Raw genomic sequence first — 57671 nt, 5'->3', positions numbered from 1 at the left:
AAATAAATTTAAATAGATTCTTTTTTATTTTTGGAACATCATGAAAAACGAAATCATCAATTTTTTGGCAAGATTTGAAAAGGAAGATATCACCAATTCGTTTCCTTTAGAATATTGTTTGCCCGTTTATCATTGTGTTTCTGATGAAAGCCTCCCTCATCTGAAAAATATCATCAACTATAAAAACACCAAACAGTTTGAGGAAGATCTGGACTACTTTTTAAAACATTTTCAATTCGTTAATTGGACAGAATTTAAAGAATACGTTTCTGGAAGTTTTCAACCTAAAAAGAAAATAGCTTTACTTACTTTTGATGATGGGCTTCGTGAATTTCATGATATCATTGTTCCTGTTTTAGAAAGGAAGGGCATTTATGCTATTAACTTTATTAATCCTGCTTTTGTCGATAATAAAGACTTGATGTTCCGTTGTAAAGCCAGTTTAATTATTGAGGAAATTAAGAAAAAGAAAAGCATCAATCCAGAAGTCTACACGATTCTTTCATCTAAAGAAAGTTTGCAGCAACAGGTTCTTCAGATTAATTATTTTCAAAAAAATGTTTTAGATACACTCGCTCAACTTCTTGATATTGATTTCACATTATTTTTAAGGACACAACAACCTTATTTAACTTCCGATCAGTTATATACTTTAACACAAAAAGGATTCGGAATCTCCTCTCACAGTTGGGATCATCCGTTGTATCACGAGCTCACAATCCATCAACAACTTGAGACAACCCATAAAACTTTTGAATATTTAAAAGAAAACTCTTTTTTGTATGAAAGCTTTGCTTTTCCTTTCACTGATTTTGGAGTGAAAGTAGAGTTCTTTGATGGTTTGTTTCAAAATCAGGAGATCTTCTGTACTTTCGGAAGCGCAGGAATTAAGCTGGATAGTGTGGAAAAAAACTTTCACAGAATTCCTTTAGAAATGGGCGAAACAGCAGAAATCATTCTAAAAAAGGAAATTGCTTATTTCAAACTGAAAAAGATGATAAACAAAAATAAAATTTCGAGAACATGATACATTTAAAAACACTGAATAAAAAATCTCTTGAAGAATTTGTTTCATCCGGTGATTTTAAAAAGTATGATTTTCTTCCCATTACCGCTCACAGAGCTCAATCTCATATTCTAAATCCTAAAGCAACCGATGAACAGACTTTATTAATTTTGGCTTTTGACGATGAAAAACTGGCAGGGTATGTAGGCTGTTTTCCTGATACTTTTAACATTGAAAGAAAAACATTCCGTTACGCATGGTTAAGCACATTATTTATCAGCAATGAATTTCGCGGTAAAAGAATTGCTCAGAGCTTATTAAATAAAGCATTTGAAGAATACGACGGAAATATTGTCCTCACAGAATTTACCAAAGAAGCCGAAAGTTTATATAACAAAATCGGAGTTTTTGAATATATCCAACCTAAGGTTGGAAAGAGATATTATTTCCGTACAGATTTCGCCCATATTATCCCTGCAAAAAGACCTTCCATACAGTTTTTAAAATCTCTATTTCAAATCGGAGATCATGCCATCAATACATTGATTTCGATTAAAAACAGCTTTATTAAAAAGCCAGATTTTAAGTTTGAAATTTTAGACAGTATAGACTCTGAAAGCAATGCTTTTATTTCCGGTTTTACAACCAACAGAAATGCTGATGAAATGAACTGGTTGATAAAAAATCCCTGGGTTTTAGAAGGTGAGAAAAATGATGATCGTTATCTTTTTTCCAGTTACTCAAAAGAATTCAGATATTCCTGGATCAAAATCTACGATGAAAATAATATTCTGGTTACCTGTTCTCTCCTTCTGATAAGAAATGGTCATTTAAAAATTTTATATCTATTTTCAAGTATAAGCCTAGACAATTTTATAAAATTCTTAAGCTATTTTATCGTAAAAAATAAAATTGTTTTTTTAACCAACTATCATGTTGAGCTTAATCAAAAAATTGCATTAACTAAAGATTTTCCGAAAATCTACCAAAAAGATTTTGAAAGAAGATACATGTTTCATAAACACTTAATCGAAAATCTACCCAAAGGATTTAATCCCGATTTTCAGGACGGTGACGGAGACTGCGCGATGACTTAATAAAAACAAAAGAGGCTTTTTCAAGCCTCTTTTTTAATGTCCAAAAATATCTTTTAAACTTACTTCTTTAAATGTTCCCATCTGATTTACTGCCTCCATATTCAGGTTTTCTTTTTTCCCGATAATGGCCGTATTGAAATGAATCGGTTTAATATCCGTATCATAAAATTGCTTCAAATCATCAAAACGAAGACTTTGAATCTGCTGATAAATATCTTTTCTAAAATCGTAATGAATATTCAGTTTTTTCAGTCTCAACGTATTAAAAAAGATATTCGTTCTGGTGATTCTGGTGGATGCAATTTGTTTCAACGCCGCATTTCGTGCGTTTTCAAACTGACTAGGAACTTCAGGAAGTTCACTCATCAATTCCGTCATGGTATCTACCGCAATCTGTAGTTTATCCGGTTGTGTTCCGATATACGTTGTGATATAATCCGGATGATTCAATTCTGCATTGGCAGCATAAGAAACATACGCGGAATATGCTAAACTTTTACTCTCACGGATTTCCTGGAACACGATGGATGATAATCCTCTTCCGAAATATTCATTGAAGACATTCACTTTTCCAAAATTTTCAATATTCACAGGATTCCCTCTTCCGACCTTACTCATTTCCATCTGAACCATATCATAATTGGTAAAATAAACATTCCCGATGGTTTCCGGTTCAGGATATTTTTTAGGCTCAGGAATTTGAAGGCTTTCATTCTCAGTATATTTTCCGATATAAGATGTGAAACTTTCAAAATCTTTACCATAGAAGAAAATCTGATACGGAAATTTGAACAGCTTTTTCATTCTGTCGGTAAAAACCTCAACATTGCTGTTTTTAAGCTCTTCTTTTGAAATAATATCGGTAAAGCGAGAGAGTGCTCCTAGTTTCGTATAGTTTGTCAGAGCCGTCATAATTCGGCCTTTATCTTTTTTTACCGCTGCTCTGTTTTCTAAAACAGTTTCTACAAACTGATTGTAAATTTCCTGATCAGGTTTTACCTCATACATCCAATGTTTAAGCAGCTCAATCCCTTTTTCTATATTTTCTTCCAGCCCGCTTAAAGAAATCAAAAGCTGATCATTGGAGGTTTTAAAATCATTGGAAACCCCGATTTTAAAAAATTCTTTTTTCAGATCTTCCGGTGAAAATCGGTCAGTCCCCAAATACTGAAGAATCTGCGTAGAAAGCCCTAAGTCGCGGTCATAATCGCTTCCGAAAGGAAAAATAAAATGAACCTGTGCGATATCATTGTATTTGTTTTTAACGAAGCTTAGTTTTTTATCTTTAACAATATCCGTTTTAATCTCTTTCTGATAATCAATAAATTCAGGCTGAATATCTCCAGTTTTTTCAGCTAAAATCTGTTGTAAAAACTCTGACTGAGCTTCACGATTGATTTTCACAGGAGTAATTCCCGGGTTTTCAACTCTGATTAATTTATCGTTTATACCTTTTTCTTTATAAATAATGACATAATTATCTTTAAAGAACTCGTTCGCAAAAGCAACAACATCTTCTTTCGTAAAAGCGGCATAGTCATCCATTTCATTCAGCTCCTCTTCCCAGGTTCTGCCTTTAATGTAAGTATCATAAAGATTGGTTGCCAATCCGTCTGCAGTTTCCAGGGTTTTCATTCTCTGCAGCTTGAAATCGTTGATGATGGCAGGAAGCATCCAGTCCGGGAAATCTCCGTTTTTCACTAATTCAATTTGCTCTAAGACCAGTTCTTTAGCCTCATCCAAAGTCTGTGTTTCTTTCGGAACAGCAACGATCGAAAAATATCCGTATTCCTTTAATCCTACGGAAAAAGCCTGTCCCCAAAGTAATTTTTGAGTCTGGTTGATATTTAAATCCATAAGTCCCGCCTCTCCTCTATTGCTTAAAATATTGGCTACAATATCTGCTAACATGGACTCTCGGGTTCCATAACTTTCAGTTCTCCATGCCAATTGCACTCTAGACGTAGTCGGACTGTTTACCGTTCTTTTTACAATTTCTGTGATGGGCTTTTCTATAACAGGTGTCTTTTTAGGAAGCTCCCTGTAAGGAATTGCCCCAAAATACTGATCTATAAGCTGAATTGTTTTCTCAAAATCTAAATCTCCAACTAAAACAACAGCATAATTATTAGGCACATAATACTCATCAAAATATTTATGAATGGCCTTCATAGAAGGGTTTTTCAAATGTTCCGGCTTCCCAAGTGTTGTTTGCTGTCCGTTCGGATGGGTTGGAAAAAGAGCATCCATCAGTTCATAATTCACCAACCTTGAGTCATTATCCTGTGCTCGGTTGAATTCTTCATACACAGACTCCAATTCAGTATGAAAAAGTCTCAAAACCATTTCTGAAAATCGTTCTTTTTCAACTTTCAGCCATTTCTCAAGTTCGTTATTCGGGATATTGTTTTTATACACGGTTTCATCGAACCAGGTATGCGCATTGGTTCCGGTTGCTCCCAATGAAGAAATTACCTTATCATACTCATTGGCAATTGCATATTCGCTCGCTTCCTGAGAAACTTCATCTATTTTTTTATAGATTATTTTCTTTTTCTCAGAGTCAGGTTCAACTTTGTGCTGTTCATATAAATCTGATATCTGATTTAATAATTCTCTTTCCTTTTCCCAATTCTGAGTTCCGATTTTTGACGTTCCCTTAAACATCATATGTTCAAGATAATGTGCTAATCCTGTATTATCAGAAGGATCATTATTGCTTCCCGTTCTCACCGGAATATAGGTCTGAATTCTCGGCGCATCAAAATTCTGGGCTAAAAATACTTTTAGTCCATTCTTTAATGTATAAATTCTTACCTTATTTTCGTCATTAGAAATTGTGATGTACTCGTAATTATTGGGATCTGTATGAATGGTTTCGTTGTATCTTCTGTCGGTCATAAATAAACTCATTTTCATCCTTAGAAATAAGAATGTATACAAATGTAAGGAATCAAAAAAGAACCTCTGAACATTTCCTGAATATTGCATCTATTGTCATGATTGTAAAATGTTAAAATTTTATTTTGTCTTGCCAATTGCTGACCTAAAATGTTTTAAATTTGGATTAGTTACTTATTCAAATAGCTTCTAATGGAATATTATACTTATTGGTCACTTTTAGACACTCCAAGTAATTCAATTAAATCGTACTCAGTCTGTTTAATCGTATTGATTATTTCTATAATTGCATTTTTCTTAGTATTAAAATTTCTAAAAAATGAGGATAAAAAGCTTTGTTTGATTATAATAAGTTTATTCATTGCAACATCATTTCCAGGATATATTTATCTAAGATTTTTCACTCATGATAATACCAAAGAACGAATTACAAAACTTCTTGAATCTGAAAAATTAGGAAAAGTAGAAGGTAAAATTTCAAATTATAGAAAAACATTACAAGGAAAGACTATAATTGATAGTTTTGAAGTAAATTCTGTAGTTTTTCAATATGATGAAAATACCTTATATCAATTTAACCACTTCGGAGGTGACAGAAGTGATGACTTATATAATAATCTAAAAGTAAGAATTACTTACAGTAAAGGAGATCTATTTAACGAAATTTTGAAAATTGAAATTGCAAAATAAATTAACCTAAATGTCAGCAACATTCTTTCCAACACCACAAGAATTTCGAAACTGGCTTGAGAAAAACCATCAAAACGAAAAAGAACTTCTCGTTGGATTTTTCAAAGTCGGAACAAAAAAGCCTTCTATAACCTGGTCTGAATCGGTAGATCAAGCATTATGTTTTGGCTGGATTGACGGAGTAAGAAAATCGATTGATGATGAAAGTTACAGCATCCGTTTCACTCCTCGAAAATCTACAAGTATTTGGAGTGCTATCAATATTAAAAAAATTGAAGACCTTACTAAAGCCGGCTTAATGACTCCGGAAGGCTTGAAAGCTTTTGAATTAAGAAAAGAAGAAAAGTCTGGTATTTACTCTCACGAAAAAGAATTGGCAACGCTGAATCCTGAATTTGAAAAGCAATTTAAAGCCAATAAAAAAGCATGGGAATTCTTTAATAACCAGGCTCCATCTTATAAAAAGGTAATGCTTCATTGGATTATGCAGGCAAAACAGGAGAAAACGAGGCTGTCAAGATTGGAAAAGACGATCAGGGAAAGTGAATTAGGGAAAAGAGTGTTATAATATGCTTGAATTATTAACCATTATTGGAATATTTTTTCTGATTTCAAATTTGTACTTTTTTCTGCTTTTTAGAAAAAAGAATAAAAACTTAAACTTATTTTTTGCTATAATTTTTAGCATTTCAATACTAATAAGCATTTATGTAGCTGCAAAAAATTCTACAGCTTTTATTGATCACTTTTTACAGTCTTTCTTGTTTTTATTATTAATAAATATTTTAATACCATCTTACTTCTTAATGCTTTTGGGCATTAATTGGTTGTTGGAAAACATTCCGATTATTCGGGGATATTTTTCCTATCATGTAATTTTTACTGTATTATCTTTTACTTCTACTATAATCTATTATTCCATCTGTATACTTTTAATAACCGTTTTAACATTAGATTACTTTTAATACATTAAGAATTAAGCATTCACCTGAATCAATCAAATACTTCAATGACCTCAAAGATTACTTTGCATACAATATTTATTATTATACCTTTGGTTTTTAAAGTAAAGCTTAGATAAATGAATACAGAAGTATTAGATTTTTGGGTAGGGAATTTCAATAACGAGGACGATTTTTACAATTTTGTAGAGGAGGATGAAAACTTTTATCTGGAGGAAGATTCTGATGATGTTTTTGTTTCAAAATTTGCAGAGTCTCAAAGCACCATCTGGTTTGATCAGGATTTAATTGAATATGGTTTTGATGATTCCAATATGGGTCTTTTCGAGAAATTTGCTGACTTCTCTTTTGCAGAAGACTGGCTTCCTATATTGGTTCAAAGAATTAATGAAACGAATCTGAAATTTGACATCAATTCTTTACTCTTTGTAAGTCAGGGACAAATTCCTAAACCAACATCTATTGAAAATGATGATTTTTCTTTGATGTATCTGGGTGGAATAGAGTTCGAATATTAATTAATACACCAAAATCAAAATATTATATATGAAAAAAATGTTAGCGGGAGTTCTCTTACTGCTCTTTACCACCGTGTTTTCTCAAACCCAGAGATTTATTTATGAATTGGGAATCATGCTCAATGGAAAAGAGAAAAAAATGAATATGGTTCTGGACATTGACAAGGATTTTGTAAAATTCTATGATTACAAATTTCTTGAAATGGATTCCATCAGTAAAAAAACCGGGCAAAAATGGCAAGCCAATTCAGTGAGCAACCAGTTAATTATCCGAAAAGCCAATTCATTCGACAACCAAGCTTTTCATGATAATGTGTACGATTATTTTGTTATCAATTCTACTGATAAAATGGACTGGAAAATCGGTACTGAAACAAAAAAAGCAGATCAATACACTTTACAGAAAGCAACAACGGACTTTGGCGGCAGAGAATGGACAGCATGGTTCTCTACGGAAATTCCTTTTCAGGAAGGACCTTATAAGTTTAAAGGATTACCTGGTCTTATTTTTGAGCTTTCCGATGGAAATAATGATTTTAAATATAAACTTGTAAAAAACATCAACATTCCGGAAACCCAATCTACGCTTGAATTCCTGGAAACTCATTATGGTAATAAGCCAATTCCTGTAAGCCTTAAACAATATCATAAAGTAAAGCTTGATTATTATTCTGATCCCGTAAAAGAAATGAGTAAAAGCCTAAAAAATGGTGGAACAGTAATGATTTCAGGAGAAAAGATAACCACTCAGAATCAGCTTGATCAAAAAAAGAAACATCTCCAGGAGATGATTAAGCAATATTATAATCCTATAGAAAAAGATAAGGCAATTCCTTATCCTGCTACGTAATCTTGTAAATAAAAAATCCCTGAAATTTAGTTTCAGGGATTTTTTATTATTTTAAAGTAAATTAATGTGCTTCCAGCCAATTATTTCCTACACCAACTTCCACCAATAACGGAACTTGCGTTTCTATGGCGTTTTCCATTTCCATTTTGATAATATTGGTCGCGACTTCAATTTCATCAATTGGAGCTTCAAATACCAATTCGTCATGCACCTGAAGCAGCATTTTTGTCTGAAGTTTTTCTTTTTCCAGCTCTTTTTGAATTTTGATCATTGCCATTTTCACGACATCTGCCGCACTTCCCTGAACCGGAGCATTTACCGCATTTCTTTCGGCATGACCACGAACGACAAAATTGTTGGAATTAATATCTTTTAAATGGCGTTTTCTTCCTAAAATAGTTTCCACATAGCCGGTTTCACGGGCCTTGTTTACCTGTTCAGCCATATATTGTTTCAGCTTCGGATAGGTCTCGAAATATGCTTCGATCATTTGTTTGGCTTCCGTTCTGGATAAACCTGTTTGTTCTGCCAATGCAAAAGCTCCCTGTCCGTAAATGATCCCAAAGTTGACTGTTTTTGCCTGACTTCTCTGCGTTTTTGAAACCTCATCCAACGGAATTTTAAATAATTTTGCCGCTGTAGAAGCGTGAATATCTTCCCCGTTCTGGAACGCTTTAATCATATTGTCTTCTCCTGAAATTTCAGCAATTAAACGCAATTCAATTTGTGAATAATCGGCTGAAATAATCTTTTTTCCTTCCCCGGAAACGAAAGCTCCACGAATTTGCTGACCTCTTAAAGTTCTGATCGGAATATTCTGCAAATTCGGGTTTACACTCGCTAAACGACCTGTTGCAGCCGTAGTTTGCGAGAAATTGGTATGAACACGGTTATCCGTTTTTTCAATCTGTGACGGCAATGCATCAACGTAGGTTGATTTTAATTTCTGATAAGTTCTGTATTCAAGAATATGCTTGATAATTTCATGTTTTGAAGCCAATTTTTGAAGAACATCTTCGGAAGTTGCATACTGACCCGTTTTTGTTTTTTTGGCTTTCGGATCAAGCTGCATTTTTTCAAACAAGATATCCCCTAACTGTCGTGGAGAATTCATATTGAATTCTTCTCCTGAAAGTTCGAATATTTTTGACTCCAATTGCTTTAAATCGTTCTCTAAGTCGATACTTTCCTGAGCCAGCCATTTTTCATCCAGAGAAATTCCGGCCAATTCCATTTTTGCCAGGACTTCCATTAACGGCATTTCTATGCTGAAGAATAAATCTTCCAGATTTTCCTTTTTTAATTGAGGGGCAAACAATTCATACAATTGGAAAGTTACATCAGCATCTTCCGCAGCATAATCGGTCTGAGTTCTTACATCTGCATCTCTGAAATTACCCTGATTTTTTCCTTTTTTACCAATAATCGTTTCGATAGAAACCGGTTTATAATTCAGATATACTTCTGAAAGATAATCCATTCCATGCCTTCCGTCCGGATTTAAAAGGTAATGGGCAATCATCGTATCGAACATTGCTCCTTTTACGGTAATATCGTATTGTTTAAGAATTTTATAATCGAATTTTAAATTGTGGGCAACTTTTACCAGGTCTTCTTTTTCAAAGAAAGGTCTGAAAATTTCTAACGTTTGTAAAACTTCATCTCTGTTTTCAGACAAAGGAATATAATACGCCAACCCTTTTTTATAGGAGAAACTCATTCCTACCAATTCGGCTTCCAATTCATTCAATGAAGTTGTTTCCGTATCAAAACAAACTACCTGTTGCTTCAATAAATTATCTACTAAAATTTTCTGAGCTTTCGGATTATTGACAAATTGATATAAATGATCGTTCTGCTCAATGGTAGATTTTGTGGATGTTGCCTGCTCTAATTCTTCATACGTTGCAAAAAGATCCAATTGCCCCACTGCCTGTGCAACTTTTTGTTGTGGAGTCGTTTCTGCTGCTGCCACTTCAACCTCAGTAACAATGGCAGTTGTACTCGTAGCCGGAGCAAAAGCACGGTAAAGGTTTTCGTATAATCTTCTGAATTCTATTTCGTCGAAAACTTCTTTTACTTTTTCAAAATCAGGAGTTTCCAGATCGTATTGTTCCTGATGGAATTCAATAGGTGCATCACAGATAATCGTTGCTAATTTTTTTGATAAAATTCCACGTTCTGCCGAAGCTTCTACTTTTTCTTTTAATTTTCCTTTTAATTGGTCTGTATTGGCTAAAAGATTTTCAATGCTTCCGAATTCTTTCAGGAATTTCATTGCTGTTTTTTCTCCTACCCCTTCCAATCCCGGGATATTATCCACTGCATCTCCCATCATGGCAAGGTAATCGATCACTTGTTTAGGGTCTTCGATTTCATATTTTGCTTTGACTTCTTCAACTCCTAAAATTTCAATATCTCCACCTTTTAATCCGGGTTTATAGATTTTAATTTTATCGGTAACCAATTGTGCAAAATCTTTATCGGGAGTCACCATAAAAGTTGTGTACGATTCTTTTTCTGCTTTGCAGGCAATAGTTCCGATGACGTCATCAGCTTCATATCCTTCCACTCCCAAAATCGGAATATGCATGGCTTCCAGAATTTTATGAATATATGGAACTGCAATTTTAATGGCTTCAGGAGTTTCACTTCTGTTGGCTTTATACTCCGCAAAATCATCTGTTCTCACGCTTGCTCTTCCCACATCAAAAACCACCGCCAAATGAGTTGGTTTTTCTCTTCTAATTAATTCTATTAAAGAGTTCGTAAAACCGAAAATGGCAGAAGTATCTAATCCTTTACTTGTAAGTCTCGGGTTTCTAATCAATGCATAATATCCTCTAAAAATCATTGCATAGGCATCGATAAGAAATAACCTTTTATCTTGAGTTGCGTCCATATTTTCCATAAAGAACAAATATAAGGAAAAAGAGTTTTCCCTTTACGTTCGGAATCAAAGAACCATAATTTGGAAACCAAAAAAAAGACCTCATTTGAAGTCTTTTTTATATTTTGTAATACTGCCTTACCTAATTCAGCAAGCTTTTCAAGTATTTCTTTGTATATCTGTATTTTCAGATTATCAGATTCGAAAGATGTAGTAGCTAAATATTTTAATACATGTCTAGATTTAAGACATTTTTCCCTGAGTCTCAATCTATTTAATCTCTTTCCCTTCTATTTTATTAACATTATCCAGATTATACTTAATTAATAAATTCTTAGCTTCTTTATTGCCTAAACTGATCGATTCCTTTAAATATATTTTTGCTTTGGAATCTTCTCCTAAATTCAAATAAGTGCTTCCTAAATTTAATAATACATTTTGTTTAACTGATACATTAGGGTTCTTTTTTAGCTCCTCTAATGCTAATAAAAGATATTTTTCTGCCTCTTCAGGCTTATGAAGAACCAATTTAATGTGTCCCAAATAGGGGTAAGTATCTCTATTCCCTTTTTCTGCCTCACTTTGGAATAGTTGTTCTGCTGCTTCATATTGACCTTTATCATAATATGCAACCCCATCTGTAAAAGCACTAGTATTTTTCTTGAAGGTATCTTTTGCTATGACATAAATAATGATTACACCTATTATTCCCAATGATATAGAGATAATGAATTTAAATATACTTTTCAAAATAGTTATTTTTTTATGTTTAAGTTAATAGAAAAAATTTCGTCAAATCTATTAGTTACAATAGAATTGATACAAGGAAAAAATTTATAAATACAACAACTAGCAATAAAAAATTAAAATAATTAAGATCCTGATACAATACTGGTTCAGATTTCCCTAATGTTATTCCAATATAAATAAGAATTCCTGCAGCTAATAATAATAAAAAACCTTTTCCTGATTCATAGTCAAATAATAGGTCATATATTTTTTTTGCTCTTGAACAAGGTTTATTTAAACCAATTCCATATACGGAAAGTGCAATTTCTTCTCCTCTAAGTCCTTTAACATTATTCTTTTCCTGTTGCTGTTTTATATCAAACTTTTTTTTTGAGCAGTATAAATAAATACTTTCTCCCACCCCGGGTATTTTCTGAAGCCACCACCTAAGTGTATTCCTATAACTTTGTATAACTGCTAAAGTTTCTCCCTCATCAAGCTTTAAATGAATTGTTAAATAGGCACGAATATATGAGGAAGATTTTGAAACATACATTACTTTTCCTTTCAATAGCATTTCATTCTCCTGTAGTAATCTGCTAGAAAAAATAATTTTATAGTAATGGTAAATTCTAATTCCTATTAAAAAAAATACAATAATTATTTGAAGTATGATTAACTCTCTCATATTTTATGTTCCAAAACCGTTATCCCTTCTTTTGCCTTAAGTTCTTCTTTAAGAGATTCCTTATATTCCTCAATCGGAATTTCCAAAATAGCATTCATTGCAATATTATAAGCATCAATTGCCCATTCCAATGGTGAAGGCCAAGCGTTTCCGGCAGTCGCTTTCCCACGAGACAGTAAGTCTGAGCCATTTGTCATATGCAATTGTTGCCCTGTTTCATATCGCGAATTTACTCTCTCTACATAAGTTCCAGAGGCATCTGTTATATGAGTAGGATTAGGATTATCTGTTAAAATTTGAGGATTTCGCTCTCTAATAGACCATGGACTACGTGTACTCGTATTTTCATTGATTGACTCTGATATGTTAGCATCTCTTGTGTAAAGTCCGGCTTCTTGCTGATGTTCCCACACTTCATAGCTGCTAGTTCTTGGATCATAATCTCTAACGATTTGTCCCCCATCTTCTTTTCTTATAATACTTGCTGCATCTGCATAAGGATCTGTCTCACCAAATTCGGGTATTCCAACCGGATTTGATTGTGTTAAACTATCAATGCTTTCCACTGTTTTTCCGTCAGAATAATCTGCCATATTAAATGAGGTATTATTTTGTACCTGTTCATAGCTCCATCCCTTAAAATCATCAAATTTTTTACTCGCAAAAAATCCTAATCCAAGCCAAGCAGCACCCTCCCCAAAATAAACAAAAGCAGCTATTTTGCCAAAATTATTAAAAACCAAACCTGTATTTGCAAAAAAAGTTGAAGCAGCAGGTAATACCGTTGCTACAGCACTAGTTGCCAATGCACTTCCTAAAATAATACCTCCTACTTTAACACCAGTATTCTGCATAACAAGATCTGTAAATTCTTCAGCCGCAGCTTCAGAATAAAAAATCATAACATTACCTCCCAAAAAACAAGTAATTTTAGAATGTTCAAGAAGTGCGGGTTGTTTTTGTAGTAAAACTTTTGTATGGACAGGCAACCATTGAGACCCCATACATAACATTGAACAAATACTAGGCATCATTGAAGCTAGTAACCCTTGCGTTGCTCCTCCTGCAGCTCCTGCAGCTCCAATTGCCATCGCCAAACCTATACCTACTGTCCCGCCTGATAATATCACAGCTGCGACAACAATAGCTGCTGCTATAGCTCCAATAACTGCTCCTGCAATAACCATCTTGGCACACATAAAATTACCTTCGAATCTATCATTCTCGGTTGCAGCCAATCTTCCATCTGCAATTTTTATAGTTGATTGGCTGGTAACCTTTAATTGAGACTTTTTCATACCATCGGTACAAACAAGAAACACTTTATCAGGTACATATAATTGGCTCATATTTTTAGTTTAATAATTGAACTTTATATTGTGTATGATGAAATAATTTTTCATTGGATTTTTCAATACAAACAGCATCAAGGTACTGCAAAATGCCGTTTTCAATATGATATCCAGCATCTGATTCAATATAATAATCATAATTAAAATCCTCTCCGATCAGACTTTTATAATTTGCTAAATATTTCTTTTCTAATTCTCTAGTTTCAGTATTAACAATAAAAGAATATCTATTTTTCACTTTAATATTTTCATTATTATAAAATTCCTGCGTGTTTGTAAAAGGAATTTTTGTTCCTTGAAATAATTTAGAGTGCAAGTTTATAGAATCACCAATATATGGTTCTGATAAAAAAGGTGTATTATAAACTTTATCAAAAAAAAGAACATACAATAAATTGTTTTGTAGACTTTTTATAGTATCCGAAAACTCATTATCTCCCGCTATAAATATTCCTTTCATTGATTCCTCATATTGATATTGAGCTAAATCTTTATTACGTAATGTCTGCCATTTTTCAAAAACCTCTTTTTGATTTAAAATTCTTTCAATTTTACCATAGTGATTAAGCTCTAATTTCAAATTTTCAACCGGATAATTAAATAACATTGAAAAGTTTATTAATTTGGAAGTATCTGCAGGCTGATTTTTCACTTCATATGAGATTGTTTTAATCTCAATAATTATTTTAGACTCTGCAATCTCTAAAAATTTAAGATTCCAAATTATTTCTGTATCTGTATCAGCAAAAACCTTATCATTAGCGATCAATTTCTGATACATATTAATTCTATATTTTATATTAGTATCTACAACTTTATTGTTTATCTTCAATAAGTTTTTTTCATGAATCGAATTATGGTTTAAAAATAAATATTGTAAATGTATTGGTAAATAATTATCAATTATTGTATTTGTAATTCCACAATGCTGATTATGAAAACTGATCAGCTCTCTTACATCTAATTTATATTTCAGAGCAATAGATTCTAATGTATCACCTTTTTTTATCTCGTATTTTATAAACTCCATCTTTCCTTCTAGTTAATATCTACCAATCCCCCAGTTATCTTGGTATCTCCTTTAAAATTAGCCGTTGCACTTCCTGCTTTGATATCTACTTCAGTACTTGTAATTGAAATTTTAGTTCCGGTAATTACAATCTCACTGCTTCCCACTTTAATAGTAATTTTTTGTGCTCCAGTTAAATCAATAACTCCAGCACTATCCATAGTGAATATACTTTTTTTACCTACATCTACTTGATGTTTATTTCCAACATCTGCTATATGATCACACCCAACTTCCAGTTTTTTATTGTTTCCAACTTTATCCGTTTTATCATTACCAACGGTTTTGGTACTATCATTATTGGCATTATGCACTACATTTCCTGCTCCATCAAAAAACATATGGGCTCCTCCCTGATCTTTAAGATTCATTGAACCTGCTCCGTTGTCGTACTTTAATTCTGCACCACTCCTTCCACTGAAGCTCATTACATTATTTCCCGCTCCTCCACCTGCACCAATCGATCCATGAAACATTCCTCCCATAACAAACGGGCGATCCGGATGTTGATGGACAAAGCTCACGATGACCTGATCGCCTACTTCAGGAACTGACATAAACCCACGATTTTTATTCACTTTATCACTGCTTCCTGCATCAGGAGACATGACACGGATGAATTCTGTGGTTGAATTTCCACTTTGCCAATCGAATTGTACCTGCACTCTTCCCTGATTTAAAGGATCGGTATTGGAGATTACTTTTGCAAACTGCGGTTCCGCTTTCGGAAGATGAAATTCAGGACGCGGAATATATCCTGTATCTGCAGCAATAGCTTCGAAATGTCCGTCATAATATCCTCTTGCATCTACTTCATGAATGACATTCGTAATCATCAATTTTGTGAAATATGAAGTATCGTTGGTATCGGTTTTACGCATCTCAATGTCTGCAATACAACCCGGATATAAGAATGGAACCGTTGTCGTTGCTAATGTAATGAAAACCTCAGATGCTTTACTTCCCGCTGTCCCTTTTTGTGAGGCATCAATATCCATAAAAGATACGGCCTTAATGGGAGCCACTCTTAATGATGGAGTCTGAAAAGTTTTTTCTGAAATTTCATAGGCTCGCTTTGCAATATCAGAAGTATGTTTAATCGCAGAATTTCCTGTGGTCAGTTTTTCGTTCTTACTGCTGTTGTACCCGTAAAAAGTCGGATGAACATGCTGTGCCTTCATTTTAATTTTAACATCATTCACACTGCTTCCATAGGTAAGTTTTACCGGTTTTTCCTGAGGAGGAAGTTTACCGAAATGAAGCACTTCTCCGTCATAAAAAAACTGTTCTCCATAAGCTTCCGCCATTCTGGCCAAATAATTATAATGGGTTTCTTCATATTGAGAACTGTAGGTCACGTTCCCATATTTAGAGTCTACTCTGTAATCGTATTTGTTTTGTCCAAGACCTTCTTTGATCACGTGGTCTGCAATACTGTTCAGGCTCACTTCCTGAGTTCCTCCAAAACTCTGTATATTGGGAGCTACATCCAAAAGAATAGTTGGACTGTATCCTGTAAGAACAATATCACCAAGACTTCCTTTTTCCTGGCTGAATCCTACCTCAGTAATTACGCCCACAAAGTTTCGTTCTGGTCCTTCTATGACATCTTTATATTTGAAAATAACTGTAATTCTTTTCCCTAGAAAGTTTTGAGCTTCTTCCAAATTATGGTTCTCTGCACTTCCTAATGTATCATGAGACAGTGTAAGTGAAAACTCGTGATGTTTAACGGCACTTTGCGTTAATTTAAAATGCTTAAAATGCTGTATTTCTTTCCCTTCTATTATAATATCTAGTTTTACTACACGATTGATCCCCAAAATTTCACTAGTCGGAATAGCTGCTGCATTATGTATTTTGGAAGTCGGTTGCTGAGTCCAGATCTTTTGCTCTGCCGAAGACAGACCTGAAGTCGTAGCCTGGTTCTTTATGGCACTCATTTTCGAATCCGTTTTTTTCAGAGCATTTTTTTTAATATTCTGTATATTCTTTTCAGTTTTGTCTAAAAACTTCTCCTGATTTACAACATTATGCTGTGTTTTAGTTGTTTTACTATCCTGAAACATAATATTTTGTGTTTTATTTGGTTAATTTTTGAATTTCATTTCTATTTTGTTTTCCAAAAAATAGATTATTTAAATAGTAATGAATTGGACTACTAAAAAATTACAAGATGTTTTACATTTTTTTTCATCTGTCTCAAAACATCTTTATAGCATGAAAAACAGAACAATCTGCTATCGAGCAGACTATCCTGTTTCAGTTTAATTTTTTAGTAGATTAGTTGATATTTTAGCTTGATGGCCAAAGTCCTTCATACGCAGAATTACCATAGTTGATCTTCTCTGCACTTATGATGAAGCTTACATACATAGAATTTTCATCTACGGAATCAAAGTCTACTTCGTGCTGAATGACATAGCCGTTTTCCCAGTTCAAAGTAATCAATGTTCCCTCTTCGTGAGATTTGTTGAAGGTAATTTCTCCGCTGGTTGGCTTGTATTTTCCGTTCAGTAAGCTTTCCAGAATATCAGATTTTTCTGTTGCTTCCACAGTAAGTTTGATAATTGCATTAGAAGGGTCTGAAGCCACTCTACCAGATACATCTGTAGATCTGGATACGCTGTAGTTCAGCTTTAATAATTTTTGACCTTCGCCTCCGTTGAATTTTAAAATTCCTCTTGAATTTAGTGCCATGATCTGTAAATTTTAATCGTTAATATTTCGTGATTTGGTGATTTGTTATTTCAAAGATAGAACCATAATCATCAATAAAAAAATTACAAAAGGGCTTTTTCATATTTTGTAGTAATTCTACGATTTCGTGTCGTAGTTCTACGATCGGAATTTCAAATCCAATAAAACAAAATGATTACCAATTAATTACATTTAAAATTTATTTTACTTCTTTGATGGATCTCGATAATATTTTATTTTTCCGCAAAAGGAAATCAGGCATAAGGTCCATAGGAAGATACAAAGTACTTTCTCCTTTATTTTGAAGTTCTTCTTCTATTCCGGGGTTCCATGCGAGAATTTTGGCCATGTCTATTTTAAGTTCATCTGCAATGATCTTTAAATTAAATCCTGCATTAATTTCGGTCTCAGATAAAGGACCCATATCTTTTCCACTTCCTCCATTTGTAAAGAAAACCGCATTAAGACGAGCATTATTGTAATCTGTCAATACACTTTGTAATTCATCTGTAGCATAGCAAGCATTCAAGTACTTTTTAACATGATTAATGGTTTCATTAGGCAAAAATTTATAAAAAACATGATACTGAGTAGATCCTGCAGCAGACATTGCTTTTGCAATATTTCCTTCTCCGCAATTGTACGCAGCCACTACCGTTACCCAGTTGTTATACTTTTTATAAAGATTTGAGAGAGAGACCACTGCTGTTTTTGTGCTTTTATATATGTCATTCCTATTTTGTTCGGAAAGTCCATATTGATTGGCATGAGCCGTCATTAATTGCCAGACTCCTACCGCTCCTGCTCCTGAAGTGATATTCCTGTTGAAGTGCGATTCTATTAAAGCCAGGTTTCTTAAATGTCTTGGCAATCCTTTCTGCGCAAGAGAATTTTCTATAAAATCGACAATGTCTTTATTGGCATTAATAATATTTTTATATCTCTTCACGCTATTTTCTGAGGTATCCGAAGCCGAGAGAAACTGCCCGTTCACGAAACAGACAGATCCTAAAAGCAACAAACCTGCAGCAATATTTTTGAAGTTCATTTTCATTGTGTTTCAAATTAATCTTTACTAAGAATCTTAAATTCTACTCTTTCGAATATTATTCAACTTTCCAACTCAATTTTTCCTCTTCTTTATTCCAATCTACATGAATTGTTTGTCCGGATTTTCCTTCTTCTCTCACAATCATTTTCGAAATTGGTCTTGCCAGCTGAGATCGAATAACTCCAGAAATTTGTCTTGCTCCATATTTACTGCTGAATCCTCCTAAAGCCAGATTTTTAACAGCTTCATCAGAAATTTTCAGGGTCATTCCCAGCCTGGTTAATGAAGTATGCAGTGATTTCAACTGAATATTAAAGATTCTTTCCGCAATAGATTCCGTAATAGGTGCAAATGGAATAATTTCCGTAATTCTTGCTAAAAACTCAGGTCTGAAACGTCCAGAATTTGACATAATCTGCATTAATGAATTGGATTCGGGAATTTTTCCTTCTTCAAACTGTTTTACAATTTCTTCACTTCCAATGTTTGAAGTAAATAAGATTAAGGCATTACTGAAATCTCCTTCTTTTCCAAGCTTATCATGAACTTTTCCTTCATCCATGATCTGTAAAAAGACATCAAAAACCGAATGATGCGCTTTTTCAATTTCATCAAATAAAACTACGGTATAAGGCTGCTGTCTGATCTTATTGACCAACATTCCTCCTTCTTCATAACCGACATATCCCGGAGGCGCTCCGTATAAAAGTGCTGCTGAATGTTCTTCTTTAAATTCAGACATATCGAAACGAACCATTGCTTTTTCATCATTGAAAAGCAGTTCTGCCATAGATTTTGCCAGCTCCGTTTTCCCTGTTCCGGTAGGACCTAAAAGGAAGAATGAACCGATCGGCTGTCCCGGTTTGTTTAATCCACTTCGGTTTTCAACAATGGCATCGGAAAGGATTTTCAAAGCATGATCCTGCCCAACAACACGGTTCATTAAAAGAGATTCCATATTCAATAGTTTCTCTTTTTCCTGAGCCTGAATTTTCCCGATCGGGATGTTTGTTTTGGCTGCCATTACTGCGGCTAATTCCAGACGGTCAACTTTTTCTCTTTTTATCGCTGCATGTTGTAAAAGTTCTGTGTACGTTTCTTCAATGATTTTTTGAATTTCATCAACAGGCATTGAATTGTCAATCTGCGGTTGCTCACTCAGAGAACCCCATAAAATCGGACTGATTTTATCTCTTAGTAAGTTATAGGTCCAGATCAGTTCATCTGCTTTGTCTTTTTCATCAAAAAATTCGTCTTTTAGTATCTCGTCATAGCTTGCTTTCCAACTTTCCAGTTCTTTTTCTGAAAGCTCGTCTAGCATTTTGATAGCAGCCATCGTTCTGTCCAGCAAATCAATCGCAGCATCCGGTAATTTTTTACCTTTTGCATATCGTTTTGCCAAACGGACACATTCCGGAAGTGCCGTTTTTTCAACTTCAATTCCGTGGTGTTTTTTATACCCTTCCAACAAAACGTCAATCATTTTAACGCAGGTTTTCTCGTCAGGTTCATTTACGGTCAATACTTCAAAACGGCGGTTAAAAGCCTGTTCCGGCTCGATGATTTTTCTGTATTCTTCCTGGGTTGTGGCTCCTATTACGGTAATTTCACCTCTTGCTAATTCAGGTTTCAACAAATTCGCTACGTTACCTATACTTCCTTTTGGATCTAAAAGGGTATGAATTTCATCAATGAAAAGAATGGCTTTTTCAATTTTTTTGCATTCATTGATTACTTTTTTAAGACGGTCTTCAATTTCTCCTTTATAAGAAGTTCCTGCTAATAAAGCACCGGTATCCAATTCCAAAAGGGTTCCGTTTTTCAACATTTCCGGAACGTTTCCTTTAGTAATTTCAATTGCAAAACCTTCTACCAAAGCTGTTTTACCAACTCCCGGTTCTCCGATAATGATTACGTTCGGTTTACTTCTTCTGCATAGAATTTCAACCAACATTCTGAGTTCTTTATCTCTCCCTATAATGTTTTCCAGATCTCCTTTTCTAGCCTGAGCCGTTCTGTCTACACAGTAACTTTTAATAGAGGGGAAGGAATTATCCGAATAGTCTGAACCGTTTGAAAACAGGGAAGAAAAACTTCCGTTCTCCGAAGTTTCGTAGGGTGTATCTTTTCTGTATAAATTGAAAATCTCATGCTCTCTAAGTGGAAGAGATTTAAGTTGCTGCAAAGTAAATGCAACCTGCGGTTTCACGATAGCGGTAAGGATACAGATCGGGGTAATTTCGTCTAATCCTAGCTTTAAACGAATATCATCTGCTTCTTCCACGATATTATCCACAAATTCATCTTCACCCACTTCATCAGGAAGGTGTGTTGTTTTCGGATAATCTTCAATTCTTACATCTGCCCATTCGTAGAAATAACCGGGATCTTTATCTATACTTTTCAAAAACTCATTAAGACCGATATCTTTGTGCATTAATGCCTGTAAAATGTGCGGTCCTCCATACGTTCCGTTATAATTTTCCCTCGCAATAGACTGTGCAATGTGAAACAGTTGTTTTACCGTTTCATTGGTTACTAGTACTCCCATTTATAATTTTTTCTATATTAATATTTTGTGTTTGTGATTGGTTGGTTTTGAACAGCAAAAATTACGCATTTTTTTTAAAACAGAAAAAGCAACAGCTTTTCTCCAATGTTCTAAAACTGTTCTAAATCAGAAAAACTTAAATCCTGAATTTTTGGTAATGACTTAACTTTTATCTCTTTTTTCTTTTTATTTAAGATTTTATCGGAACCTAATTCCTGATCAAATTCTATTTTACTTTTGGTTAACAGATTGATTTCAGTTTCAGAGGTTGTGTTTTTTCCATCCCAGATTACTCTTGAAATGTGTATCAATTCAAAGTTCCCTTTATTATATCTAAAGGTATAACTGCTTTTTCGATTATTAATATCTGTCAACATTTTTAAGTTCCCGTCTTCAATAATAAAATCAGGAATTGCATTACCGTTATGGTTTCCTTTTTTATCGATCGGATATTGGCTTTCGATTAATTTTACAGAAGAAACTGCCAATTGAAGTTTTCCATCAGGCTGAGATAAGAATATCTGCAATCTTAACGGTCTGGTTTCAGCCTTCTCATTCATTTCAACAACAACGTTGTCATTGTGTTTATCATTATTCAGATCTCCTTCTTCTTTTTGTACCTGAAATGTAAAATCATCCTTATGAGCCGTTTTTTGTGAATACAAATTGGCTTTTGCGAACAGAAGAAATATAATACTATACAACGATAATTTTTTCATAATTCATTTGTGTTTTTTTATTTATATACTGCCAATCAGAATACTTCCAGCAATGCTTGTAAAAAAGATTCCGAGCTTTTTATATCAAATAAAAATAAGTTTACCGTAATCCAGTATAATTGGAATATTAAAAAAATAATCAGAAAGATGATCAACAATAAAAGCAGGGATTTATTCTTTATTTTTAAGATGAAATAATACATCAATGAAATGGTCAGAGAAGGAAGTATGGCTCCGACTGCTCCAATTTCTACGGCTATTTTTATAATCGTTTTCAGATCATATTTTTCTAAATAATTTAAGGATAAAATATACCAAGATGTAATTCCTATGGTGAATAGAAGAAATAGTAATAGACTAATTATAATAAACTTTCGGCTGTTTTTCATATTTATTTCTTTTTATAACCCGGATTTTTCCCTGAACTGAATGCACTTTTTAATCCTTCTTCCGCCTTTTCCCAGAATTGGGTATGGCTTAAGCTGTGGGATGCCATCGCTAAGTAAGGCAGCGAACCCGGTCGTTCAAACATGCTCGTCATTGTTTTTTCATCCTGCTCGGTAACCAATCCTGCATGATATTTGGTGATAAAGGAATCATATCTCTCCAGATTTCCTCTTAAGATTTTAAGCTGATCATCCAGATCACCTGTTATAATATATTCGGCTTCATTAATGTATTTAATGATTTTTTTGAATTCAGACGGTTTAATAAACTGGCTGAATAACCTCATCAAAAGGTCTTCTAAGTATCTGGTTTGTACCGCATTTTGTGCTCCTTTCAAAAAAGCATCAAATTCTCTTTTTTTATTTCGGGAGTTATAAGGATCTTTATCATAAATAGGAACATCTATGATAGGAAGACTTTTGGTCTGTTTTTTAGGTGTCCAAGATGTTTCATCAATACTATCAGTTATTCCTTTATTTTCTCCAAATATCCCTGCCAATAGACTCAACAAATAGCTGTCTTTCGGACTGCTTTTAATATCACATAAAATATTTAAAACCTTTAAACCTTGGGTAAGATTCATGTTTTTCACCCATGTTATTTTATCATAATTTCCATTGGTCGCATTATAATTTTTATGTACATCATAGGTCCATCGCAGAAGGTTGTTCAAAAGGCTAACGAATGATTCTTTTTCTTTTTGCAGATTGGAGTTTTCGATTTTCAGGGAGTTTATGTATTTAATAAATTCCGCTGTTATCATGTTAAACCCTAAAAAGGCTTTTGACATTTCTTTCCATGCCGCTACGGCTTTGTTTTTAAAATCCTGCCAGACAAAACTTTTCAGGTATTTTGTAATGGCATCGGTATCTACACTTTTAACGGTTTTAATACCTGCAGCAAATTTATCTACTTGAAAAGATTTTAATAAACCTTCCAAATTCGTAAGGCTAAAGTCAGCGATCAATTGTTGCGTCAAATCATACGCATTATGTACATTGATGATTTTACAACCTTCATGTAATTTGGCGTGATTCAACTGATGCTTCTTTTGAAAAAAAGGAGTCGATAAATACGTGATACTTTTCACTTTCCAGGATTGAGGAAATTCGGAAGTCTTACGAGGTTTCAAAATATTCGATTTTGCAATCATTTCCTTATTCGCGATCAGCTCTGTAAACTGATTAATTACATTACCACCATGTGAATGCCCGATTAAATGGAAATGTACTTCCTGGTTTTTCCAGCCGGGATATACTCTTAATAATAAATCCAATAATCTTTCGGAAGCTTTGGTTCTTTCCTTGGTATCATTATCTCCGGACCAACTGAAAAACTCTCCCTCAATATGCAAGTCTAAAAATTGAGGTTTAAGTTCCTTGATATTATGCCATAAGTTATTTAAGCTCTTATCGGTTTCTTTTTTTGTTTTTTCATCAAAATATTTCCAGTAATCCGTATTGGCCTGATGTTTTTTTCCTTCGGTATTTCCGGGATCTGTAGTTCCTGCCACAAACATCACCACATCATAAATTCTTCCGGACTTTGATTTTGGCGGACTTTTAGGATCACCATACCTCACTCCTCGTTCATCACCGGTTTCCGTGACAGATTCTCCGGCCACCGTAATGATGTTTTCATTAGAATACATGCTGTGTCCTTCCTGAGATATCTTGTTGTATTTTCCTTTTACAATTCTCGTCCTCGTCATGGCTGAATGATACTTTGATTTTCTGTAACTATTATTGGGATTACTGAGGTTCTATCGTGCAAGTGGATTCAAATAGTACTCTTTTGAGCTCAGCTCTGCACCTGTGTTCCCATTAAGAATTACCTTTTTAAATAAATAAGATTCTCCGTCTGCTGCTATTTTCCCGGTATTCCAGGTGATTTCCCAGACGTAGGCATTGTATTGTTTAGATTCGGATCTTGAAATTTCTCCATTTTTAGTAAAATCTACCTTCCTATCCTTACCATATTGCAATACCTTATTCAAATCGAATGCATAATTTTTGTCTTTGTCCTCTGTCTTAACAGCAGTATCGTTCTTATAATAGGTCCATTTTCCGATCTCCAGATTGTTTCCAAAATAATGTTTAACGGATTGCAACGTTCCTGTATGATCGAAAGTATAAATATCCCTGAATCTATTATGAGTAATTACCTCTTCCACATAATTCTGAACAATATCCCTGTTATAAGTCTCCTCTACATATCCATCTTTAATCACATGATATTGTTTAACATAGACATTGCCATCTTTGGCATATCCTTCGTAAGAGGGATCTGCCTTTATTTGAGCTTCATATTTTGCAATATCAAATTTTGTCATTTGTACATTGGTGTTTACTGATGGTGTTATATTCTGATTTGAAACCGACTTTTCTTTACTGCCGTTACTACAACTAAAAAACGATAGTAAAAGCCATACAAAAATTATCTTCATACTTAAATCATTTTTTTTAAGATATCCCACTGCCATTTATAGGTTTGTTTTGCTATAATAGCTATAGATTGAGAATAGTAGTCCATAATATTATCGGTATTGAATTTCTTGAATGTCAGCGGACTGTCATTATCAAACGTGTGATACAAACCGATGGCATGAAGTAATTCGTGCGTAGCCGTTGTTTTTACAGATTCAAAGGGTACTCCTGCGGTCGTAGCAGTATCCTTTAGATTCAATACATATACAGTTTTTGATGGAATATCCTGAGCCTGCCCCAGAAGATAACTCCCATTACCAAGCTGTATCACTTCAGAAATAAAATAAACCCTGTAAAAACTATCATATCTGTTCCCTACCACACTTCCATCCGGAAATTTGGCAGTTCTTAGCTTAGCATCCAGATATTGGTGAATATCTCTGTTGCTTCTCAGCTTTGGAATAAAATTAGGATCATTGGAAAGGTTGATATTTAAATTTTTAATATCCACATTAATGTAAGCCTGCCTCATATATTTTTTCAGTCTTTCCATTTCTCCTGCTGTACTTCCTGTTCCGGATGATGAAATAACTTTTACAAACAATACTTTTCCCTGTTTTTGATGAGCTGCATCATTCGCAAGGATCTTTATTTTGCCGCATACCGTATCATCTGCCCAGACTTCAATCATCTGATCTGAATTAAATGATTTTAAGCAGGTAATCTCAAGAAAATTATCCAGGGTATATTTCCCTTTTTTAATGGTGATCTGACTGGTATTAAATTTAAAGTAATCATTATTGTCATTCTTACTTTTAAGATGTACCAAAGTGAGCTTTTTAGGCTGCTCCTCAATTTCAACTTTCAAGGTTAATTTTTGAGTATCGCCTTTGTAAATTGTCATGTAAGGAACGGGATAGAGATATGTTTTTTTATTGACCTTAGGTTTCCAGAAAATCGTCATATTGCTAAACTTATTTAAAAGCTTATCATATTCCGCTGTATCTTCATAAAAAGTACCTCCTGAGTAGATCTGCTGTAATGCTTTTGTGGTAGAGTTTTTATATTTTCCCACAATTTTTTTATACCAGACATCTCCCCTTACCCCTGTATCTCCTGCTCTTAGCCAATCAAAGCCAAATTCCCCACTCCAATTGGCGTGAGGTCTGAACATAACGATACATTTCGCCTTAATTTCTCCAGCAGGAGGGCTTTTAGGACCTCCATAGCTTACTCCATTCGTCTCCCCCGTTTCTGTAACCGAAGCTCCTGCATGGGTTATAATATTTGAATTGGAGTACATGCTATGACCTTCTTGAGAAATCTTGGTATAGGTACCTTTTACAATTCTCGTTCTGCTCATCGCTAATGGGATTTTGAAATTTCTCCGCTATTGTTTTGTACTTCTTCTTGTGCATGTTTATGAACAAATTTACCGGATTGAATGTTCATATCTTTTTCACTGACTTCATTTCTTTCCTTTTTTGTTTCACTATGCACATCTCCGTCAATAATCTCCGTAAGTTTTCCTGTAATAAACATACTGGCATCACCCACCACAGACGTTAACTTCATTGCTCCTACGTTTTCCGTATTATTAAGACCTACACTATTGGATTTGTTCATTCCCACTGTAGTATTCATATTCTCCCCGACATTGATATTCATATTTTTACAATTCAATGTCATGGTTTCAGGAGCAGTAATGGTAATATTGCTTCCGGTCGTATCTAAGTGAATTTCATTCCCTGATTTATCGGTAATAATGATGCTTTCATCTTCGGTAAAGACGACTTTGTGACCACTTCTTGTCTGGATGGATTTCACTCTGTTATCTGCCCCTCCGCCAAGACCAACCTGCCCATGAAACATTCCCCCCATTACAAAAGGTCTGTCAGGATGATTATGAACAAAATTAACCATCACCTGATCTCCAACTTCCGGAATTGCAACATATCCTCTGTTTTGAGTAATTCGGTCTGTTCCTCCCGCATCAGGACTCATCATTCTGATAAAATGGGTAGTATCGTTAGTTTGCCAGTCAAATCTTACCTGAACTCTTCCTTGTCCTTCCGGATCTGTATTGGAAATCACGGTCGCCGTTTGAGGCTCTGCTTTTGGAACCGTAAATTCAGGTTTTGGCAAAAATCCGGTATCTGAAGCTATTCCGGCAAAACTTCCCGTGTAATGCCCGATTGTATCGATTTCATGAACCGTTTCAGTGATCATAATTTTGGTAAAATAGGAGGTCTCGTTAGTATCAGGTTTTCTCATTTGGATATCGGCAATACATCCCGGATGAAGAAAAGGTACAGTTGTAGAACCTGACAATGAAAATACATTAACCGCTTCACTTCCTGAAGTACTTCTTTGGGAATGTTCTACATCAAGATGCGTTGAAGCTTTTATCGGAGCAATCTGTAATGCAGGTGTTTTATAAATGGCATCATTATGTCCATATGCAGTTTTTGCCAGATTGCTTGTATGCGTTATCGGAGTCGTTCCGGAAGTCAGTTTTTCGTGACGGCTACTGTTATAGCCATAGAATTCAGGTTTGGTATGAACTGCTTTGAGTTCTACTTTTATATTATCTGCATTACTTCCATACAGCAATTTTATCGGTTTATTTTGTGGTGGAAGCTTTCCAAAATGAAGCACTTCTCCATCATAATAAAATTGTTCGCCATATGCTTCTGCCATTCTTGCCAGATAATTGTAATGCGTCTCATTATACTGACTGGTGTATATAATCTGAGAATAATCATTGGTATCAATTCTGAAATCAAACTTGCTTTTATCAAGCCCTTGTTTAATGATATCATCAGCAATAATTCCCATATTCACAGGCTGACTTCCTCCAAAACTTTGAATATGTGGCGCACCATCAAGTAAAATAGTCGGACTATATCCTGTTAAAACAATATTTCCCAAACTCATTTTTTCCTGACTGAAGCCAACTCCTGTAATAACTCCTACAAAAGTTCTTTCAGGGCTATTTTCAATATCTTTATAAGAAATAACAGCCGTCAATCGTTTTCCTAAGAGCTTGTTGACATCTTCCAAAGCATGAGACTGGCGGTTCCCGAAAGTATCGTGTGCCAACGTAAGAGCAAACTCGTGATGACGTACTGCGCTTTGTGTTAATTTAAAATATTTATAGTATTTAATAACCTGACCTTCGATAACTAAGGATAATTTCACCAAACGGTTGATTCCCGAATGATGGTTACCCGATACTCCATCCGCATTTTGAGTAGGACGGAAATACGCTTCCCGCGTATTTTCAGATGTAGTTGACATAATTTTGTGATTGTGGTAAGTTAAAGATAAAAAAAATATCCAAACTAAAGTTTCTATTAAAGGATTATCTATTTGTTAATTTATGAGCAAAGTCAAAACTTTAATAAAAATATTGTTTCAGGCAAAAAAGACCGTCTTTATTGGAGACAGTCTCTATTGGATGAATGTTGATTCTATATACTTAAGCTGATGGCCAAAGTCCTTCATAAGCAGAATTACCATAGTTGATCTTCTCTGCACTTACGATGAAACTTACATACATAGAGTTTTCATCTACGGCATCAAAGTCTACTTCGTGCTGAATGACATATCCGTTTTCCCAGTTCAAAGTAATCAATGTTCCTTCTTCGTGAGATTTGTTGAAAGTAATTTCTCCGCTGGTTGGTTTGTATTTTCCGTTCAGTAAGCTTTCCAGAATATCAGATTTTTCTGTTGCTTCCACAGTAAGTTTAATGATTGCATTGGAAGGATCTGAAGCTACTCTACCAGAAACGTCTGTAGATCTGGATACGCTGTAATTCAGCTTTAATAATTTTTGACCTTCGCCTCCGTTGAATTTTAGGATTCCTCTTGAATTTAGTGCCATGATAATAAATTTTAATCGTTAATAATATTTTATAACTCAGTGATTGTAAAACAAATATAAAGCGGCATTTTCTATCCTAAAAATATTTATCTTCTTTTTTTATTTTTTGTAGTAGTTCTACTATTTTGTGTCGTAATTCTACGACAAGCTTTTGGTATTCAGATAGGTTATGCATAAAAAAGACTGCCATTTTAGGGACAGTCTTTCTTATTTATAGTTTTTAATGCTTCGTATATTCCGGAGCTTCTACCGGAAGCATGGTTGGCATAAAGTATTCGTTGAGCCAATAGAAAGTTTGCCCATTCTGCTGAATTTTCACTGCCGGATTATTTCTATAGGTCAGCATTCTTTCTGCTAAATCTTTATAATATTTAAAATAAGTCCTTACTGATTCATTGATGATGATTTTAGACTTTTTCCAGGCTTTCAGTTTGTATTTAGACATCATTTCTTCTTCAGAATTATCAAAACCTGTACTTACCCCCACTGCATAAGACATCGGTTTTTCGTATAAGTCTGATTTATCTAAGAACTTAATTGTAGGATTGTATTTTTTCAAAAGCTTAATATACTCCTTTACTGCTTTTGCCTGATTAAAGTCTGTTCTTTCAGCATTTGTTTTCTGATACACTTCCGTATAGAAAGCTTTTAGATTATCATATTCTGCTTCTGAGATCAGGATTCCTTTCTCCATTCCCTGTTTAAAGTCTTTTAATTCTGAAGGAATATATCCTTTAACTAAAAACGGATTTCCATAGTTTACCAATTGTGCCGCAATACCTGCAGAAACAGGATTCGTTAATCCAGGATACAGATATTTGTATTTCACATCTACATCTGTTTTTCCCGCTCCTACTGATGAATGGAAGTGGTCATTCAGAGATTTATCAATAGTTTCATTGTCCAAAGTCACCTGAGCAATCAAGCTATCTACTGCCTTTTTTAAATATCCCGGTGTTGCAATATCCCCTTTTTTAGGGAAGATCACAAAGCCTTGAGACATACTCTGCTTCGGATAGTCCAATGAGAAAAATCCAGCTTCACTCTCTACCAGACTAAAGTTATTTTTGGTGAGTACATCACTTTGATTAATAATATTTTGTTTTTTAAGCTCTGCAATATTTTTGGCTGTATTCGTCACCACATTTTCAGACATCAAAACAAAATCATTGTAAGTATCTGATGATCTTGCACTTGTCTGGAACATAATCAGTCTTGCCTGCGCTTGTGTAATGGAATTAATTACCCCATACATATTTCCTCCCTGGTTGGATGAAGTCCCGATTGTAATGATAATGTTGGTTTCATCAGGGCGATCGCCAAGAAGACGGCCGGCTGCCATTAACCCTTCGTTTACAGGCTGATAACTGCTTGCACTCGGACAGTTCATTTCATTGGTTTTCTGATCAATAAATGTTGTTATCTTACTGTAATCAGTACTTAAATTTGACGTTGCCACATTATCGCCACAAGAATTATTCTTGTACAAAACAACACCATACTTCACCGAGTTGAAGTAAGTAGGTTTTTCAAATCTAAGCTGTAAATCCTGTAATAAAGATTTTACAATAGGTGCATAAGGCGCATTAGAAGCACTTATATCTAATGCAAAAACAATATTTATTCTTTTATTTCTTTCGGTAATTTCTCTGTAACGATCAAAAATTATACGCTCTCCCAATACATTGAAAACATAGTTCTTACTGTAATCTAAAATATTGGTAAAGTATTTTGTCTTGGAATCCGGAGTTGGTGTCGTATCCAACGCTAAACTGACAGGAAAAATGTTTTCCAGAGGAGTTCTTTTATTGACATCCGTAAGCAAAATGGCCGTTCTGTTTTCTACATTTGATCCTCCCGGAGATCCTTCATGAATTCCCAGAGCAGTTTCTGTAACCCCTGTAGGATTTTTCATTTTAAGAGCCGATCTCTCCCCCCAAGCAGACACTACATTAGAACTTACCCATCCGTACAAACCTTCATTAATGCTATCCATATCAATAGAAGGCTTCTTTCCTACCAAAAATCTTTTATTATTTTCTGCCTGTTTGTAAACATATACAACTTGTCCGTTCGGGATCTTCACATTCGCCTGTTCTATCAAACTCGGTGAATTAAAAACCATAATGGAATCATTTTTATAATACCTTTCGGCACTTCTTATCACATCACTATTATTGGGAACAACAGCAACTCGTACAGGATAGCCTGTCTTTTCGCTTTTTAAAGAATTACTCCATAATAATAATTCAGATTCCGGGATCCAGCCGTATGTTTTAATTGATTTTGACGAAACTTTTTTCATTAATGCATCCGGAACATATTCCGCCACTTTTACCATTCCGTCTCTGTGTTTTAGGACCATAAGCGGTTCTAAAAACTTAACTTCTTTATATGATTTTTCGTCACTTTTATCTAAATATGCCGTATTTCTTGATCGGTCGGAAATCACGATCCACGGAGCCGATTTTTTTGGAAACCCATTGATAACGGGAGAATTGTCTACCTGACCGTAATGTTCCGGTTCCGGAGTTTTTTTGGAAGGTAATTTTACCTGGCAGCTCGTAAGCAATACCGAAATACCTATATAATATGCTGCTAGAGGAAATTTATTTTTCATCTTAATTTTCTTTTATGATTGGTGTTGTTCGTAGAAATGAACGATTATTTACTTTGGGTAATATCCACTTTAGTTACACAAGATTGCGCATCATCAAAGTTTACTTTTACAGTCTGTATTACATTATTTTTATCAAACTGAAGACCTGCACAGTACATGTAAAAATTGTTAGCCTTGCTATCATTAACTTTTACTACCGTGTTCTCATTATTACAAAGGTATTTTCTTAATAAATAATTATAATGGGTATTGAAGCTATTGCCATTCGCAATTTGCTGTAAGTGATATTTAAAATCGTTATCCATTTTCGCATAAGTATCTTCTACCGTTACATCTTCTTGTAAGGCATCATAACCCGGAAGAATTTTGATGTGATGTAAGATCGGCTCTATGCTTTCATCTGTAAATAAAGTAACCACATAATCTCCAGGTTTTTTATAAGAATACGTGGCAAATTTTTCTTTAGAATCTATATTTCCCGTTTCCCCAAATTTCCATGTAAACTGTTTAGCATCAGAAACCGCACGAAATTGTACATTCTCAAATACCATTGCCTGAGATTGTGCATCAATAATCGTCCGGATTTTTGCAGTGTCTTTAGGTTTGGCAACTTCTCTCGAACGCACCATTACAGGAAATGACTTCGAGTATTTATTATCAATAATTAACGTTACCTGATAATATCCAGGTTTGTTATAAAAGTGAATACCGCTATTTTTATCAGAGGTAGCACCATCTCCGAAACTCCATCTTTTGTTCTTTGCAAACTGAGTTTTGTCTTCAAATGAAAGTGTATCTCCTACCATTAATGTAGACGGATATACTAATCCTACAATATCATCATTCGAATGGATTACTTTTTTCTGCAGCCATAGAGCTACCAAAGCGGCTATAAGTAAGGTCGCAATAACCCCAATGATAATATTCTTCTTGTTCTTTTCAAAGTAGTTCATATTTAATATTGTGTAGTGTTTTTGGTTTTGTGTGGTGTGGTGGTGTAGCGATTTTTTTATTGTGTCCTCGCTTTCAATTCATTATTACGCTGAAACAACTGGTTTTTCTTTTCTTTAAAACCAATAGAACAGTCTTCAAACTGTTTTTTAAATTTCTCGATATCTTCTGTTACTGTAGCAATCGTTTTTTTGTCATCGAAATACATTTTGTAAAAAAGTGCAATTTGCGGATAGGCATCTTTTCTGATATCAAAAACTTTAGTATCTCCGCTTTCATAATAATTGGTAATATCATTAATTCCGTATATGATACTGTTTTCTACAAAAGGCTGTGGCATTTCATTCGTCAGACGATTGATCTGATGATAGGTACTGTCCATGATTTTGTAGCTATACTTCTGTTTCTGATCAAATTTTGCTTTTTCCTCAAGGTTTTGAATCGAAACAACGTCCTCATCCGAAAAAGGAGACTGAAAATCTTTTAAAAAGATAACTCCCAAAAATATAAGTGCTGCCAAAAGCATCAGTATAAGATAAAGAAACTGATACTGTTTTTCTGTTTTAGATAATGTAATGTGTCCGTGCATAGCGTTGATGTTTATCTTCGTCTTCTACTTCCTGTGAACTTTCTGGTAGGGTCTATCCTCAATTCATCATTTGCTCTGCCTACCTTACCCAAACATTCTTCTATATCTCTGCGAGCCATTTCCTTCTGATGTTCTACGATAATAATCTGATTTTTCAGATCAATCATACTTCCGATCTGCTTCATAAGAATGGCATAATGCTTAAAATTATCCGCACTGTCTTTTCCCATAATATTTCTGGCATCTCTTACGCTCTCCAGTATAGAGTTTCTAAGAAATATATCATTGTCCACCTTGTTAATATCAAGCTGGTCCATTTTATAATAGATACTTTCTACATGGGTTTTTAATACGTCGCTTCGTTCAAGCAACTTACGGTAAGCCTCAACTTCTTTGCTGATCCCTTCTTGTTGCTGATTATAGCTTTTAAAAAAGAAGAAGACAGACAAAAAAGAAACGCCTGCTAAGACTAAAAAAGATAGGACAAATTTCCAAATGCCTATCCTGACGTCAGATTGGTTTAATTTTTTCTCCCTGTTCGAAGACATACTTTGTGATTTGTTTGGACGGTGAAATTATTAAAAAAAATAAGACTACACAAAATTTATTCCTATAATCACTAATTGGAGAATATTAATTTTCTCTCTCATTAGAATTTTATACCTTAGACCTCTCAAATTTTAAATATCTACACCAAATCGATATTAAAATGAACCAGATTTTAAATAAAAGAGTTCGCTTTTCAATAGCTGACAGTGATTTTTATTTTAAAAAAATAATGATCAAAACGCTTTTGGAGACACCCTTCAACATGCTGATTAATGACTGCAATAACGGTCATGAGCTTATCAATAGAACCTATAGGCGGCAGGAAGATGTTTTCATTATAGAACTATTCATGCCCATACTGAGCGGAATTGAAGCCATCAAATTTATTCGTCGAAATAATAACGAAACCCCTATCATAACGTATTCCGGAACCTATCAGGAAGATATTGCAGAAATTCTTTCAAAGCTTCCTAATATTTACTACTGCCAGAAAAACAGCAATATCATCAAAAATATTGTGAGGGGAAAAATAGCCGACAACAATTTTGATTATGATTCTTACTATCAAGAATGGCAAAAACAGCCTCTTTTGGTACAGGAATATATGAGCAGGCAAAAAAAAAGCCAGGAAGAACTCTCTCCTACTGAAATTCAGCTTATGAAATTTTGTTATGAGGGTTTCAGCAATAAAGAAATTGGCGAAAAACTCAACCTGAGTACCCGAACCATTGACACCTATATCAATAGGCTTACAGAAAAGCTTGGATTAAAGACTAAACTTCATCTGATAAGGTTTTGTGTAGAAAATGGATACTATAATTCCAGCACATAAAGATATCTTAATATATTAGTAACATAAAATAAACATACAAACCCAAGCAATTATCTAAAAATATTTTGCCACTAATTTGCTAGTATTCAATTTTTTTAACTAAATTTGCACACCTAAAATTTAAAATTTAAAAAGGAAATGACAAAGGCAGAACTGGTAAACACCATCTCAAATAAATTGGGAACAGAAAAGAATGAAACACAGAAAGTTGTAGAAGCTTTTATGCAGGAGATTAGAACTTCTATGTACAATGGGGACAATGTTTATCTAAGAGGTTTTGGTTCTTTCATTATTAAAACAAGAGCTGCTAAAACGGGTAGAAACATTTCTAAAAACACTGCAATTGAGATCCCGGCTCATAACATTCCTGCTTTCAAACCTTCAAAATCTTTTGTTGAGAAAGTAAAAACTAAAGTTGCAGTAAAATAAAATTAACGGAATATTAACTAGTTACTAAAAAATTTAAAATTATGCCAAGCGGAAAGAAAAGAAAAAGACACAAGGTTGCAACTCACAAGAGAAAGAAAAGAAGAAGAGCAAACAGACATAAGAAGAAATAATCTCTTTTTCTCGAGATTCACAATATAATAATATAGTTGGTGTTTTTAATATTTTAATATTCACCGACTATATTTTGTTTTGAACCCTAATAAGATTTTTGAGAATATCTGTGTTTTCATTTATTTTCATCAAAGTATATTAATATCTATAAACTATTCTTATATTTAAGATATTATTTATTTGAAAAAAACACCTATTCCCTATAAATCTTAACAATTTTATCTTAACAAAATGAAGAAAGAACTAATAGTTTCGCATGAAGATGATCTTACAAAGATTGCACTGCTGGAAGACGGAAGACTATGTGAACTTCATGAGCAAGAGGACAAAAGTGATTTTATAGTAGGAGATTTATTTATTGGAAAAGTAAAAAAACTGGCTCCCAACCTAAATGCAGCATTCGTAAATATAGGTTACGAAAAAGATGCCTTTCTGCATTATCAGGATCTTGGACCACAGTACCTTACGTACAGAAAGTTTTTAAGAGACACGATTTCTAAAAAACAAAACGCTTCAAGCTTAAAAAATTTCGAAATACAACCCGAAATTGACAAAAACGGAACAGTAGACAAAGTAATTGCCAAAGATGATGTTGTTCTGCTTCAGATTACCAAAGAACCCATCTCTACAAAAGGACCGAGAATTTCTACACAAATTTCCTTAACAGGACGTTTTTTGGTTCTAATTCCTTTCGACAATAAGGTTTCAATTTCCAAAAAAGTAAAAAGCGCTGAGGAAAAAGAAAGACTGAGAACCCTTATCGAGAGTATAAAACCTGAAGGTTTTGGGGTGATCATCAGAACGGTAGCCGAAGGAAAAAAAGTAGCAGACCTGCACAATGACATGAATCAGCTGATTCAGAAATGGGAAAGCACTTTTAAAAACATCCAAAAAAATAAGGTTCCGTCTAAAGTTTTAAGCGAAGAAGACAAAGCTTCTGCTATATTAAGAGACAATTTCAATCAGGATTTCGTGAGCATCATTTGTGATGATGAACAAATGGTAAACGAAATGAAAAACTATGTGGAAGTCATTGCTCCTGAAAGAAAAAACATTGTCCAGTTTTACAACTCACACATTCCTCTACTTGAATATTACAATGTTGAAAAACAACTGAAACAAAGTTTCGGAAAACATGTCAACATTCCTAGTTCTAAAGGAGCATACCTCGTTATAGAACACACTGAAGCACTACACGTAGTTGATGTAAACTCAGGAAACAACATTACAACAGGAACCGCTGTCAATAAAGAACATGCCCTGAATGTAAACAAGATGGCAGCCACAGAAATCGCAAGACAGCTTCGTCTGCGTGACATGGGCGGAATCATCGTCATCGATTTTATCGACATGACCAATCCTGAACACAGAAGAGATCTGTATGAACATCTTAAAGAAGAAATGAAACGTGATAAAGCACGTCACAAAATTCTTCCTCCTAGTAAATTTGGTCTGATACAAATTACCCGACAAAGAAACCGTCCGGAAAAACAGATCGAAACCAAAGAAGAAAATCCTAACAAAGACGGAGAAATCATCGCTCCTATTGTTATTGTAGAAAGAATGGAAGAGGCTCTGAAAACCATTATGCAAAAGGAAAAAGGGAAAATTTTCCTTCACGTACATCCTTTTGTGGAAGCTTATCTTACGAAAGGCATCATGAGCATCCAGATGAAATGGTTTCTAAAATACAAAAAGAAAGTAGCCATCATCCCAAGAGATTCTTTTAAATATTTAGAATACAGAATTTACAATTCAAAAAAAGAAGAATTGATAGGATATTCTAATTAATACAAAATTCAAAACCTCTAGTTTTTCTGGAGGTTTTTTATTTAGTAATTTTATTAAAAATAAACAATGAAGCACCATCACTACAAAACCACCATCGAATGGACCGGAAATAAGGGTTCAGGAACGAGCAATTATCGTGATTACGAAAGAAGTCATACGATTTCTGTAGAAAACAAACCTGTGATTGAAGGTTCTTCCGATCCTGCATTTCGTGGTGACAAAACAAAATATAATCCTGAAGAAATGCTGTTATCATCCCTATCTTCATGTCACATGCTTTGGTATCTTCATTGTTGTTCCGAGGCAGGAATTATCGTTACAGATTACACCGACCATGCTACCGGAACGATGGAAGAAACTCCAAACGGAAGTGGTCGTTTTATTGAAGTTGTTTTAAATCCTATCGTTACGATTACAGACGAAACTCAGATTGAAAAGGCAATAGCACTTCACGAGAAAGCAAATGAATTCTGTTTCATTGCCAATTCGGTTAATTTCCCTGTAAAACATACTCCCAAAATTTTATTTAAAATGTAGCAACATACAATTGTAGGTTAATTAATGTTAAGCCTGTTCTTTTCTTCAAGATATATTCCTAAATTTGATGTATGAGTTTTGGAAAAGATTTATTACGAAAAATAAAAAGTGTAACCTTACCAGGAGAACATGCTCACGGAGTTTTTTCTCCGCCTTACCGTCCTGTTTTCAATTATGAAGATGTTTTAGCCAAAAATCCTAAGTTTGCTGCTGTAAACATTGTTTTATATTTAAAAAATAATGAATGGTATTTTCCACTCATTCAAAGAACGATTAATGAACATGACCGACACAGCGGACAAATTTCTTTACCTGGAGGAAAGCGTGAAGAAATGGATCAGGATTTTTCTGAAACCGCTGTACGAGAAACATCAGAAGAAATAGGGATTGAAAAAAACTATGTAAGAGTCATACGAGAAATGTCTCCCATTTACATTCCGCCAAGTAATTTTTACGTGTATCCTTATATTTCTTACACTAAAAAAAATCCGGATTTTATTTTACAACAAACTGAAGCTGTGGAAGTGATTGAATTCCCTATTGTTTCTTTTTTAAATCTCCCGGATCAACCCGAAATAATGGCTTTACCCAGCGCAGGAGGGCATGAAGTTCCCGTTATTAATTTCAACGGATATATTATTTGGGGCGCCACAGCCATGATCTTGAGCGAATTCAGCCAGTTGCTGAAAAAAATGTAACTTTGCAGTATCGTGTTTAATTGAGAGATGGCGAAGAAAAACATTTTCACCGATGCATTCGGTACACCTTATTTTTTAAAGAGATTAATTATATTTATTCTGGGATTTGTTTCCTATAGAAGGTTCAACGGCTTTAATAAATTAAAAATAACAGGTACTGAAAACCTTGTGGATCTTCCGGATTCAAATGTGTTGTTTGTGTCTAATCATCAAACCTATTTCGCAGATGTAGCTGCAATGTACCATGCCTTTTGTGCTGTAAATAACGGATATTTAAATACCATTAAAAATCCTATCTATCTGCTTAATCCAAAAATTGATTTTTACTATGTAGCTGCCGAAGAAACCATGAATAAAGGAATTCTTCCTAAAATCTTTAAAATTGCAGGAGCAGTTACGGTAAAAAGAACCTGGAGAGCTGAAGGTAAAAACGTCAACAGGATGGTGGATATGAGCGAGATTGACAATATCATGAAAGCGCTTGATAACGGATGGGTTGCCACGTTTCCTCAAGGAACTACTTCAGCATTTGCACAAGGAAGAAAAGGTACTGCCAAATTGATAAAAAACCAGCGTCCTATTGTAATCCCTATTAAAATAAACGGATTCAGACGCGCTTTTGATAAAAAAGGACTTAGAGTAAAAGTAACAGGGGTAAAACCTACCATGGAATTTAAAGCACCTCTTGACATCGATTATGATAAAGAGAACGCACAGGAGATTTTAGTGAAAATCATGACTGCTATTGAGCAAACAGAAGATTTCAATGTATTGCACAGCTATGATGAAGAGATTAAAGCTAAAAAATTGGAACAAAAGAATTCTGCTAATTAAAATAAGTTGATATGAATAAAATAATAGCCATCTTATTCACAATTATAGTAATGGTTTCGTGTAACAGCCAAAAAGCATATTCAGACTTTGACATCAGTTATTCTAAAAGCGGAGGTTATGCTCCCGTTTATGAGAATCTACTGATTAAAGGAAATAATGTTCATTACTCTTTTGAAGGGCAAGGAAAAAAATACAATCAGAACTTTACCCTTACTGATGAAGATTTAAAAAAACTAGATAATACCCTTTCTCAGAATAATTTCAGAAGAATACAGGAAGATCATAAAAAAATTTATGACGGGATCGCCACTTCTATCAATATAAAGAAAGGCCTTAATGAAGGCAGCAAAACCGATGCAAGCTCAATAGCATCCAATTTTAAAACGAATTGGGCTAACATCACCAATGCCTTTCAGGAGATCATTAATAATAATGTAAAAAAACAATAGATACAATTGAAAACCCACTTCATAGCAATTGGAGGAAGCGCGATGCACAATCTTGCCATTGCATTAAAAGATAAAGGATATCAGGTAACAGGTTCGGATGATGCCATTTTTGAACCGTCAAAATCAAGATTGGAAAAAAAAGGAATTTTACCCACGGAAATGGGTTGGTTTCCTGAAAAGATCACTTCCGATATTGACGCTGTGATTCTTGGAATGCATGCTCATCAGGACAATCCTGAATTGGCAAAAGCAAAAGAACTGGGTTTAAAAATTTATTCATATCCTGAATTCCTTTACGAGCAGTCAAAAAACAAAACCAGAGTCGTTATTGCAGGTTCGCACGGAAAAACCACAATTACCTCTATGATTCTTCATGTATTGAACTTTCATCAGAAAGACGTGGATTTCATGGTGGGAGCTCAGCTGGAAGGTTTCGATTGTATGGTAAAACTGACTCAGGACAACGATTTCATGGTATTGGAAGGTGATGAATACCTTTCCTCTCCTATCGATCTTCGTTCAAAATTCTTGCTTTATCAGCCGAATATTGCTTTAATGAGTGGAATTGCATGGGATCACATCAATGTTTTTAAAACATTTGATGACTATATCGAACAGTTCAGAAGATTTGTTGCCAGTATTACTCCAGGTGGAATCTTGGTTTATAATGAAGAAGATGCAGAAGTGGTAAAAGTAGTGGAAGCTGCTGAAAATTATTTCAGAAAAATTCCTTACAAAACTCCTGAATATGAAATCAACAACGGAAAAGTCTACCTTAAAACTGAAATGGGCGATGTTCCGCTTTCAGTATTTGGAGCACATAATTTACTGAATCTTGAAGGAGCAAGACATATTTGCCAGACTTTAGGGATTATGGATGAAGATTTCTATGAAGCGATCATGAGCTTTAAAGGAGCTTCAAAACGTCTGGAAAAAGTAGAAAGAGAAGATAAAGGAACGCTTTACAAAGACTTTGCCCATGCTCCAAGTAAAGTAAAAGCTGCTGTAAAAGCTTTTTGTGAGCAATTTAAGAATGAAACAAAGTACGGTTTCCTTGAACTTCATACCTATTCAAGCCTAAATCCAGCATTTTTAGAACAATACGATCATGCAATGGATGGATTGGATCATGCAGTGGTATTCTATTCTGAAGATGCATTGAAAATTAAGAGAATGGAACCTATTTCTCCTGAATTGATTAAAGAAAAATTCAAAAACGAAAATCTAAAAGTTTTCACCAATGCGGAAGAACTTCATGCCTATTGGAATACGCTCGACAAAACTCAGGGAGTTTACTTGATGATGAGTTCGGGTAACTTTGGAGGACTCGATTTAACGAAATAATAAAAAATCCTTTCATCTAAAAATGAAAGGATTTTTTTTATTCACAATTACGAATGAGATTTTTCAATATATTTTCAATAGAACTTAAATCAAAGGAAGCGATTTTTACTACTTCTTACCATGATAAATATCTATTTTTCATTTAAATATCCGCTACAGCATTCAGCATCTTCTTTTCCCAAGACGGATCTTTCGGATCAAAAAACAATCTATTTCCTGTATCTAAAGAACAAACAACATTCATTTCATCCTCTGTCAGTTCAAAATCAAAAACGTTGAAATTCTCTTCAATTCTGGAAGGCGTTACAGATTTTGGAATCACACAGAAACCTTCCTGTAAATGCCATTTCAAAATCACCTGAGCTACTGTTTTATCATGTTTTTCAGCAATAGCTTTTAGTTCTGAATTATCCAGCAATCCCGCATTCCCATTTCCAAGCGGGCTCCAAGGTTGTGTAACAATATTATTTTCTCTGTCGTACACCTGAAGTTCTTTTTGCTGGAAAAGAGGATGTAGTTCAATTTGGTTAATTACTGGGAAAACCGTTGAATTAGCTTTTAATTCTTCCATTTTTTCAACAGGAAAATTACAAACACCAATTGCCTTGATTTTTCCTTCATGATACAACTCTTCCATTGCTTTCCAAGCACCGATAAAATCTCCGTATGGCCAATGAATAAGGTACATATCCAAATACTCCAGCTGTAATCTGTCTAAGGTTCTCTGAAAAGCACTTTTTGCCTTATCATAGGCAATATCCTGAACCCAAAGTTTTGAAGTTACAAAAAGTTCATCTCTGTTTATTCCACTGTTTTTAATGGCGTTTCCAACCGCTGTTTCATTGAGATAAATGGAAGCCGTATCAATCATTCTGTAACCTGTTTCAATGGCTTTGATTACAGCGTTCTCACATTCTTTCAAATCTTCCATTTGCCAAACTCCAAATCCCAAAGCTGGAATATCTACTCCATTATTTAGCGTAATCACAGGTTGACCTGTATATATTTTTTGTCCCATAATTTTGGTTGTTTTCAATTAAAGTCAAACAAATTTGCGATAAAGTTTTGAAATTTTCAGTTACCAATTTTACTTATTTTGAAATTTATATTTTTGTGAAAACCTTAAAATGATGTCACATCAAATCAGAATTGCAATATCAGAAGATTATCCAAGAATCATGGAAATCTGGGAATCTGCTGTGAAAGCAACGCATAATTTTCTTGCTGAAGAAGATTTTACTTATTTTAAAGAAATCATTCCCAGAGATTATTTACCTAATCTTGAAGTGTATTTAATCATTGTAAATGAAAAACCACAAGGTTTTGCATCAGTTGCAGAAGGAAATCTTGAAATGCTTTTCATTCATGATAGCACTCGTGGAAAAGGTTTGGGCAAAAAATTATATGAATTCATGAAAGAGAAAACCGGTTTGACAAAAGTGGATGTGAATGAACAAAATCCACAGGCAATCGATTTTTATGAAAAGATGGGATTCAAAACCATCGGAAGATCTGAGAAAGATGGTTCGGGAAAAGATTATCCGATCATTCATATGAGTTTGTGATAGATCCCTAAAGTTTGTCATTCCGTAGGAATCCAGGCTATTTTCATGATGAAAAAAAACATCTGGATTCCACGCTCCACTTCATTTCGCTCTGGATGACAAAAGCACAGTCAAAAATTAAACAATCACAGCTTCGTCCTTACTCATCATTTTTCTGAACAAGCCTTTGATGTGATTAATTTCTTCCTCGTAGTTCGTTTTTTTTCTACATCCGAAGTACAAAGTATTTTCAAGCTTTTTCTCTCCTTCCCAAATCAATTTTACATCCCCGTTTTCAATTTCATTTTTACATAAGAAATCCGGAATAACCGCCAATCCGGTTCCGCCTTTCAAGCAACGGATGATTGAATTTAAATTCGGAACAATATAATTCGGTCTGAAATTCGGTTTATGACCAAAATTCTGGATCCAGAACTGAAAAAGGTGTTCCATATCTCCGGTTGTTCCGTACCATTTTTCCTGTTTCAGCCATTCTTCAACATGTTCCAGGCCTTTTGTAGCCACCACTTCATTAAAACTTTCTGTGTCTACATCTTTCCCCCCGACCAGAATGATCTGCTCAGAAGAAAATGCTTCATGTAAAATATTCGGTGAAGTTCCTTTTTTAGGAGTGATAATCAAATCCAGAATCCCTTTATCCAGTTGATCCAACATTTCAGGATATTCTCCAAAACTAATAATCAAGTTAAAAGGTAATGTCGAAACATATTGTTCCAAAGTGGTCTGAAAGGTTTCAAAACACATTCCCACACTTATGGTAGGAGTATGTTTTTCGGTAGATTTCTGGAAGTTTTTCTCTACATCTTCAAGTTTGGTCAAAGGTTCCGAAATCGCATTAAAAAGAACTTTTCCTCTTTCCGTAGGGATCATTTTCCGTCCGGTTCTGTCGAATAATTTATATCCGACATACGCCTCCAGTGAACTTAAATGTAAACTCACACCTGGTTGCGAGATAAACAATGAATCTGCCGCTCCCGTCAAGGTTCCCGTTTTATATATCGCTTTAAAAGTTCGATACCATTCTAAATTGACCATAGATTAACTATTAATATTCTGATACAAAATTATAAATTAATCAGACTTGTGATACATTAAAAACGATTGAGTTTGTCAATTGTAAATTTTTGTTTTTATGAAACAATGATGACTCTTTGTATTGATAAAGGTGCATTAATAAAATAAACAAGCACATAATTGCCATTCTAGCAAACTATTATTTTTATAATAATTAACTATAATTTATATTATTTTTATTATACAATGACCCGCCATAACTTTGCATCATAAAATTTAAACAATCATAAAACAATGAAAAAAGTATTAATCATTAACGGCGGACAAAACTTCGGACATTCCGGAGGAAAATATAATCAGACCATTGCAGAAAACACATTGGAAGTTCTGAAAAATTTTGAAAATGTAGAAGTAAAAGTAACGAATGTGAGCGAGAATTACGACAAGCATGAAGAAGTGGAAAAATTCGTTTGGGCAGATTACATTATTTATCATACTCCGATCTGGTGGTTTCAATTACCCAACGGTTTGAAAAAATATATTGATGAAGTTTTCACAGCCGGTCACGCCAAAGGAATTTACATGAGTGACGGCAGAACTGCCGAAAACCCGAAAATTAACTACGGAACCGGAGGAATGCTGAAAGGAAGAAAATATATGGTTACCACAAGTTGGAATGCTCCTGAAACTGCGTTTACGCTTCCGGGAGAGTTCTTCAACGAAACCAGTGTAGATAATGGACCATTATTTGGATTCCATAGAATGAACGCTTTTGTTTCATTAGAAAAAATGGAAAGTTTTCATTTCCATGATGTAGAGAAAAATGCAAATATCGACCGCGATATGAAACTGTATAGAGAACATCTTACCGATGTTTTTGAAAAAGAACTAAAACCTCAGTTTGCCTAATGAAAATTTATCTTACAGCCGTTATCAAAGCAAAAGAAGAACACAGAAACGAAGTATTGGAAGTTCTTCAGAATATGGTAAAAGAAACCGTGAAAGAGGACGCCAACGAATTGTACACACTTCATCAGGGAATTGAGGATAAAAATCAATTTATTTTCTACGAAATCTGGAAAAGTGAAGAAGGATTAGCTCAACATAATCAGCAACCTTACATTCAGGTTTTTGGAGCTTTAGTCGATGAAAAACTGCAGGAAAAACCACAGATTTATTTGACTCATATTATTTAATTAAAATAAAATTTTAAACCATTAAGAAAATTTAGAATTTAAGATTCATTAAGTAAAATCACTGGATTTTTGAAACATAGCTTAAAGCGAATCTAAAAGCTTAATCATCTTAATACCTTAAAAAATCTTAATGGTTAAAATACTTTCATTATGAAGAAATTAGCATTATTACTACTTTCTGTTTTCACAATAGGTTTCATTCAGGCACAAACCAAAAAATCTAAAAATATGAAAAAGAAAATTTTATTTGTCGTTACCAGCCATGACAAAAAAGGTAGTACCGGAGAAGAAACAGGATATTACCTGGGAGAAGTGTCGCATCCTTGGGAAGTTCTCCACAAAGCAGGTTATGAAATCGATTTTGTAAGTCCAAAAGGCGGAACTCCTCCTGTTGACGGATTTGATTTGAAAGATCCAGTAAACAAAGAATTCTGGGAAAACAAAGAATACAAAAATAAAATAGACTATTCGTTGAAGCCGTCTCAGGTAAATCCAAATGAGTACTCCACCATATTTTATGCAGGAGGTCACGGTGCAATGTGGGATTTTGCAGATAATACAGAACTCTCTAGCATTGCATCAAAAATCTACGAAAACGGAGGAATTGTAGCCGGAGTTTGTCACGGACCTGCAGGTTTGGTCAATATCAAACTGAACAACGGTAAATATTTGGTTGATGGTAAAAAAATCAATGCTTTTACCAATGAAGAAGAGTCTGAAGTAAAATTAACGAACGTGGTTCCTTTCCTTTTAGAAGATAAATTAAAAGAGAGAGGAGCAAAATTTGAAAAATCAGGACTTTGGCAGAATCACGTTGTAAGCGATCAAAGAGTGATTACAGGACAGAATCCTCAATCTGCAAAAAGTGTAGGGGAAGCTATTTTAAAAGAATTAAACAAATAAATTTTTAAAGTTTTTATTAAATCGATTGAAATTTCAACTATCATTTTTGTCATTCTGAATATAGACTGAAGGTCTACGAACGTAGTTCAGAAGTGGAATGAAGAATCTCTAATAAAGCAGACTAGATTCTTCCTTCGTCAGAATGACAAAATGGAGGATATTTTTTCAATCATTTTAAAGTTAAAAACGTTACATAAAATTAAGATAAGAAAATGGAATATAGAAAATTAGGAAATACAGATTTAGAACTTTCAGTGATTACGCACGGAGCGTTTGCTATCGGTGGAAATATGTGGGGTGGAAATGAAAAACAAGATTCCATCAACTCTATTCACGCTTCTTTAGATCATGGAGTAACCTCCATTGACACCGCTCCTTTTTACGGTTTTGGATTAAGTGAGGAAATGATTGGAGAAGCCATTAAAGGAAAAGACCGTTCAAAAATTCAGTTGTTGACAAAATTCGGATTGGTTTGGGACGGAAGTAATAATGGGAAAGGTGAGTTTTTCTTTGATGCAGAGGAAAATGGCAAAAAAATCCCTGTGTATAAATTCGCTTCAAAAGAAAATATTATAAAAGAAGTTGAGGAAAGTTTAAAAAGACTGGGAACAGATTACATCGATCTTTTACAGCTTCACTGGCCGGATTCTACAACACCGATCAGCGAAACAATGGAAGCTATGGAAATATTGATTCAGCAAGGAAAAATAAGAACAGCAGGAGTAAGTAATTATCCTGTTGAGCAAATGGAAGAGGCAAATAAAACCTTAGCATTAGCAAGTAATCAAGTGTCGTACAGTATGCTGAACCGTAGCATTGAAAATGATCTGGTTCCTTATTCTTTAGAAAACAATTCAGGAATTATCGTTTATAGCCCGATGGAAAGAGGTCTTTTAACGGGAAAATATTTCAAAGAAACTCAATTAAAAGAAAACGACCACAGAAACGGATATTTTTCTCAATTTGATTTAGATAAAGTAAAAAACTTCTTAGAAAAGATGGAACCGATTGCTAAAGAAAAAGGTGCAACACTTTCTCAGCTCGTATTACTTTGGACAACTTTACAACCTGCAATTACAGTAGTTTTAGCCGGAGCAAGAAATGCTCAGCAAGCCGTTGAAAATGCAAAAGCAATGTCTTTCGATCTATCTCAGGAAGAATTGAATTTCATTAGTACCGAGTTAGCTCAATTCTAATAAACAGCATACTGTCATTGCGAACAAAGTGAAGCAATCTCAAAACATCAAGAAATTGGTTCATCTCTTCGCTCCTTGTAATGAAACAAAAAGCGCTTTTCAGAAATCTGAAAAGCGCTTTTTTAGTAATAACTTAAATCATTTGGAATTATTTTGCAATCGGCATGTGTGTACTTATCGCAATTCTGTTCCATGAATTAATTGTGATAATAGCCATGATGATTTGTGCGATTTGATTTTCATCAAAAAGCTGTTTTGCTTTATAATACGTCTCTTCAGTTAATCCTTTTTGGCTGATCAATGTAATTTCTTCTGTCATAGCCAAAAGAACCTGCTCTTCTTCGGTATACAATTCCAACGCTTCTCTCCATGCATTCAAAAGATAGATTCTTTGAGGAGTTTCTCCATATTTCATAGCATCCTTTGTGTGCATATCCAGACAGAACGCACATCCATTGATTTGTGAAGCTCTGATTTTAATCAATTCTTTCTGAATATGATTTAAAGAAATCGTTTGAAGATATCCTTCCAATCCCATCATTGCTTTGTAAGCCGCAGCATCTACATTGGCAATATTAATTCTTGCACTCATAATGTTTTATATTTTTTTAGTTAAATTGTCTATAGTAAACGAATATTTTTCCTGAACTGCCAGTAAAAATGCACTTGCACTTCCAATCCAGACTGAATAATCCAAAGGAGCTTTAACTCCCAATGCCATAGTCATTGACAATGCAAAAGTCAACAATAAAAATCCGGTTCCGTAAGCAGCAATTTTGGTTTTAAAACCAATAATCAACAGCAAAGGAAAAAGAATTTCTAAAAAAGTTGCCGCATACGCTGAAAAAATCCCTAAATTTTCAGGAAGAAAAAAGGTAAACTGTTGGGTATATTTCTCAAAATTCGCCCAGTTTCCCCAAGCGGAATTTTCACCCCAAAACCCAAACCTGTCCGCCACTGCTGAAAGCATGGTTACTGAAATAGCGATTCTTAAAAATAACTGCGGAAATAGAACATTTTTGTTTGTCATGATATTGACTTTTAATTACATGACAAAGTTGCGGTTTATAAACGGTAAAAATCTTAAACTGGTTTAAGAACGTAATTTTGCTCTGATTTCACTTAAATATTCCGGAGTGAAACCTAAAAAAGAAGCAATTAAATATTGAGGAATCCTTTGGATAAACCATGGATATTGAGTACTGAAATTCACATACAACTCTTCTCTGGTCATTTCATATAAATACCGGATTCGTCTTTCCGAAGCCGCATAAGCCCGTTGATAAATCATTCTAAAGTAACGTTCCATTACAGGATGTTTTTTTAATAATGCTTCCTGAGTCTGAAGATCGATCATTAAAATCGTAGAACGTTCCACCGCCTGAATGCAGAAGTCGGATGTGATTTGTCTTTCATAGGCAAAAGTATCAGTAATCCACCAACTTTCAATGGCAAATTCTGTGGTCTGCTCTACTCCTTTTTCATTGATGAAGAATTTCCTGAGACAGCCTTTTCCCACAAAATACATCGATTTACAAACTTCACCACTCAACATCAGATTGTGCTTTTTCTTCACTTCCATCTCCTGAAAAAACGAAAGAATAGAAGTAAATTCCTCATCATTGATCCTGATAAATTTATCTAAATGTGCCTTGAAAGTTTCCATTATTGAAATTCTATAACCAAACTTAACTTTATTTTTTTAGTTTTACAATGACAAAAAACAGTAAATCATGGAAATCGTAGCTAAAATTTTAATTGCAGTTGTAGCCATCGAACACCTGTATATTCTTTGGATGGAAATGTTTGCCTGGGAAACCAAAGGAAAAGAAGTTTTTAAAAAAGCTTTACCTCCCGAAATGTTTAAACCCACCAAAGGTTTGGCAGCCAATCAAGGACTCTACAATGGTTTTTTAGCTGCAGGATTAATCTGGTCTTTCTTCATTGAAGATGCTAAATGGCAGACTAATATTGCCTTATTTTTCTTAGGATGTGTTGCAGTAGCAGGAATTTATGGTGCTATTTCTGCAACAAAGAAGATCTTTTTTGTTCAGGCTTTACCAGCAATTTTGGCGATTGTTGCTGTGCTTTTAAAATAATCAACACAAACTTTGTCATTCTGAAAGAATCTAAGCCAACTACTTATTACTTTAATATTCCTACGGAATGACAAACTTCATATTAAAAACTAAAGTTTAAAAACTTCCAACAGTTTCTCTTTCATTTCTTTGGGCTTGAACTGTCCCTCATGATATTCAATCAAATTCTGATCTTTATCCAAAATAATCCAGAGCGGATAAATAGGCTGATTTTTATTTTTTGATAAAGCCAAAGCCAGCTCATGAATTCCTGAATTTCCATTGGACAAGTACTCAAATTCTTTTCCCTGAAAACGAATTTTTTCTTTTGTTTTTTCCGCTTCAAAATTGATGAAGTAAAAATTTTCATTTATTAACTGAACCAGCTCTTTATTTTTATTTAATTCAAAAGACTCAATCTTACAAACCGAGCACCAGCTTGTATATAGATGAATAATAATTGGTTTCGGGCTTTCCTTCTGCTGAGCTTCTAAATCCGAAAAAGTGCCTGTTTTTATCTGCGAAAGACAAAAACAAGGCACAAACATTAAAAATAAAAATATCGTTACAATTTTCACTTTATATTTTTTAATCTTTATTATTTCATAAGCATTTTTTTAACGCAAAGTTTTAATTTTCTTTGATTTATAAAAGTGAGCAAAGATGAATCAACAAGTTGATTTGACTAAGTTATCTTCTAGCTTCGCGAAGCAAATTTATTTGCCTTTGCTTTCTAAAAAATATAGTTTTAAACATAATCTTTGTGTCAAAAAAATTATCCAATCCTATCTGTCGATCTTATTTCAAAGTATATTTCACCCCAAGAAACCCTCTTATTTTCTGCATTGGCGCATATCCGTAAGTTGTATCAAACGTATAATGATTCGGATTACTGATCGGATCATTCACATTTTTATCAAATGGATCAAATGGTCTCATCAATGGATCTTTCGGAGTAAAGTTGAACAGGTTTTTAACTCCACAATACATTTCAATTCCGGATTTAAAACTTTTCGAAACCTGAATATTAGCCAATGTATAAAACGGTGAATATTCTGCTCGGTAATCATTTGGTAAAACCGGTAATCTCATCGGTCCGTAAAATTGCCCTGTAAAATCTATCGTTACATTATTCTTGAATTTATAGGTTAAATTATATGTTCCACTCCATTTCGGAGCATGAAGTTGTTGCGATTTTTCATTTTCGTTATCAAACTTTTGATAGACATCCAAATAAGTTACTCCAACATTAACACTTAAAGGAAAATTAAAATTATAATCCAAATTCAAAGAAGCTCCTTTTGAAATCCCATAGCCATGAAGATTATCGTAAATAATTTTCTGAGGATCAGTATCAAAGTCACCTACAATCTTATTACTGAAATAGGTATAAAATGCGGAAGCATCCATATTGATCATACGTTCTCCGACAGGAATTTTCCAGACATAATTCAGATTTCCATTAACCGATTTTTCAGGTTTTAAGTTAGATTGAATAAACACCTCGCGAGAACCCGTCAACGCAGCATGATCTTCTGTAAATAAATTGACCACTCGGAAACCTGTCCCGAAGTTGAATCGTAAAGTATGATACGGATTCGGAGAAAACTTCCATGCAAAACGAGGCGAATGCACACTGTGATGGATTTTATCATAATCAAATCTGTAACCCAGCAACAATGTATTTTTTTCGTTAATTTCCCATTGATCCTGAATAAATGCACCAAAAATAGGAGACTTCATCGGTTCATTGATCAACCCATCTGCAGATAAAGTTCCGGGAGTGTTGTCATCATAAAACGTTTTTTTGAAAGTCGCCCCTAAAATCAAATCATGATTTCCCAATTTCTTATCCCAATACGTCTGTGCAAAAGCTACTTTCTGCCTTGCTGTAAATGGATTGGCTCCATAAAAAGAATTCTGATCATGAAAATTATAAGAAAGCTGAGTAACAATATTTTCTTTCAGCGGCCACTGATAAACACCAAACGCTTCTACTCTATTGGTATAGATACTTTCTCCATATACTTGATCACTTCCGCGATACGATCTATTCCATTGCATTTCTCCTCCGAAACGATCTTCATACAGATACCTCAACGCAAAACTTGCCTGTCGATTTTCTTTTCGTTTGAAATCCCATTTGTTAAAAACCGAAATTCTGTTTTGTAATGCTGCATCAGTGAAATTATCTTTATTCTCGTCAAACCTTTTGGTATAATTGAAATAATTTAAACTTAATAATGAGGCTACATTTTTACCCAAATTAAATTTCGTTGACAAATCCAGATTATTCTCGCTCCAACTTGTTGTCATTAGATCAACACTCAATTTTGGCGCAGTCAGAGCATTTTTTGTGATAATATTAATCACTCCTCCCATCGCTTCAGAACCGTAAAGTGACGAAGCCGGACCTTTTACCACTTCAATTCTGTCAATCAAACTATTTGGAATTCCGCTTAGTCCGTAAACAGTGGAAAGTGAACTTACAATCGGCATTCCGTCGATTAAAATCATAGTGTAAGGACCTTCCAAACCGTTGATATGGATATCTCCCGTATTACAAACTGAACAATTCAGCTGAGGTTTTACTCCGTTTACCATCGAAATAGCTTCAAAAATATTTGGAGTCGGGTTTTTCTGAAAAAATTTCTGACTATAAATTTCTACTGCAACCGGGCTTTTCGACTTGCTTATCGGTTTTATGGTTCCGGTAATTACTACATCATCAATTAGTTTAGTTTTAATTTCCTTTTTTGTTAAGGTTTTAAGTGAATCTGATTTTTTAGATGAATTGAATTGTAAACTATCTGCTTCTTGAGCAAAACAATAAGAAGAGAAAAAAAGTACAGAAAATAGTATTCGTTGCATGAAATTAAAATTGTTAGACAAAACTAACATTTATTTTTAGAATAACAAAACCTTAATGAAGATGTTCTATAATTCTATCTGAAATTAAAATTGAAAGCAAGCCTTGATATTATCATAGAAATTCATAATTTTATTGTATAAAAACTAACACTATGAGATGCATAATCAAACAAATAGCAATAATACTATTTCTTTTTACTATATTTTTTGCAAAAGCTCAGAAGCCCATTCCTGATGAACAGCAATACGCTGAATTTCTTTATGCAGAAGTCGGACTACCTAATACCGATGAACCCAAAATACTATTAATCAGCAGTTATATTTACAAATTGAAAAAAAACTTTGGAGAAGAAACAGCTAATATAATAAGACCTCACTTTAAGAAAAAAATTCAGCAAATTGAAAAAGATGGAGTTAACGGTAACCAAATTGTATTAAAGTCTAAAATAAAACAAGTTGATGCCGCTTTGTATAATGGGGAAATGTTAAACTATATAGCAGATCAGGAAATACAATTTAATAAAAATGTAAACTCTGCCACTGTTTTTGTACTCAATGCAAGACAAGCCATTCTTGATAAATATAAACAACTAGGATATATCATTTATCAGACAGATATTGCCAGCGATTTTACTCAGAGTGAATACTACGAATACATTCACAAAGTTGAAAAACTTCTGCCCTCATATATTGTAGAGTACAAAGCAGGAACATTGAGTAATAATATTACAAAAGCCAGCCCAAAACCAATCGAAAACAAGAACATTGTCAGCAATAAAGAAAATGAAGAAGTAAAAAAGTATAATGATAATGGAAAACTTTTAGCTACAGGTTACAAATCATCAGACGGAAAGGCAACAGGGCACTGGAAATTTTACTATGAAAGTGGAAAATTGAAAGAAGAAGGAAATTTTAAAGATGGAAAAGAAACTGGGGAATGCAAATTTTACTACGAAAACGGAACACTAAAAGCCATAGGTGGTTATAAAAACGGATTAAGAGATGGTGAATGGAAAACTTATTTTGAGAATGGAAATTTAGATCTGGTAACCAACCATAAAGACGGAAAACCTTTTGGTGAAAGTAAGACTTACTATCAAAATGGAAAATTAAGCGGCCTCGCAAATTATTCTATAGACGGAAAATATATTACCCAAAAGCTTTACTATGAAAACGGAAATTTAGAATCTGAAGGAAAATACAATATCAATACAAATGCTACCGTAATCATAACAAGCGGAAAAACGGTTCCAATAGGAGAATGGAAATATTACCATGAAAACGGAAAACTAAAAGCGATAGGTAGTTATGGTGGTATGAACAAAGATGATTTCATTGGTGAATGGAAAATGTATGACGAAAACGGAACTTTGAGAGAAGTTGGTTCAAGTTTTATCGCTGGAGTTCCAATGAAATCTCAAAAATATGACGAAAAAGGAAAACCTGTAAATTAAAAAAACAGCTTTAAGCTCAAGTAAAAACTTCTGAAAATTTCAGAAGTTTTTTTGTTTTTAATGATTCCTCAAAAATTATTAAATTTGAGACTACATATAAAAGTAAAATGAGATATCATCAGTCGGGAAATATCCCACAAAAAAGGCATACGATTTTTAAATCTCCGGAAGATAAATTTTATTACGAACAGCTTTTCGGAACAGAAGGTTTTCACGGGATTTCTTCATTATTATACCATATTCACCGTCCGACCCAAATAAAATCGATTGGTGAACCGAAAGATGTAACCCCGAAAATTGCCATTGATAAGAATGTAACTCCAAGAATGTTTAAAGGAATGAACGTAACTCCTGAAGACGATTTTATGGATAGCCGAAAGATTCTTTTGATGAACAACGACCTGAAAATGGGGTTGGCGAAGCCTAGAAAATCAATGGATTATTTCTACAAAAATGCTGAATGTGATGAGCTTTTATATGTTCATAACGGAAGCGGAGTATTGAAAACTTTCGTGGGAGATTTAGAATTTTTCGTGGGAGATTATTTAATTATTCCAAGAGGAACCATTTACCAGGTTGAATTACATTCTGATGATACGGTCTTCTTTGTATTGGAAAGTCACTCTCCGATTTATACTCCAAAGAGATACAGAAACGAATTCGGGCAATTGCTGGAACATTCTCCGTTCTGCGAAAGAGATATCATTGCTCCTACTTATGTTGAACCCAAAGACGAAAAAGGAGAATTTTTAATTAAAGTAAAAAAGGAAAACCAAATTACAGATTTTATCTACGCAACACATCCGTTCGATGTAGTAGGTTGGGATGGTTATTTTTATCCTTATAAATTCAATATTAAAAATTTCGAACCGATTACGGGTAGAATTCACCAACCACCACCGGTTCACCAAAACTTTGAAGGGCACAATTTCGTGGTTTGTTCGTTCTGTGCAAGAATGTACGATTATCATCCATTGGCAATTCCTGCTCCTTACAATCATTCAAACATAGATTCTGATGAAGTTTTATTCTATACGGAAGGTGACTTTATGAGCCGTAATCATATTGATTTAATGGACTTCACCCTTCACCCGGGAGGAATCGTTCACGGACCTCATCCAGGAGCAATGGAAAGAAGTATCGGTAAAAAATTCACTGAAGAATATGCTGTGATGGTTGATCCTTTCCGTCCGTTGAAAATTACGGAAGAAGCTTTAAAAGTGGAAGATCCTTCCTACAAAACTTCATGGTTGGAAGAAAATGATAAAACGATGGAAGATCGTTCTCAGGAATAATTTTTTAGGATACATATAAAAGGACTGAATGCAAAGCATTTGGTCCTTTTTTTTCAATATACAGAATGAAAACATGACAAAAATCTTTAAAAGAGATTGGAATATTGGGGTTCAATACATCAATATGAACTATCTTTATAAGATCAAACCATTTGCAAAACCTATAAAAAGAATTGTAAATATTATCTATAAAAAATTTCAATATGTATAATTATATTAGTGCAGAAGAAGCTATTTATACTATCAAAAGCGGAAACCGTGTTTTCTTTCACGGGAGCGCTTGCACCCCAAATTACTTAATTGACGAACTGGCAAGACAATCTAACCGATTAGACAACGTAGAAATGGTTTCCATTACTCAGCAGGGAAATGTGGAAATTGCCAAACCTGAATACAAGGATAAGTTCTTTATTAATTCATTGTTTGTTTCAACACCGGTTCGTGGTGCTGTAAATTCTGACCAGGGAGATTTTGTTCCTGTCTTTTTAAGTGAAATTCCGATTTTATTCAGAAAAAATATTTTACAGTTAGACGTGGCTTTAATTACTGTTTCTCCACCGGATAAGCATGGTTTTTGCACACTAGGAACTTCTGTCGATATTGCACGAGCTGCAGTGGATACAGCCAAAACAATTGTTGCCATTGTTAACCCATTAATGCCGAGAACTCATGGCGACGGAATGATTCACATCAGCAGAATTCATAAACTGGTTTGGCATGAAGAAGAGCTTCCTACCGTTGATTACGGAGCTAAAGTAGGACCTGAAGAAATGGAAGTCGGTAAAAATGTTGCAGCACTGATTGAAGACAAATCTACCCTGCAAATGGGAATAGGAACGATTCCTGATGCTGTTTTAAAATGCTTAGGTAATCACAAAGATCTGGGTGTTCATACCGAAATGCTGAGTGACGGAGTTATTGATTTAATTCAAAATGATGTTATCAACAATAAATATAAAGGTTACAACGACAATAAAACCATTACCAGTTTTTGCTTTGGAACAAGGAAATTGTACGATTATGTAGATGATAATACCGTTTTTGCGTTCAATGATGTAAGCAATGTCAATTTCCCAATCAACATCATGAGGAACAAGAAAATGGTTGCTATCAATTCGGCCATTGAAATTGATTTAACCGGACAAGTTTGTGCAGATTCTATCGGAACAATGCAATACAGCGGGATTGGCGGTCAGATGGATTTTATGAGAGGAGCTGCATTGAGTGAAGACGGAAAACCCATTATTGCCATCACTTCAAGAACGAAAAAAGGAATTTCCAGAATTGTTCCTTACTTAAAACAAGGAGCAGGTGTAGTTACCACAAGAGGGCATATTCATTGGGTAGTAACCGAATACGGAACAGCTTATTTGTATGGAAAAAACCTACGCCAAAGAGCCCAGGAACTGATCCGTATTGCGCACCCGGACGACAGGGAAATGTTGGAAAGAGCTGCTTTCGAAAGATTTAAGCATTAAAATCATATAAAAAAACTCTTCAAGCCACCTTTTTGGGGTGGCTTTTGTACTTTAATTATCTCCTGAATATTTTATTAAAACTTTAACTAACAGCTGTTTGTTTCAGTTTTAAATATTTCAGGGAATTTCGTAATTTGCAACCTATAAATTAAAAGTAAAAATAGAAAATATGTCAACACTTACATTTGCCGAAAAAATTGCTCAAGCAGAGAATTTTTTGCCAATTAATGGTACAGATTACATTGAGTTTTATGTAGGAAATGCAAAACAGGCTGCTCATTTTTATAAAACCGCTTTCGGTTTTCAGTCTGTAGCATACGCTGGTCCTGAAACAGGAGTAAGAGACCGCTCATCTTATGTTCTTCAACAGGGAAAAATCAGATTAATTTTGACAACTGGTCTTAAATCTGATTCACCAATCAATGAGCACGTAAAAAAACACGGTGATGGAGTGAAAGTTTTGGCACTTTGGGTAGACGACGCTTATGCAGCTTTTGAAGAAACTACAAAAAGAGGTGGAAAACCATATTTAGAGCCTGTAACTTTAACTGACGAGCACGGTGAGGTAAGAATGTCCGGAATTTATACTTACGGAGAAACTGTTCACATGTTTGTTGAAAGAAAAAATTATACAGGTCCTTTCATGCCTGGTTACGAAAAATGGGAAAGTGCTTACAACCCTGAAGATGCAGGATTATTGTATGTAGACCACTGTGTAGGAAACGTGGGTTGGGACAGAATGCTTCCAACGGTTGAGTGGTACGAAAAAGTAATGGGATTTGTGAACATCCTTTCTTTCGACGATAAACAAATCAACACAGAATATTCTGCTTTGATGTCTAAAGTAATGTCAAACGGAAACGGATTCGCTAAATTCCCTATCAACGAACCTGCAGAAGGTAAAAAGAAATCTCAGGTAGAAGAATATCTTGATTTCTACGAAGGTGAAGGTGTACAACACATTGCTGTTGCAACAAAAGACATTATTCACACTGTAACTGAATTGAAAAAACGTGGTGTAGAATTCCTTTCAGCTCCACCTGAAGCATACTACGACATGGTTCCTGAAAGAGTAGGTCACATTGATGAAGACCTTAAAAAACTTCAGGATCTAGGTATCCTTATTGACCACGACGAAGAAGGGTACTTATTACAGATCTTTACTAAACCTGTAGAAGACCGTCCTACTCTATTCTTTGAAATCATTGAAAGACATGGTGCTCAAAGTTTCGGTGCCGGTAACTTTAAAGCATTATTCGAAGCTTTAGAGAGAGAGCAGGAAAAAAGAGGAAATCTTTAATTTTAGATACAATATCAAGTTTTGTCAGGATCCCTATCTTGGCAAAACTTTTTTATAAAGCACCATAATATGAAAAAAATTCTCATCGGGATTTCATTACTTGCAACTTTGGTATGTGCAAAAGCACAATACGGAACTGCAAACGAAATTCTTACCCAACTTGAAGAAAGAAAAGGTATTAATCAGCAATTAGGAAACGTAAGTATTGATAATAAAAAATTTGTTTTCATTAAAGACGCAGAAGATCACACAGAAAGAGATTTTATCGTGATTAAAGGAAACAAAGTAACTTATGTAGAAGTTTTCGATGATAAAGTAACAGGAGAAAGCAGTTCAAATGTTTTTTCGGGTGATATTGTCAGAAGTAGAAAAAATATCATTTCCTTACGTGCCGATATGTTGGAAAATCAAAAGGTTCCGATTCCGGTAACTAAAACTTTGCTGCTGACAAAGCAAAAAGAAATTCTATACCTTATCGATGTCAATACCAAAGACAGGTGGATCGATGAAGAATCTTATTCAAAAAAATAATAACCTAGAATTCGGGAAATTTCATTCTTAAATTCTTATTTAATCCTAAACTTATGAAATCATTTGTAGAATATTCATCAAATTCAGACTTCTCAATACATAATATTCCTTTTGGTGTGGCAGTATTCAATAAAGAATATATCGGCTGCTGTACAAGAATCGGGGATCAGGTTATTGATCTTGCGACATTGTATGATCTTGGTTATTTTGAAGAAATTGAAGGCCTAGACGATAATATCTTTGAAGCTTATACCCTTAACGAATTCATTGAACTTGGAAAACCTGTCACCAATGCGGTACGTTTGAAAATTCAGGAATTATTACAGGAAGGCTCAGCTTTGTCAAAAGATCAGAAAACCATCGAAGATGCTTTTTATGACTTGGATAAAGTAAAAATGATGATGCCGGTTCACATTCCGAATTACACAGATTTTTACAGCAGCATAGAACACGCAACCAACGTTGGAAAAATGTTCAGAGATCCTGCAAATGCTTTGTTGCCT

At 34.3% G+C, this 57671-nt stretch carries 54 protein-coding genes (1 of these 54 running past the window's edge); 26 read left to right on the top strand and 28 right to left on the bottom strand.

Annotation, left to right across the window (positions count from 1 at the left end; all coding sequences use genetic code 11):
- Window positions 1–40 precede the first annotated feature (40 nt).
- Both LV842_RS07900 and LV842_RS07895 read left to right on the top strand, forming a co-directional pair.
- On the top strand, window positions 41–1027 hold the full coding sequence (locus LV842_RS07900; protein ID WP_233110908.1) for a polysaccharide deacetylase family protein: 987 nt from the start codon (window positions 41–43) through the stop codon (window positions 1025–1027).
- Entirely contained in the window at window positions 1024–2103 is a 1080-nt protein-coding gene (locus tag LV842_RS07895; protein WP_233110907.1) for a GNAT family N-acetyltransferase, read from the top strand. The genes LV842_RS07900 and LV842_RS07895 overlap by 4 nt, the downstream gene beginning before the upstream one ends.
- A gap of 33 nt (window positions 2104–2136) precedes the next feature.
- Here the strand turns inward: LV842_RS07895 and LV842_RS07890 are convergent, their stop codons facing one another.
- Window positions 2137–5004 carry a M16 family metallopeptidase gene (locus LV842_RS07890; RefSeq protein WP_233110906.1) on the bottom strand — a complete coding sequence of 956 codons (2868 nt, stop codon included), beginning with the start codon at window positions 5002–5004 and terminating at the stop codon, window positions 2137–2139.
- Between the two features lie 339 nt (window positions 5005–5343).
- Between LV842_RS07890 and LV842_RS07885 the strand changes: the two genes are divergently transcribed.
- The 4 genes from LV842_RS07885 to LV842_RS07870 all read left to right on the top strand — a co-directional run bounded on the left by LV842_RS07885 (window position 5344) and on the right by LV842_RS07870 (window position 8024).
- Entirely contained in the window at window positions 5344–5694 is a 351-nt protein-coding gene (locus LV842_RS07885) for a hypothetical protein (protein ID WP_233110905.1), read from the top strand.
- Window positions 5695–5704: 10 nt separating this feature from the next.
- Window positions 5705–6262 (top strand): YdeI/OmpD-associated family protein, encoded by a 558-nt coding sequence (locus LV842_RS07880; protein WP_233110904.1) that lies wholly within the window; start codon window positions 5705–5707, stop codon window positions 6260–6262.
- A 513-nt stretch (window positions 6263–6775) separates the two neighbouring features.
- Window positions 6776–7174 carry an immunity 22 family protein gene (locus LV842_RS07875; protein ID WP_233110903.1) on the top strand — a complete coding sequence of 133 codons (399 nt, stop codon included), beginning with the start codon at window positions 6776–6778 and terminating at the stop codon, window positions 7172–7174.
- Between the two features lie 28 nt (window positions 7175–7202).
- The gene (locus tag LV842_RS07870) at window positions 7203–8024 is read left to right on the top strand and encodes a GLPGLI family protein (RefSeq protein WP_233110902.1); all 822 of its coding nucleotides are present in this window, start codon (window positions 7203–7205) and stop codon (window positions 8022–8024) included.
- Between the two features lie 61 nt (window positions 8025–8085).
- On the opposite strand, the gene polA is transcribed toward LV842_RS07870, so the two are convergent.
- The 20 genes from polA to tssO (LV842_RS07770) all read right to left on the bottom strand — a co-directional run bounded on the left by polA (window position 8086) and on the right by tssO (LV842_RS07770) (window position 33240).
- Window positions 8086–10926 (bottom strand): DNA polymerase I, encoded by a 2841-nt coding sequence (gene polA, locus LV842_RS07865; RefSeq protein WP_233110901.1) that lies wholly within the window; start codon window positions 10924–10926, stop codon window positions 8086–8088.
- A 258-nt stretch (window positions 10927–11184) separates the two neighbouring features.
- Window positions 11185–11664: a tetratricopeptide repeat protein gene (locus LV842_RS07860; RefSeq protein WP_233110900.1), complete on the bottom strand. Its 480-nt coding sequence runs from the start codon at window positions 11662–11664 to the stop codon at window positions 11185–11187.
- A gap of 55 nt (window positions 11665–11719) precedes the next feature.
- Window positions 11720–12331, bottom strand: coding sequence for a hypothetical protein (locus tag LV842_RS07855; protein ID WP_233110899.1), 612 nt, complete (start codon window positions 12329–12331; stop codon window positions 11720–11722).
- The gene (locus LV842_RS07850) at window positions 12328–13680 is read right to left on the bottom strand and encodes a PAAR-like protein (RefSeq protein ID WP_233110898.1); all 1353 of its coding nucleotides are present in this window, start codon (window positions 13678–13680) and stop codon (window positions 12328–12330) included. Before LV842_RS07850 ends, LV842_RS07855 begins: the two co-directional genes overlap by 4 nt.
- A 4-nt stretch (window positions 13681–13684) precedes the next feature.
- A complete protein-coding gene (locus LV842_RS07845; RefSeq protein WP_233110897.1) occupies window positions 13685–14713 on the bottom strand; it encodes a LysM peptidoglycan-binding domain-containing protein in 1029 nt (342 codons plus the stop codon).
- Between the two features lie 8 nt (window positions 14714–14721).
- Entirely contained in the window at window positions 14722–16821 is a 2100-nt protein-coding gene (locus LV842_RS07840) for a type VI secretion system Vgr family protein (RefSeq protein ID WP_394801205.1), read from the bottom strand.
- Between the two features lie 226 nt (window positions 16822–17047).
- Window positions 17048–17452 (bottom strand): type VI secretion system tube protein TssD, encoded by a 405-nt coding sequence (tssD, locus tag LV842_RS07835; protein ID WP_233110896.1) that lies wholly within the window; start codon window positions 17450–17452, stop codon window positions 17048–17050.
- 199 nt (window positions 17453–17651) lie between these two features.
- A complete protein-coding gene (locus LV842_RS07830; protein ID WP_233110895.1) occupies window positions 17652–18500 on the bottom strand; it encodes a lytic transglycosylase domain-containing protein in 849 nt (282 codons plus the stop codon).
- 58 nt (window positions 18501–18558) lie between these two features.
- Window positions 18559–21054, bottom strand: coding sequence for an ATP-dependent Clp protease ATP-binding subunit (locus LV842_RS07825; RefSeq protein WP_233110894.1), 2496 nt, complete (start codon window positions 21052–21054; stop codon window positions 18559–18561).
- Between the two features lie 110 nt (window positions 21055–21164).
- Window positions 21165–21773: a hypothetical protein gene (locus LV842_RS07820; protein ID WP_233110893.1), complete on the bottom strand. Its 609-nt coding sequence runs from the start codon at window positions 21771–21773 to the stop codon at window positions 21165–21167.
- A 35-nt stretch (window positions 21774–21808) separates the two neighbouring features.
- On the bottom strand, window positions 21809–22162 hold the full coding sequence (locus LV842_RS07815) for a hypothetical protein (RefSeq protein WP_233110892.1): 354 nt from the start codon (window positions 22160–22162) through the stop codon (window positions 21809–21811).
- A gap of 2 nt (window positions 22163–22164) precedes the next feature.
- Window positions 22165–23931, bottom strand: a complete 1767-nt coding sequence (locus LV842_RS07810; protein WP_233110891.1) for a hypothetical protein — start codon at window positions 23929–23931, stop codon at window positions 22165–22167.
- A 51-nt stretch (window positions 23932–23982) separates the two neighbouring features.
- Entirely contained in the window at window positions 23983–24666 is a 684-nt protein-coding gene (locus LV842_RS07805) for a hypothetical protein (protein WP_233110890.1), read from the bottom strand.
- Between the two features lie 2 nt (window positions 24667–24668).
- The gene (locus LV842_RS07800; RefSeq protein ID WP_233110889.1) at window positions 24669–26009 is read right to left on the bottom strand and encodes a zinc metalloprotease; all 1341 of its coding nucleotides are present in this window, start codon (window positions 26007–26009) and stop codon (window positions 24669–24671) included.
- A 2-nt stretch (window positions 26010–26011) separates the two neighbouring features.
- A complete protein-coding gene (locus tag LV842_RS07795) occupies window positions 26012–27946 on the bottom strand; it encodes a type VI secretion system Vgr family protein (RefSeq protein ID WP_233110888.1) in 1935 nt (644 codons plus the stop codon).
- A gap of 181 nt (window positions 27947–28127) precedes the next feature.
- Window positions 28128–28532: a type VI secretion system tube protein TssD gene (gene tssD, locus LV842_RS07790; protein ID WP_039364733.1), complete on the bottom strand. Its 405-nt coding sequence runs from the start codon at window positions 28530–28532 to the stop codon at window positions 28128–28130.
- 220 nt (window positions 28533–28752) lie between these two features.
- Entirely contained in the window at window positions 28753–31152 is a 2400-nt protein-coding gene (tssR, locus tag LV842_RS07785) for a type VI secretion system protein TssR domain-containing protein (protein WP_233110887.1), read from the bottom strand.
- Window positions 31153–31196: 44 nt separating this feature from the next.
- Window positions 31197–32105 (bottom strand): PKD domain-containing protein, encoded by a 909-nt coding sequence (locus LV842_RS07780; RefSeq protein ID WP_233110886.1) that lies wholly within the window; start codon window positions 32103–32105, stop codon window positions 31197–31199.
- A 56-nt stretch (window positions 32106–32161) separates the two neighbouring features.
- Window positions 32162–32692 (bottom strand): type VI secretion system TssO, encoded by a 531-nt coding sequence (tssO, locus tag LV842_RS07775; protein ID WP_233110885.1) that lies wholly within the window; start codon window positions 32690–32692, stop codon window positions 32162–32164.
- An 11-nt stretch (window positions 32693–32703) separates the two neighbouring features.
- Window positions 32704–33240: a type VI secretion system TssO gene (gene tssO, locus LV842_RS07770; protein ID WP_233110884.1), complete on the bottom strand. Its 537-nt coding sequence runs from the start codon at window positions 33238–33240 to the stop codon at window positions 32704–32706.
- A 230-nt stretch (window positions 33241–33470) separates the two neighbouring features.
- On the opposite strand from tssO (LV842_RS07770), the gene LV842_RS07765 reads away from it, so the two are divergent.
- The 8 genes from LV842_RS07765 (at window position 33471) to LV842_RS07730 (ending at window position 40287) form a co-directional block, all read left to right on the top strand.
- Window positions 33471–34073 (top strand): response regulator transcription factor, encoded by a 603-nt coding sequence (locus tag LV842_RS07765; RefSeq protein WP_233110883.1) that lies wholly within the window; start codon window positions 33471–33473, stop codon window positions 34071–34073.
- 138 nt (window positions 34074–34211) lie between these two features.
- Window positions 34212–34502 (top strand): HU family DNA-binding protein, encoded by a 291-nt coding sequence (locus LV842_RS07760; RefSeq protein ID WP_002984212.1) that lies wholly within the window; start codon window positions 34212–34214, stop codon window positions 34500–34502.
- Window positions 34503–34865: 363 nt separating this feature from the next.
- On the top strand, window positions 34866–36425 hold the full coding sequence (locus LV842_RS07755; RefSeq protein WP_233110882.1) for an Rne/Rng family ribonuclease: 1560 nt from the start codon (window positions 34866–34868) through the stop codon (window positions 36423–36425).
- A gap of 66 nt (window positions 36426–36491) precedes the next feature.
- Window positions 36492–36962, top strand: coding sequence for an OsmC family protein (locus LV842_RS07750; protein WP_233110881.1), 471 nt, complete (start codon window positions 36492–36494; stop codon window positions 36960–36962).
- Window positions 36963–37033: 71 nt separating this feature from the next.
- Window positions 37034–37660, top strand: coding sequence for an NUDIX hydrolase (locus LV842_RS07745; RefSeq protein ID WP_233110880.1), 627 nt, complete (start codon window positions 37034–37036; stop codon window positions 37658–37660).
- Window positions 37661–37687: 27 nt separating this feature from the next.
- Entirely contained in the window at window positions 37688–38494 is an 807-nt protein-coding gene (locus tag LV842_RS07740) for a lysophospholipid acyltransferase family protein (protein WP_233110879.1), read from the top strand.
- Window positions 38495–38505: 11 nt separating this feature from the next.
- Window positions 38506–38943, top strand: coding sequence for a hypothetical protein (locus tag LV842_RS07735; protein ID WP_233110878.1), 438 nt, complete (start codon window positions 38506–38508; stop codon window positions 38941–38943).
- A 6-nt stretch (window positions 38944–38949) separates the two neighbouring features.
- On the top strand, window positions 38950–40287 hold the full coding sequence (locus tag LV842_RS07730) for a UDP-N-acetylmuramate--L-alanine ligase (protein ID WP_233110877.1): 1338 nt from the start codon (window positions 38950–38952) through the stop codon (window positions 40285–40287).
- A 142-nt stretch (window positions 40288–40429) separates the two neighbouring features.
- On the opposite strand, the gene LV842_RS07725 is transcribed toward LV842_RS07730, so the two are convergent.
- Window positions 40430–41305 carry an aldo/keto reductase gene (locus LV842_RS07725; protein ID WP_233110876.1) on the bottom strand — a complete coding sequence of 292 codons (876 nt, stop codon included), beginning with the start codon at window positions 41303–41305 and terminating at the stop codon, window positions 40430–40432.
- Between the two features lie 112 nt (window positions 41306–41417).
- On the opposite strand from LV842_RS07725, the gene LV842_RS07720 reads away from it, so the two are divergent.
- Window positions 41418–41852, top strand: a complete 435-nt coding sequence (locus LV842_RS07720; protein ID WP_233111059.1) for a GNAT family N-acetyltransferase — start codon at window positions 41418–41420, stop codon at window positions 41850–41852.
- A 117-nt stretch (window positions 41853–41969) separates the two neighbouring features.
- Here the strand turns inward: LV842_RS07720 and LV842_RS07715 are convergent, their stop codons facing one another.
- Window positions 41970–42887: a LysR family transcriptional regulator gene (locus tag LV842_RS07715; RefSeq protein WP_233110875.1), complete on the bottom strand. Its 918-nt coding sequence runs from the start codon at window positions 42885–42887 to the stop codon at window positions 41970–41972.
- Window positions 42888–43160: 273 nt separating this feature from the next.
- Here LV842_RS07715 and LV842_RS07710 point away from each other — a divergent pair, with 273 nt between their 5' ends.
- The 4 genes from LV842_RS07710 to LV842_RS07695 all read left to right on the top strand — a co-directional run bounded on the left by LV842_RS07710 (window position 43161) and on the right by LV842_RS07695 (window position 46161).
- Window positions 43161–43775: an NAD(P)H-dependent oxidoreductase gene (locus LV842_RS07710; RefSeq protein WP_233110874.1), complete on the top strand. Its 615-nt coding sequence runs from the start codon at window positions 43161–43163 to the stop codon at window positions 43773–43775.
- Complete coding sequence (locus LV842_RS07705; protein ID WP_233110873.1) at window positions 43775–44062, top strand: putative quinol monooxygenase; 288 nt, start codon at window positions 43775–43777, stop codon at window positions 44060–44062. The genes LV842_RS07710 and LV842_RS07705 overlap by 1 nt, the downstream gene beginning before the upstream one ends.
- A gap of 150 nt (window positions 44063–44212) precedes the next feature.
- Entirely contained in the window at window positions 44213–44965 is a 753-nt protein-coding gene (locus LV842_RS07700; protein ID WP_233110872.1) for a type 1 glutamine amidotransferase domain-containing protein, read from the top strand.
- 212 nt (window positions 44966–45177) lie between these two features.
- The gene (locus LV842_RS07695) at window positions 45178–46161 is read left to right on the top strand and encodes an aldo/keto reductase (RefSeq protein ID WP_233110871.1); all 984 of its coding nucleotides are present in this window, start codon (window positions 45178–45180) and stop codon (window positions 46159–46161) included.
- A gap of 148 nt (window positions 46162–46309) precedes the next feature.
- On the opposite strand, the gene LV842_RS07690 is transcribed toward LV842_RS07695, so the two are convergent.
- The 3 genes from LV842_RS07690 to LV842_RS07680 form a co-directional block, all read right to left on the bottom strand.
- The gene (locus tag LV842_RS07690; protein WP_233110870.1) at window positions 46310–46753 is read right to left on the bottom strand and encodes a carboxymuconolactone decarboxylase family protein; all 444 of its coding nucleotides are present in this window, start codon (window positions 46751–46753) and stop codon (window positions 46310–46312) included.
- A 6-nt stretch (window positions 46754–46759) separates the two neighbouring features.
- Window positions 46760–47191, bottom strand: coding sequence for a DoxX family protein (locus LV842_RS07685; protein ID WP_233110869.1), 432 nt, complete (start codon window positions 47189–47191; stop codon window positions 46760–46762).
- A 63-nt stretch (window positions 47192–47254) separates the two neighbouring features.
- On the bottom strand, window positions 47255–47827 hold the full coding sequence (locus LV842_RS07680; protein ID WP_233110868.1) for a Crp/Fnr family transcriptional regulator: 573 nt from the start codon (window positions 47825–47827) through the stop codon (window positions 47255–47257).
- 67 nt (window positions 47828–47894) lie between these two features.
- Between LV842_RS07680 and LV842_RS07675 the strand changes: the two genes are divergently transcribed.
- On the top strand, window positions 47895–48260 hold the full coding sequence (locus LV842_RS07675; RefSeq protein ID WP_233110867.1) for a DUF1304 domain-containing protein: 366 nt from the start codon (window positions 47895–47897) through the stop codon (window positions 48258–48260).
- 89 nt (window positions 48261–48349) lie between these two features.
- Here the strand turns inward: LV842_RS07675 and LV842_RS07670 are convergent, their stop codons facing one another.
- Window positions 48350–48817, bottom strand: coding sequence for a thioredoxin family protein (locus tag LV842_RS07670; RefSeq protein ID WP_233110866.1), 468 nt, complete (start codon window positions 48815–48817; stop codon window positions 48350–48352).
- Window positions 48818–49037: 220 nt separating this feature from the next.
- Window positions 49038–51110, bottom strand: a complete 2073-nt coding sequence (locus LV842_RS07665) for a TonB-dependent receptor plug domain-containing protein (protein WP_233110865.1) — start codon at window positions 51108–51110, stop codon at window positions 49038–49040.
- Between the two features lie 152 nt (window positions 51111–51262).
- On the opposite strand from LV842_RS07665, the gene LV842_RS07660 reads away from it, so the two are divergent.
- From LV842_RS07660 to fahA, 6 genes are all read left to right on the top strand, one after another.
- Window positions 51263–52564 (top strand): toxin-antitoxin system YwqK family antitoxin, encoded by a 1302-nt coding sequence (locus LV842_RS07660; RefSeq protein ID WP_233110864.1) that lies wholly within the window; start codon window positions 51263–51265, stop codon window positions 52562–52564.
- A gap of 107 nt (window positions 52565–52671) precedes the next feature.
- A complete protein-coding gene (locus tag LV842_RS07655; protein ID WP_233110863.1) occupies window positions 52672–53859 on the top strand; it encodes a homogentisate 1,2-dioxygenase in 1188 nt (395 codons plus the stop codon).
- 203 nt (window positions 53860–54062) lie between these two features.
- Entirely contained in the window at window positions 54063–55337 is a 1275-nt protein-coding gene (locus LV842_RS07650; protein WP_233110862.1) for an acetyl-CoA hydrolase/transferase family protein, read from the top strand.
- A 169-nt stretch (window positions 55338–55506) separates the two neighbouring features.
- Complete coding sequence (gene hppD / locus LV842_RS07645; protein WP_233110861.1) at window positions 55507–56637, top strand: 4-hydroxyphenylpyruvate dioxygenase; 1131 nt, start codon at window positions 55507–55509, stop codon at window positions 56635–56637.
- 69 nt (window positions 56638–56706) lie between these two features.
- The gene (locus LV842_RS07640; RefSeq protein WP_233110860.1) at window positions 56707–57168 is read left to right on the top strand and encodes a hypothetical protein; all 462 of its coding nucleotides are present in this window, start codon (window positions 56707–56709) and stop codon (window positions 57166–57168) included.
- A 53-nt stretch (window positions 57169–57221) separates the two neighbouring features.
- Window positions 57222–57671, top strand: the 5' end (the start) of a protein-coding gene (gene fahA, locus LV842_RS07635) for a fumarylacetoacetase (protein WP_233110859.1). Its footprint extends 798 nt past the window's final position; the window shows 450 of its 1248 coding nt (coding positions 1–450); the start codon lies at window positions 57222–57224; its stop codon lies beyond the right edge, outside the window.

Origin of the sequence: Chryseobacterium gwangjuense (assembly GCF_021311115.1) — a bacterium.
GTDB classification, from domain to species: Bacteria; Bacteroidota; Bacteroidia; order Flavobacteriales; family Weeksellaceae; genus Chryseobacterium; species Chryseobacterium gwangjuense.
Note: the sequence above shows the minus strand (reverse complement) of the source record. Positions and strands in the feature narration are given on the sequence as shown.

What these genes read in the sequence shown, in the direction of transcription:
- LV842_RS07900 (WP_233110908.1), top strand. Translation starts at nt 41, where the DNA reads ATGAAAAACGAAATCATCAATTTTTTGGCAAGATTTGAAAAGGAAGAT.
- LV842_RS07895 (WP_233110907.1), top strand. Translation starts at nt 1,024, where the DNA reads ATGATACATTTAAAAACACTGAATAAAAAATCTCTTGAAGAATTTGTT.
- LV842_RS07890 (WP_233110906.1), bottom strand. Translation starts at nt 5,004, where the DNA reads ATGACCGACAGAAGATACAACGAAACCATTCATACAGATCCCAATAAT.
- LV842_RS07880 (WP_233110904.1), top strand. Translation starts at nt 5,705, where the DNA reads ATGTCAGCAACATTCTTTCCAACACCACAAGAATTTCGAAACTGGCTT.
- LV842_RS07875 (WP_233110903.1), top strand. Translation starts at nt 6,776, where the DNA reads ATGAATACAGAAGTATTAGATTTTTGGGTAGGGAATTTCAATAACGAG.
- LV842_RS07870 (WP_233110902.1), top strand. Translation starts at nt 7,203, where the DNA reads ATGAAAAAAATGTTAGCGGGAGTTCTCTTACTGCTCTTTACCACCGTG.
- polA (WP_233110901.1), bottom strand. Translation starts at nt 10,926, where the DNA reads ATGGACGCAACTCAAGATAAAAGGTTATTTCTTATCGATGCCTATGCA.
- LV842_RS07855 (WP_233110899.1), bottom strand. Translation starts at nt 12,331, where the DNA reads ATGAGAGAGTTAATCATACTTCAAATAATTATTGTATTTTTTTTAATA.
- LV842_RS07850 (WP_233110898.1), bottom strand. Translation starts at nt 13,680, where the DNA reads ATGAGCCAATTATATGTACCTGATAAAGTGTTTCTTGTTTGTACCGAT.
- LV842_RS07845 (WP_233110897.1), bottom strand. Translation starts at nt 14,713, where the DNA reads ATGGAGTTTATAAAATACGAGATAAAAAAAGGTGATACATTAGAATCT.
- LV842_RS07840 (WP_394801205.1), bottom strand. Translation starts at nt 16,821, where the DNA reads ATGTTTCAGGATAGTAAAACAACTAAAACACAGCATAATGTTGTAAAT.
- tssD (WP_233110896.1), bottom strand. Translation starts at nt 17,452, where the DNA reads ATGGCACTAAATTCAAGAGGAATTTTAAAATTCAACGGAGGCGAAGGT.
- LV842_RS07830 (WP_233110895.1), bottom strand. Translation starts at nt 18,500, where the DNA reads ATGAACTTCAAAAATATTGCTGCAGGTTTGTTGCTTTTAGGATCTGTC.
- LV842_RS07825 (WP_233110894.1), bottom strand. Translation starts at nt 21,054, where the DNA reads ATGGGAGTACTAGTAACCAATGAAACGGTAAAACAACTGTTTCACATT.
- LV842_RS07820 (WP_233110893.1), bottom strand. Translation starts at nt 21,773, where the DNA reads ATGAAAAAATTATCGTTGTATAGTATTATATTTCTTCTGTTCGCAAAA.
- LV842_RS07815 (WP_233110892.1), bottom strand. Translation starts at nt 22,162, where the DNA reads ATGAAAAACAGCCGAAAGTTTATTATAATTAGTCTATTACTATTTCTT.
- LV842_RS07810 (WP_233110891.1), bottom strand. Translation starts at nt 23,931, where the DNA reads ATGACGAGGACGAGAATTGTAAAAGGAAAATACAACAAGATATCTCAG.
- LV842_RS07805 (WP_233110890.1), bottom strand. Translation starts at nt 24,666, where the DNA reads ATGAAGATAATTTTTGTATGGCTTTTACTATCGTTTTTTAGTTGTAGT.
- LV842_RS07800 (WP_233110889.1), bottom strand. Translation starts at nt 26,009, where the DNA reads ATGAGCAGAACGAGAATTGTAAAAGGTACCTATACCAAGATTTCTCAA.
- LV842_RS07795 (WP_233110888.1), bottom strand. Translation starts at nt 27,946, where the DNA reads ATGTCAACTACATCTGAAAATACGCGGGAAGCGTATTTCCGTCCTACT.
- tssD (WP_039364733.1), bottom strand. Translation starts at nt 28,532, where the DNA reads ATGGCACTAAATTCAAGAGGAATCCTAAAATTCAACGGAGGCGAAGGT.
- tssR (WP_233110887.1), bottom strand. Translation starts at nt 31,152, where the DNA reads ATGAAAAATAAATTTCCTCTAGCAGCATATTATATAGGTATTTCGGTA.
- LV842_RS07780 (WP_233110886.1), bottom strand. Translation starts at nt 32,105, where the DNA reads ATGAACTACTTTGAAAAGAACAAGAAGAATATTATCATTGGGGTTATT.
- tssO (WP_233110885.1), bottom strand. Translation starts at nt 32,692, where the DNA reads ATGCACGGACACATTACATTATCTAAAACAGAAAAACAGTATCAGTTT.
- tssO (WP_233110884.1), bottom strand. Translation starts at nt 33,240, where the DNA reads ATGTCTTCGAACAGGGAGAAAAAATTAAACCAATCTGACGTCAGGATA.
- LV842_RS07765 (WP_233110883.1), top strand. Translation starts at nt 33,471, where the DNA reads ATGATCAAAACGCTTTTGGAGACACCCTTCAACATGCTGATTAATGAC.
- LV842_RS07760 (WP_002984212.1), top strand. Translation starts at nt 34,212, where the DNA reads ATGACAAAGGCAGAACTGGTAAACACCATCTCAAATAAATTGGGAACA.
- LV842_RS07755 (WP_233110882.1), top strand. Translation starts at nt 34,866, where the DNA reads ATGAAGAAAGAACTAATAGTTTCGCATGAAGATGATCTTACAAAGATT.
- LV842_RS07750 (WP_233110881.1), top strand. Translation starts at nt 36,492, where the DNA reads ATGAAGCACCATCACTACAAAACCACCATCGAATGGACCGGAAATAAG.
- LV842_RS07745 (WP_233110880.1), top strand. Translation starts at nt 37,034, where the DNA reads ATGAGTTTTGGAAAAGATTTATTACGAAAAATAAAAAGTGTAACCTTA.
- LV842_RS07740 (WP_233110879.1), top strand. Translation starts at nt 37,688, where the DNA reads ATGGCGAAGAAAAACATTTTCACCGATGCATTCGGTACACCTTATTTT.
- LV842_RS07735 (WP_233110878.1), top strand. Translation starts at nt 38,506, where the DNA reads ATGAATAAAATAATAGCCATCTTATTCACAATTATAGTAATGGTTTCG.
- LV842_RS07725 (WP_233110876.1), bottom strand. Translation starts at nt 41,305, where the DNA reads ATGGGACAAAAAATATATACAGGTCAACCTGTGATTACGCTAAATAAT.
- LV842_RS07720 (WP_233111059.1), top strand. Translation starts at nt 41,418, where the DNA reads ATGTCACATCAAATCAGAATTGCAATATCAGAAGATTATCCAAGAATC.
- LV842_RS07715 (WP_233110875.1), bottom strand. Translation starts at nt 42,887, where the DNA reads ATGGTCAATTTAGAATGGTATCGAACTTTTAAAGCGATATATAAAACG.
- LV842_RS07710 (WP_233110874.1), top strand. Translation starts at nt 43,161, where the DNA reads ATGAAAAAAGTATTAATCATTAACGGCGGACAAAACTTCGGACATTCC.
- LV842_RS07705 (WP_233110873.1), top strand. Translation starts at nt 43,775, where the DNA reads ATGAAAATTTATCTTACAGCCGTTATCAAAGCAAAAGAAGAACACAGA.
- LV842_RS07700 (WP_233110872.1), top strand. Translation starts at nt 44,213, where the DNA reads ATGAAGAAATTAGCATTATTACTACTTTCTGTTTTCACAATAGGTTTC.
- LV842_RS07695 (WP_233110871.1), top strand. Translation starts at nt 45,178, where the DNA reads ATGGAATATAGAAAATTAGGAAATACAGATTTAGAACTTTCAGTGATT.
- LV842_RS07690 (WP_233110870.1), bottom strand. Translation starts at nt 46,753, where the DNA reads ATGAGTGCAAGAATTAATATTGCCAATGTAGATGCTGCGGCTTACAAA.
- LV842_RS07685 (WP_233110869.1), bottom strand. Translation starts at nt 47,191, where the DNA reads ATGACAAACAAAAATGTTCTATTTCCGCAGTTATTTTTAAGAATCGCT.
- LV842_RS07680 (WP_233110868.1), bottom strand. Translation starts at nt 47,827, where the DNA reads ATGGAAACTTTCAAGGCACATTTAGATAAATTTATCAGGATCAATGAT.
- LV842_RS07675 (WP_233110867.1), top strand. Translation starts at nt 47,895, where the DNA reads ATGGAAATCGTAGCTAAAATTTTAATTGCAGTTGTAGCCATCGAACAC.
- LV842_RS07665 (WP_233110865.1), bottom strand. Translation starts at nt 51,110, where the DNA reads ATGCAACGAATACTATTTTCTGTACTTTTTTTCTCTTCTTATTGTTTT.
- LV842_RS07660 (WP_233110864.1), top strand. Translation starts at nt 51,263, where the DNA reads ATGAGATGCATAATCAAACAAATAGCAATAATACTATTTCTTTTTACT.
- LV842_RS07655 (WP_233110863.1), top strand. Translation starts at nt 52,672, where the DNA reads ATGAGATATCATCAGTCGGGAAATATCCCACAAAAAAGGCATACGATT.
- LV842_RS07650 (WP_233110862.1), top strand. Translation starts at nt 54,063, where the DNA reads ATGTATAATTATATTAGTGCAGAAGAAGCTATTTATACTATCAAAAGC.
- hppD (WP_233110861.1), top strand. Translation starts at nt 55,507, where the DNA reads ATGTCAACACTTACATTTGCCGAAAAAATTGCTCAAGCAGAGAATTTT.
- LV842_RS07640 (WP_233110860.1), top strand. Translation starts at nt 56,707, where the DNA reads ATGAAAAAAATTCTCATCGGGATTTCATTACTTGCAACTTTGGTATGT.